We start from the raw sequence: 57,671 nt of genomic DNA, 5'->3' as shown, positions 1-57,671 counted from the left end.
CAAAAGCGAAGTACCCCAAACCTATTGGCGCCAGAATCCCGAACGCGATCCACTGAATCCCGTAGGACAGAAACGGCCCGTTGTCACGGCGCGGCAGCGCGATCACACCGAGGCCGCCGGGCTGGTCGTCCACCAGCTGCAGATAGGACCCGGCCAGCGGCACCCCGGTGACCTGCGCGACCTGGTCGGTGCTGATCGAATAGACCTGCCGAAAACCGTTCTCGGTGAACGGGTTCTTGCCCGCAATGGCCGGCTGGGAGTCGCGCAGGCGTGCGGTGATGGTCACCTCGGAGTTCGGCGGCGGGGGAATCTCCGGCAGCCGCGAGCCGCCGTCGTCGGTGCGCACGTACCCGCGATTCACCAGCACCGTCGGCCCGCCTTTGACCGCGAACGGCGTCAGTACCTCGACGGCCGGAACTCCGTCAATCACCCGAAGCCGGACCAGCACCTGCGCCTCGGCCACGTAGTGCCCGGTGGCGGTCACGGGCCGCCACTGGTCGTCCGGAGCCGACGAATCCTGATGTGGCAGCAGTGTCGTCACCGGTACCGGCTCGGCGGTCAGCGCATGTTCGAGCTGGCTGTTGGCCCGCGACGTGGTGGTGTTCTTGCCCAGTTGCCACGGCGCCAGCACGGTGAAGCACAGGTAGGCGAAGCCCAGCACCACCGCCGCCAGAGCCAGCCAGTTCGGGCGCAGCAGGAAGGCCAGGCGTCGCATCAGCCGGTCTCGCCCGCCGCCAGCTGCCCGTCGACCCAGTCGTGCAGGCCCGGCAGGGCGGCCGCTATGACGGTGAACGCCCGCACGAAGTCGTCGTGGTCGCCGTAGTAGGGATCGTCGACGTCGGGAACGGCCGCACCCGAGCGCGGATCGAAGGACCGCAGCATCCGGATCCGCTCGGCGGGAATGCCCAGACCCTGCAGCAGCCCGACGTGATTGCGTCCCAGCGCTATCACCAGATCGGCCGCCTCATGGTCGGGGCCGACCTGGGCGGCGCAGTGTTCCACCGGGTAGCCGTTGTCGGCCAGCACCCGGTTGGTGCGTTCGTCTGCGCCCTTGCCGACGTGCCAGCCGGCGGTGCCGGCGCTGGTCACCCGTACGGCCTCGCCCAGCCCGCGTTGCGCGAGCTGGTGGGCGAACATCTTCTCGGCCATCGGTGAGCGGCAGATATTGCCGGTGCAGACGAACGTGACATGCAGCGCGGGCTCAGACACCGAGCACCTCCCGGAGTTCGGCAATGGTCTGTACCCGGGCGAGGGGACCGCCGGGGGCGTCAGCACCGGCGTCGGTGGCGTCGTCATAGTCGGCCTGGCCGTAGCCCCAACCGACCAGCACGGTGTCGATGCCGTGGGCGGCGGCACCGTCCACGTCGTGACGGCGATCGCCCACCATGAGCACCCGTGCCGGCAGCGGTGCCAGCTGCCCCAGTGCGTGAGCGACCACGTCGGACTTGGCGGATCGAACGCCGTCGACACTGGCCCCGGCGACCACCTCGAAGAATCCGTCGAGCCCGAAGTGCGCGAGGATCTTGCGCGCCGTCGGCTCGACTTTGGAGGTGGCCACGGCCAGCCGAACTCCGGCGGCGTGCAGGTCGCTCAGTAGTGCGGCGACGCCGTCGAACGGCGTGTTCATCTGCCACCCGCGGCTGGTGTAGTCGGCTCGGTAGGCGGCCACCGCGGCATCGGTCTGCTCGCCGAGGCCCATCGCTGCCAGCGTGTGATGCATCGGCGGTCCGACGAGCTGTGCAGCCAGATCACCCTCGGGAATCGGCGCACCGATGTGATCCAGCGCGTGCCGGAAGCTGGCGACAATCCCGTCCGCGGAATCGGTCAGGGTGCCGTCCAGGTCGAAGATCACCAATTCGGCGGCGGCGGTGTTCGTACGCGTCACGCTTCTATTGTGGCTGATCGGGTTTTGGCGTTTGAATCGCTGCCTGACGGCCGGGCCACGGGATCTGGACCATGCGGTGAAATGCCCGCCTCTGCGCGACAACGCACCCTAAGCCACGACGTCGCTTGGCTCGGCGTTGGCTTTTATGGTGCGCAGGATGGCGACGATGCCGTCCACGTGGGCTTCGTCGAAGACGGCTTCCGGCCCGGTGGGGGCGCGGTCGGTGAACGGAGACTCGTAGAGGCGCGCCGGGTCCATCAGCCCGTTATGGGTGAGCTCATCAACGATCAGGGTGACGAAACGGACCTGGTCGACGGTGAACGCCGTGCCGTCGAGATACTCTCCGAAGGCTTCGACCGCTGCAGTTCGGTCCAGGCCCACCAGCGAGCGGATGAACAGCCCGAGACCGTGCGCATGCTCCCTGGCCAGGGCGATGTCTGCGGGGTCTCCGGCGCCGCTGTCGATCAGCATCTGTTCCAACGCCTGTAGATCGCCGGTGGTGAGCGGCTTGTTGCGGCGCAGTCGCTGTAGGGCCACGTGGTCTTGGTGCGCCCGCAGGTAGGCAGCGGCCTTGGCCTTGAATCGCTCCGGGTTGGTGCCCGGCGTGATATTGGGCAGATCGATCAGGGTGGCTTCGCCGAGTTCGTCTTCGAAGTCGGTGTAGACGGTGTTCTGCACGGTCTTGTCGAGGAAAGTGATCAGGCTGCGGAGTCGGCGTCGGGCGTGTTCGAGCATCGGCAGGGTGACGTCGATCCACCACGAGTCGCCGGCCACGTCGTCGAGCAACTCTTGCTGGACGGCCACCGCTGGGATGGTGGTCTTGGCGAGCAGTCCGGCGGCGATGGTTTGAATCTGCTCGCGTAGACGCTCGGCGCCAACAGCGTCGGCCTCCAGTTGAGCGAGCTGGCGGCGCAATACCAGCAGGTCGAAACGTTTGGCGGCCTCGTCGTCGTCTTTGATGGTCGAGGGCAGCCCTGCGAGGTGTTCGGCGATATCTCCGGCGGCCTGGGTGTTCAACTCGGCCCACGCCGGCCACTGCCCATACTGCTCCACCCATCTGCGGTGCGGCCGGACCAGGAAGTTCTCCAGATTCATACCGACCACGACGCGATGGAGCAGCCACGCGGTGTCGACCCGCAGGCCGCGTTCGGTCTGATCGCCGGCTCCTTCGGCAGGCTCGGGCTCGCCAGCCGGACTGACGGCATCGAGTGCGGTGATCAGACCCAGTCGAGTCTCAAAAAGACTTTGCTGCAAAGACTTCTGGGCTGAACCTTCCGAACCGGGCAGATCCTGGTTGAAGAATTCGAGGTTGCCGCAGAAGTCGAAGACGTAGAAGTTGTCCTTGTGCCGGTCCGGCCCGTAGAGGTCTTTGCGCAGCCGGGTGCCACGGCCGATCATCTGCCAGAACTTGCTCTTGGAACGGACCCGCTTGAAGAACACCAGGTTCACAACCTCGGGCACATCGATGCCGGTGTCGAGCATGTCCACCGAGATCGCGATGTGTGGTGCCTTCTCGGCGACCGAGAAGTCATCGATCAGGCTCTGGGCGTAGGTCGTCGAATGAGTGATCACGCGCGCAAAATGTCCGGCGTGTTCTGGGTATTGATCATCAAAGCGACGCGCAATGAACTCGGCGTGTTTCTGACTCTTGGCGAAGATGATGGTCTTGCCCAGCCTGTCGCCGCCGGCGACCTTGTGGCCCTTGTCCATCAGGGTGGCCAGCACCTTGTCGACGGTGTCCTCGTTGAACAGGAACCGGTTAAGCTCCTCTGCGGAAACCCCGTCGGGTGGGTCTTCGTCCTCGCCCCAGTCCAGGGCATCCCACTCGTCGCGTTCGGCCTCGCTGAGCTCGTCGTAGCGGATGCCCCGCTCCAGGAACTTGGTGCCGACAGACACCCCGACCGGTGGAACGAGAAAGCCTTCGGCGACAGCCTCATCGAGGCTGTAGGCATCGGTTGGCACGCCGTCTTCGAGGTGGAAGAGCCGGTAGGTGTTGTGGTCGACCTCATCTTTCGGGGTAGCGGTGAGGCCTACAAGCAGTGAGTCGAACCAGTCGAAGATCGCCCGGTACTTCTGGTACACCGAGCGGTGCGCCTCGTCGATGACGACAAGGTCGAAGTATCCCGGACCGAAGGTCCTCAACCCCGAATCGGTGTCGTTGATCAGGTTCATCATCGTCGGATACGTCGAGGCGTAGACCCGGCCGTCGGCGATCTTCTCAGTAACCAGATTGACGGTGGTGACCGTCGGCAGGTGGGTCTTGAAGGCATTGACGGCTTGATTAACCAGCGCGGTTCGATCCGCCAGGAACAGCACCCGTTTGACCCAGCCGGCTTTCATCAATTGATCGACCAGCGCGATCACGGTTCGCGTCTTGCCGGAGCCGGTCGCCATCACCAGCAAGGCTTCGCGCTGTTTGGTGGTGAACGCGTCATCGATGGCCCGAATGGCGCGATGCTGGTAATGCCGCTCGACGATCGCGCTGTTGATCGGAGCCTCGTGTAGGGGTTTCCGCGTGTGACGGCGGTGTACCAACAGTTCCAACTCATCGCGCGTGAAGAAGCCCTGGACTTCACGGGGCGGGTAGCCGCCGGCGTCGTCCCACAACCAATGCTCGTATCCGTTGGTGTAGAAGATGACCGGCCGGCGACCGGTCATCTGTTCCAGGCAGTCGGCGTACAGCTTGGCCTGCTGCCGGCCGATCTCCGGGCTTGTGGTGGTGCGCTTGGCTTCGACTACCGCCAGTGGCAGCCCGTCGGCGCCCCACAAGACGTAGTCGATGTAGCCGATGCCATCGTTATTCGGCATGCCGGTGACCGGGTATTCGCGGTCGCGCGCTTCGGCCAGCGGCCACCCGGCCTCGGCCAGCAGCACGTCGATGAACCGGTCGCGGGTTTGCGCTTCGGAGTAATCGCGGTCATCGACTTGCTGCTTGGCGGCCTGGACTTCCCTGAGTTCCTGACGCAGCCGGGCAAGTTCGGCGTCCTTGGCGGCGGCGAGCTCGTCCTTCTCTTGCAGGGCTCTGGCGTGCGCCTCGTCTTGGGCTCGGAACCGCTCGGCGAGCTTGGCGACTTCCGCGCGGCTCAGCGGTGCGGCCTTGGCGGCACGTGCCGGATCGAACGCGATCTTGAGCGGGGCCGCCTGCGGGTGCGTCGAATAGTGGAAGACCGCCCAGACCATCACATGATGCAGTTCGCGCAGCGCATCCAACGCCGCCCGTGGGGGGATGGGGCGCGGTTCGTGGACTGCGGTATTGCCCAGTTTGCGAATCAGGTTGAGTTTCTGGGCGATACCCATGCCCGCCTTGGCGCGAAAGGCAGCGTCATTGATGCGTGCCGATAGGTCGTCTCGGTAGGGGATCGGCAGTCCCAGCACGTCATAGAGGTGATTGACCAGTTGCTCCACGGCGCGGCGGCTGTAGAAGCAGGCCGAGCGGGGGTCGGTGGTGGCGTAGCTTTCGGCGCGGGCGCAGTCGGCGTGCAATTCCGTCCAGCCGACAGCCTGTATGAAGGCGAAGTTACTCAACGGGTGCCCCTCTGGTGTTGGCCCTTGATTGATGCGTACGCCTCTACAGCGCGGCGGGTGCTTCGCCAAACTCCGTCAGATCCCTGTGCAGCGTCGAGTCGCCCGCGCACGGCGGCCTGTCGCAGCGCGGCGACGCTGAATTGTTCATCGGCCAGCGACGCCAGCGGTACCAGTCGAGCGGGGCCGGCCAGGCTGGGCACGATGAAGCGATTGAGGTTGTCGTACATCGCTCGGGCCAGTATCTCGCCCAACGGTCCGTGGTCACCCTCATCGCCTTTCTGCATGGCGGCAAGGTAATTGGAGCGTTGTGTCTTGAGGACGATGACCGGCGGGTAGCCGAGTCGAACCAGGATCAAGTTGAGGGCGAGGCGACCTGTACGGCCATTACCGTCGATGAAGGGGTGGATGCATTCGAACTCGTTGTGGATCTCGGCCAAGAGCTCAGGAACAGGAACGGCCGCCGAACTGGTCCGGCCGAGGTCGTCTCTGCGTGATGCGACGAGGTCGATCCAGTCGCGGAGCCGCGCGGGTACCAGCGGCCAAGACGGCGGCTTCATGCCGCCGGCGAATGCGGCGATCTCGTGTTCACGGAACATGCCCGGAGCTTCACGCTCAGTGGCGTCGGGATGCGGTGCGATGTCCCATACCGGTGTCATCGCCAGGCGGTGGATCTCGCTGACCTCGCTGATGGAGATGAGGGTGCCGTCATGACGTTCGTCTGCGCTTAGGGCACGTGAATAGACCCATCGGGCGGCCACCCCGTAGCCCTGAACTTCCATGTACTCCTTGAGAGGTTTGGAGCCCACCGCGCGGCCCCGCTCCAACAGTGCCTCGACTTCCCGCAGGGCCAACGTGTTGCCTTCGAGAGCAGTGGAGTGGTGGGCTTCCAGGTGCCAGATGTCGGACCAGACGAACTCGGATTCCTTCGGAGAGGGCAGTCCACCGAGGCGCTCTTCGAGTTCTTGGATGGCTGCGTCGAGTCGTGCGTAGACCGTTGCACGTGTCGGGCGGCCCCGTGCCATGCCGCCTCCTAGTTGATCACTCAATCAGAGATCGAATTGAACTTATCAACTTTTCGTACCGCCCGCCTGTCGTTCGGCGATCGGGAGTTGATCGCCGACCGGGTCACGCCTGAGTGCGGTTACCTGCGTCGTTGAAGTCAGCGGTTCACCGACCGCAGATAGTCGTCATACATCCGTTCAAATGCCACCTCACTGACCACAGGAATGCCGTACTGGCGGGCCTGGACCGCCTTGCGGCTGAGCGAGTCGGCGTCGGCAGCCACCACCAACCGGGTCGACTTGGTGACTCCGCCGGTGGTGAGGCCCGCAGCGACGATGGTGACGATCCACTGCTCGCGACTGCGTGCCATGTCCCCGGTGAACACCACGCGATCACCGGGATGCAGGGTGAACGCATTCGACTGCCGTAGTTCGCTGGCCTGGGCTGCGACCCACTGCAGAGCGTGGTCGACGTCCTTTGACTCGAAGCCCAGGGCGGCGGCCACCAGCTCCAGGTCGCGATGTTCGGCTTCGGTGACGACGCCGTCGTGCAGGGCTTCGATGGCTACCGAGCGCAGGTACTGCTGGTGCAGGCGGTCCACCGTCTCGGAGCGCAGTCCAGCGGTTTTCGCGGCGTCGAGCAACTGCCGGCCTTCGCTGCGCGAGATCGATCGGTCCAGCAGCGCGTTCTCGAGCACCAGCAGGTAGCCGGCTTCGCCCTCCGGATTCCCGGGAATCCATGTCGCTTGGAGAACTGCGCGCAGCCATTCGTGGGGGTCAGAGGTGGCCTGGCCACGCAGTGCCGGTGCGACCTGCGACACCGGTCGCAGCGCCGTAGGCCACCCATATGTGGCGCACCGTTGTAGGTCTTCGAACCATTCAGAGGTATTGCCGCACATGGTCATCAGGTGCGGCATCAACTGTGCGGTGGCACGTGCGTCACACAGTGCAGCGTGCGCGTCGGCGAGCGGGATGTCGAACGCTTCACAACAGTGCGCGAGCTTGGCGGTGCCGATGGCGCGACCCGCCCACTTCATAGAGCACAGTGCGGCCGGGCGATCGGGAATGGCGTAGTCGGCGCGCAGCAGTTCGGCGTGCAGGAAACGCATGTCGAAACTGGCGTTGTGCGCGACCACGGTTCGACCGCGCAGCAGGTCCAGGATGTGGCCGCTGATGTCAGCGAACTCTGGGGCATCCAGCAGATCACACGCGTTGATCCCGTGAATGTGTACCGGGCCGAGATCGCGGCGCGGGTTGACCAGCGTGGTCCACTCATCTTCGATCCGCCAGGCATCGTCGGCCAGCACGATGCCCACCTCGACGACGCGGTCGGTGCGCTCAGGTACCAAGCCGGTGGTCTCGAAATCGATGACGGCGAAGGGCATTTACAGCTCCCCGCGGAAGGCACGGGATTGCAGGGAGGCGAAGAGGGTGTCAGCTAGCCTTTCGCCCTTGTTCGCGGTCTGAAGATTGGCGCTAGCAATCGCCGACCGCCGGGCGAACTCTTCTTGTATTTCTAGGGGAGGCAGCGGGACAGGAAGCTGACGTAGACGGCCGAGGGTGATCTCGCGGAACGTGACGCCCTTGACCTGCGATTGAATCCAACGTTGTGCCAAATCTGAACGAAGAAAGTTGAGTAGGTACGGCCCAGTTGCGATATCGCTCGGACTGAGTCTGGCTGTGCCTTGCGTGAGGTTGGCTCCTTCTAATGAAGTCGAGACCAAGGCAGTCGTCCCGACGGTGGCGCGAATACTCATTACGATGTCGCCCGCGGACAATTTTGAACGCTCGAATCGTGCTGCGATATCCGGATCTGTATGGCGCAGTTTGGCAATCTGGATCTCGCCATCATCAATATCTCCGGTGCGAATGTAAGGAATTCCTCCCTCGTATTCGGGCCCCGCCTGAACGATGCCATACGTAACTATTGTCCCAGGCTGAACTACTTCGGAGAGTGGTGCCGTGGGGAATCGGTCGCGGCCGAACATATCGCGAAAGATTGACTGGGTCAGGTCCTTGAGGTGCCTGATCGCTTGGCGGCGCTTGGCGCGCAGCGCATCGGCGTGGTCGAGGATCGCGGCGATGCGACGTTGCTCGGCGAGGGGTGGTAGGGGAATTGCAGAGTCTTTGACGACCCGGTCGGAGACAGCTGGATAACTTGCTCCGGTAGCTTTACGTACCATATCTGAGACGAACCGTTGGGTCTGTACCCAGTTAAAGAGGTAGCGAGAATCCAGCTGGGCGGACGGCCTTAACACGGTGAATCCTGTCGATGCCGTAGCTCCGTTGAAGCAGTCGGTAACTGCGGCCACGGCGTTCAGATTCGGGCGAACCGTCGAAACAAGAACGTCGCCTGCTGTCACAAGTTGACGGGCACGACTCGGTGCATTCTGGGCGACTAGGGCGGTCGCGCCCGTGATGCACTTGGCGGTGTTATCGACTGCGCTTAAGTCGATGTATCTGAATTCGGAGTCGGCGTCGCGTGCGGGGTTCCAAGTGCCGACAGGTGTGGTCACCTCGCCCAACGGCACCATCTTCACGACAGCATTGCCTTCAACTCGGCCAGCCCCTTGGCGATCTCGCCCTCCAGTACCTCGATCTCGGCGATGATCTCCAGCGGCGGCCGGTGCTCGACTTCGTCGTGCACGATCTCCTTGTAGCGGTTCAGTGACAGGTCATAGCCTTGGGCGACGATGTCGGCCACCGGAACACAGAATGACTGCTCGGTGCGGGGCCGCTCAAGCTCGGAGCCGTCGCGCAAAGCCCACCGCTCCAACACATCCGGCAGGTCGTTGGCTTCCACCGGATTACGCTTGTCGTCCAGCGAGAATCCATCGGCTTGTACGTCGTAGAACCACACGTGGTCGGTGCCGCCGGAATTGGTCTTGGTGAACAGCAGGATCGCCGTCGACACTCCGGCATAGGGCTTGAAGACTCCCGAGGGCAGCTTCACCACACCGTCGAGTTTCTGATCTTCGACCAGCACCCGACGTAACTCCTTGTGTGCCTTGGATGAGCCGAACAGCACTCCGTCGGGAACGATCACCGCGGCCCGCCCGCCGGGCTTGAGCAGTTTCAGAAATAGTGCCAGGAAGAGTAGTTCGGTCTTCTTGGTCTTCACCGTCCGCTGCAAATCTTTGGAGGTGGACTCATAGTCCAGCGACCCGGCGAACGGCGGGTTAGCCAGGATCAGCGTGTATTCCTCGGTGTCTTCGCTGGCACCTTCGGATAATGAGTCTCGGTAGCGAATGTCGGGGGATTCGATGCCGTGCAGCAGCATGTTCATCGAGCCGATGCGCAGCATGGTGGCGTCGAAGTCGTAGCCGTGGAACATGCTGGCGTGAAAGTGCCGGCGTTGCTCGGCGTTGGTCAACACACTCGGGTGCTGTTCGCGGATGTATTCCGATGCTGCCACCAGAAAGCCCGCGGTGCCACATGCCGGGTCGCAGATCTCGTCGGCGGGGCCTGGCGCCATCATGGCCACCATCAAGTCGATGATGTGCCGCGGCGTACGGAATTGGCCGTTGACGCCGGCGCTGGCGATCTTGGACAGCAGGTACTCGTACAGGTCACCGTTGGTGTCGCGATCGGCCATCGGGATGTCGTCGAGTAGATCCACCACCCGCGACAGCAGAGCCGGCGTGGGAATGGTGTAACGCGCGTCGCGCATGTGCGCCGAATACGTCGAGCCGTCGCCGCCCAGGGTGCGCAGAAATGGGAACACCGCCTCAGCGACGGTTTGATGCATGACCTCCGGCGCGGTGTCCTTGAGGCTCGACCAGCGCAGCTGCTGCTGGTCGGGGCCGAAGATGATGCCCTCGGCGCTGCCGCCGCGGCGAGCCCTGTTCTCGGCCAGCGTGTTGAGGTCATCAAGTCGGCGGATGAACAGCAGGTAGGTGATCTGTTCGATCACCTCCAGCGGGTTGGAGATCCCGCCGGACCAGAACGCGTCCCAGACGCGGTCGATCTTGCTCTTCAATTCACCGGTTATCACACGCGCACCTAACTGATCGCTCCTGAAGCTGAACGGAACTGTATATACGTCGCCCCCGACAGCGCGGGAGGTCGCAGGGATTGGGCGGTGGCACCCGCCCCTCATTGACTCTGCACCTATGGCGGAGAAGTTCGAGAAGAGTGCGCCATGAGCGCAGAGTCACTGTGGGTACTGTTGCACGCGTGACCGCCCGGCTTGCTGACGTCATCGACGTACTGGATGCGGCCTACCCACCCGGGCTGGCCCACTCCTGGGATTCGGTCGGACTGGTCTGCGGTGATCCGACCGAGGTGATCAGCTCGGTGACCGTCGCGGTCGACGCCACCGCGGCGGTGGTCGACGAGGTTCCCGGCGGCGGATTGCTGCTGGCCCACCATCCGCTATTGCTGCGCGGGGTGGACACCGTGGCGGCCAGCACCCCCAAGGGCTCGCTGATACATCGACTGGTCCGGACCGGGCGCGCCCTGTTCACCGCGCACACCAATGCCGACTCCGCCGCGCCGGGAGTCTCCGATGCGCTGGCGGCTGCCGTGGGGTTGACCGTGGATTCGGTATTGGAGCCGGCCGCCCGCGCCGCGGACACCGACAAGTGGGTGATCTATACCCCGGCCGAGTACGCCGAGGCGGTGCGCGCCGCCGTTTTCGCGGCCGGCGCGGGCCACATCGGTGACTACACCCAGTGCAGCTGGAGCGTCGGAGGGATCGGCCAGTTCCTGCCGGGCGACGGTGCGACGCCGGCTATCGGGCAGTCGGGTGCGGTCGAGCATGTTGCCGAAGATCGCGTCGAAGTGGTGGCTCCGGCCCGGGCACGCGGAGCCGTGCACGCGGCGCTGCTGGCCGCCCACCCCTACGAGGAGCCGGCATTCGACATCGTCGCGATGCAGCCGCTGCCGGCCGGAGTGGGGATCGGACGAGTAGGGACTTTGGCAGCCCCTGAGCCGTTGAGTGCGTTCGTCGCCCGCGTCGCCGCGGGGTTGCCGGCCACCTCGTGGGGGGTGCGGGCCAGCGGTGATCCCGACCTGGAGGTCTCGCGGGTGGCGGTCTGTGGTGGCGCCGGAGACTCGCTGCTGGACGCTGCTGCCGCCAGCGGGGCGCAGGTCTACCTCACCGCCGACTTGCGTCACCATCCCGCCGACGAGCATTCCCGGCGTTCCGCGATGGCGCTGGTCGACGTGGCCCACTGGGCCAGTGAACACCCCTGGTGCGCCCAAGCCGCCGACATACTCACCTCGCACTTCGGTGCGACTCTGCCGGTGCGCGTCAGCACCCTGTGCACCGATCCCTGGAATCTCGCGCTCGAAGGAGGCCGCTGATGAAGGCTGCTGAAGCCCAACAACGTTCGCTGCTGGAGCTGTCGGAACTCGACGCCGAACTGGCCCGGATGGCGCACCGCGTCGGGCATCTGCCCGAGCAGCAGGAGCGCGAGCGGATCCAGGCCGAGCACACCGCCGCCGCAGACCGGTTGGCCGCGCTGGAGCTGGCCCTGGAGGACTTGGACGCGCAAGCCGGGCGCTTGGAGTCGGAGATCGACGCCGTGCGCCAGCGTGAGGACCGCGACCGAGCGTTGCTGGATTCCGGCCAGGTCAATTCCAAGCAGGTGACCGATCTGCAGCACGAGGTGGAGACCCTGCAGAAGCGCCAGGCGAGTCTGGAGGATTCACTGCTGGAGCTGTTGGAGCAGCGTGAGCAACTGCAGACCCAGGCCAGCGCCGAAGCCAATGTGCTGCAGGGCCTGGCTGCCGACCTCGCCCGAGTGCAGGAAACGATCGACACCGCATTGGAGGAGATCGAGACCACCCGCGGCCAGCGTTCGGGCAGCCGTGAACGACTGGCCGCAGAGATCGACGCCGAGCTATTGGCGCTCTATGAGCGGCAGCGCGCCTCGGCGGGAGTCGGCGCGGGGCTGTTGCGCGGGGGCCAGTGCGGCGCCTGCCGGATCGAGATCGACCGCGGCCAGCTGGCGAAGATCTCGGCAGCGGAGCCCGAAGAGGTACTGCGGTGCCCGGAATGCAACACGATCCTGCTGCGGGTCAAGAACTTCGGATGAAGGTCGTAGTCGAAGCCGACGGCGGCTCGCGGGGAAACCCCGGCCCAGCCGGCTACGGGGCGGTGGTGTGGTCTGCCGACCGAACCTCCTTGCTGGGCGAAGCGAACGAGGCGATCGGAATCGCCACCAACAATGTCGCCGAATACCGCGGCCTGATCGCGGGGTTGACCGAGGCGGTGCGCTTGGGCGCTGCCGAGGTCAGTGTCTTCATGGATTCCAAACTGGTGGTCGAACAGATGGCGGGCCGGTGGAAGGTCAAGCATCCCGACCTGATTCCCCTGCACCGCCAGGCCCGTGAGCTGGCGTCGCAGTTCGACCACGTGCACTACACCTGGATCCCGCGGGAGAAGAACTCCCACGCAGACCGGTTGGCCAACCAGGCGATGGACGCCGCCGCCGGCATCGACGAGCCTGCGCCGACGCGGGTGGAGAAGGCCTCGGCTCCCTCGGCTCCCGGATGGACCGGCGCGACCGGATCAGCGACTCGGATGCTGCTGCTGCGGCACGGCCAGACCGAGCTGGCGGTGGACCGGCGCTATTCCGGGCGCGGCAACCCGCCGCTGACCGAGACCGGCCGTCGCCAGGCCGATGCTGCGGCGCGCTACCTGGCCCAGCACGGCGGTATCTCGGCGGTCATCAGTTCGCCACTGCAGCGTTGCCGCGACACCGCCCAGGCCGCGGCCACCTTGCTGGGCTTGGACGTGGCCGTCGATGAGGATCTGACCGAAACCGATTTCGGCGCCTGGGAGGGCCTGACTTTCACCGAAGCGGCGCAGCGTGATCCTGACCTGCACCGGCGCTGGCTGAAAGACACATCGATCCAGCCGCCGGACGGGGAGAGCTTCGATGCCGTGCAGCAGCGGGTGTGCCGCGCACGCGACCGAATCGTCGCCGACCACAGCGGCAGCACGGTGCTGGTGGTCTCGCACGTGACGCCGATCAAGACCATGCTGCGGCTGGCACTGGACGCCGGCCCGACCATCTTGTACCGGTTGCACCTGGACCTGGCGTCGTTGAGCATCGCTGAGTTCTACGGTGACGGTCCGGCGGCGGTGCGCTTGGTGAACCAGACGGCATACCTGTAGCCGCGCGCCCACGGGTCAGCCGTGCAGGTGCACGCGTTCACCCTGGGCGCCGAAGATCATGATCGCCTCAACCGGACCGTCCAGGGCGCCGAACCAGTGCGGGGTCCAGGTGGAGAACTCGACGGCCTCACCGGGTTCGATCACGAAATCGTCCTCGCCCAGTGCCAATTGGAGTCGGCCGGACAACACATACATCCACTCGTGGCCTTCATGGACCGGTAGCTCGGCGGGGCGGCGACGGCGCATGCCGACCCGGATCTTGAAGGCGTGTAGGCCCCCGGCCGGTCCATTGCGGGTCAGCGGCCAGAAGGTGATGCCGTTGTGGCTGTGTGAGGCGCCCCGTACCCGGGGATCCTGATGCTGCGGGGCGCGCAGCAGCTCGTCGGTGCTGACCGACAATGCCTCGGCCAGCCGAGGCAGGTGATCCAGCGCCAGGCGGCGTTTTCCCGACTCCAACCTGCTCAATGTCGACACGTCGATGCGGGCGCGGGTCGCCACATCCTCCAACGTCAGCCCCTGCTGGGTGCGCAGTTCACGTAGGCGGCGCCGCACCCGCAGATCCACGCCGCCCTCGTCAGAGTTTGCCTGCATGGCAAACAAGCTTGCCAGCTCTCTAGGCGGACGGGCAACCGCGCGCGAGTACTTTGACCGACGGTGATTTGAACTCTGTCGTCGGTATCCGCCGATGTCATACCGTTGCGCCGAACCAGTCGACGAGAGGCCGCGGATGAAATTGGGCGTGGACGGATGGGCGAACCTCGTGGTCGGAGTGCTGCTCGCGCTGGCCTTGGCCGATGTGCTCCCGAAGATCCCGTGGTGATGATGTGACCACGACACAGTCCGATTCCGACCACGCCGAGACCGAGGCGGTCTTCACCAGCCGACGGCCGCTGGACTATCTGCCCGGCATCTCCTTGCTGCTTGCCGTGGGACTGCTGGGCAAGTACGCGCAGCGGTGGTGGCTGGCACTGGGTCACCATCTGCACGCGACGTTCCCCGACATCGAATATGTGCTGTGGGCCATCATCATCGGGCTCGTCATCAGAAACACCGTGGGACTGCATCGGGTATTTCTTCCCGGTGTGCTGACCTACGAGTTCTGGCTCAAGGTCGGCATCGTCGCGCTCGGATCGCGATTCGTCCTCGGCGACATCGCCAAACTGGGCGGTATCAGCCTGATTCAGATTCTTCTCGACATGACGATTGCCGGGGCGATCATTCTTGGTGCCGCACATCTTTTCGGGTTGTCGGGAAAGCTCGGGTCCCTCTTGGCCATCGGCACCTCGATCTGCGGCGTGTCGGCGATCATCGCCTCCAAGGGTGCGATCCGGGCAAAGAATTCTGATGTCAGCTATGCGATCGCCGCCATCCTGGCTCTGGGGGCGGTGGGCCTGTTCGTGTTGCCGCCACTGGGGCATCTGATCGGGTTGAGTGACCACGAATTCGGATTGTGGGCGGGGCTGTCGGTGGACAACACAGCGGAGACGACCGCCACCGGGTACTTGTTCTCTGATGAGGCCGGCAAGATCGCGGTGCTGGTGAAATCCGTCCGCAACGCCCTGATCGGTTTCGTGGTGTTGGGTTTCGCGCTCTACTGGTCGGCACGCGGACAGGCAGACCAGGTGGCGGAAGGCTACCGGGCTAAGGCGGCATTCATCTGGCGCCAGTTCCCGAAATTCGTGCTGGGGTTCTTGGCGGTCTCTACGGTGGCGACGCTGGGATGGCTGGACAAGGGGCAGTTGACCAGCCTGGGGAACGTGTCGAGATGGGCATTCCTCTTGACGTTCGCCGGTGTCGGCCTGTCCACCGACTTTCGGCAGATCGCCCGAGCGGGTTGGCGGCCGCTGCTGGTGGCTGTCATAGGTCTCGTGGTGGTGGCCACGGTGTCGTTGGGGCTGGTACTGGTGACCTCCCGGGGGCTGGGCTGGGGTGTGGCCAGCGCCTGAGCGCGGGCGAGCGACCCACCGGGCATTTGCCTTTTTGGCAAACGTTCGTGCCATTTTTCCTCCCGGGCGTCAAGCTCGATGCATGAGTGAAATCTGGGACTGCATCGTGGTGGGCGGCGGCGCCGCCGGGCTCAGCGCCGGCCTGGTCCTGGGCCGGGCGCGCCGCAGGACGTTGCTGATCGACGCGGCGCAACAAAGCAATCTCAGCGCGCACGGCATCGGCGGGCTACTGGGCCACGACGGTCGCCCACCTGCCGAGCTGTACGCCCTGGGCCGGGAGGAACTGGCGTCCTACGGGGTGCAGATCCAGACCGGTGAGGTCTCCGACATCGCTGCCGCGGAGGGAGCTTTCCTGGTCCGGCTGGCCGATGGTGATGAAGTGGGAACTCGCCGTGTGCTTCTGGCCACCGGGATGACCTACCTGCCCCCGGAGCTTCCCGGTCTGGCCGAATTGTGGGGCCGCTCGGTGTTCCACTGCCCGTTCTGCCACGGCTGGGAGGTGCGGGATCTGCCCTTGGCGGTGCTGGCCGATGGCGACCGGGCCGTGCACCTGGCGCTGCTGCTGCGGTGTTGGAGTGAGGACATCGTGGTGCTCACCGGAGGCCCGGCCGATCTTGACGCGGAAGATCGCACCCGACTGAGCAGTGCCGGCGTCCGGGTGGACGAGCGGCCGGTGACCGCCCTGGAGGCACACGAGGGCGAGTTGTCGGCGGTCGTCTTCGCCGACGGGCGGCGGTTGCCGCGGCGCGGGCTTCTGGTGGCGACGGCCTTGCGGCAACGCGATCGCCTGGCCGAGCGGCTGGGCGTGGGGATCGCGCCCCCCGGACCCGTGGCCCAAGACCCTGTCGGGGTCGATCAGATGTGCCGCACCTTCATCCCCGGGGTATTTGCCGCGGGGGATCTGACCGGAGAGATGCCGCAGGTGGCCGGCGCAATCGCGGCGGGATCCCGCGCCGCGGCGGCGGTGGTGCAGAGCCTGGCCGCCGACGACTACGGATTGGCGATGCCACCCGGTGTCGCGACGACCGAAAGGAAGGCCGATCGATGACGGACGCCCTGCGCGACGCGCACGAATTCTGGGACGAGTTCTACGGCGGTGACCACTCGGTGTGGAGTGGGCGCGTGAACACGCACCTGGCCGAGATCACCGCCGACCTGGCTCCGGGCCGGGCGCTCGATCTGGGCTGCGGTGAAGGCGCCGACGCCATCTGGCTGGCTCAGGACGGCTGGCAGGTGGTGGCGGTTGATATTTCGGGTAACGCGCTGGCGCGGGCGGCTGCCGCAGCGCAGCAGGCAGGGGTTGCCCCGCGCATTCGCTTCGAGCGCCACGACCTGTCCACCAGCTTCCCCGCCGGACACTTCGACCTGGTCTCGGCGCAGTTCCTGCACTCACCGGTGCCGTTGGATCGCGAGGCGCTGCTGCGCCGGGCCGCGCAGGCGGTGGCCGTGCATGGCCGACTGCTGATCGTGGACCACGGTGCCGCGCCGCCGTGGGCCGGCGAACACGCACACGATCACCACTTCGCCACGGCCCAGGAGGTTCTGGACGGGCTGGGCATCGACGACGCCCAATGGGATCTGCTGCGCATCGACGCTGCCGAACGCGCTGCCACCGGACCCGAGGGGCAACCGGGCGTTTTGATCGACAACATTATTCTGCTGCGCCGCAGAGCCATCAGCCCTCACGCGGCGTCGTGAAAGATCAAGCCCAGCGTGTAACGCTCCCCGGAGCGGATCGGCGAGACCCCATGGCGCACCGGCGCCGTCGACCAGCCCCGCGTGGACCGGATCGGCCGGTCTCGGGTGGTGAACACATAGCCGTGGCCTTGGGGCAACTGCACTGCGGTGCCGCGTGACTGGGCCCGCGGGCGCTGCTCGACGAGCAGAAATTCACCCCCGGTGTAGTCGGTGGCCGGGTCGCTGAGATTGATCACCACCTGCAGCGGAAACACCAACTCGCCGTACAGGTCCCGATGCAAGGCATTCCAGTCGCCGGGGCCGTAACGCAGCATCAGCGCGGTCGGCTTGCACTGACCGGCCCGGTGGCAGCGGTCCAACCATTCCTCGAAGTCGTCCGGCCACGGCGATTCCCGGCCGAGCCGCTGTGCCCAGTCCCGGGCTATCGGCAATAGGCGCGGATACAGCGCCTGCTTGAGGTCATCGACGGGATCGGGTGCAGGCGCCGCGAAGTAGCGGTATTGGCCGGAGCCGTAGCGGTGCCGCTGCATATCGACGGTGGCGCGGAAGCGGGCGTCGTCGGCGTAGCAGCGGCGCAGACGCGTGGCCTCGGTGTCGGTCAGAAGTCGGGGCAGCAGCGCGCCGCCATATTCGTCGAGGTCGGTGGCGACGGCTTTCCAATCGCCGGCGTCCACCCGCCGTTGCCAGCGCGTCACCGTCGTCGCCATACCGGGTTCCCTTCCGATCGGGTCTCATCGAGTGTGCGCTACCGGGCGCTGACACGGGTGAAGCGCACCGTCGGGGCCGCGTGTTGCGGTCAGTTCGATTAAATCGCCGTGCGCCAAAACGCCGGCGCCTGGCAACCAGCGTCTTCTGTGAACAGCGCGGTAGTAGGCCTTTTGGGCGCGTTGACAGCTAATTCGCGCACTCCTACTGTTCGGCCAATCGACGCGGAGGGGAGCGAGAGTGCACGGGAGATCAGTACGAACATGCGTACCGGGTGGCGAAGTGGCGGAATCGTCCTCGGCGGCACGGCTCGTACGTGCACGAACAGGCTGAGGCGTTGGCGCACGTCCTAGGCAGGCAGTGATGAGCGCGCCCTCCTGGTCCAAGCCTGCCGTCGCGGTCGGTGACTTCGTGGTGCTTGCCGGTGAGACCTTCGCGGCGATGGCGCGACCCCCATGGGCCTGGCGTGAGCTGATCGACCAGATCTGGTTCGTGGCAAGGGTATCGATAGTCCCGACGATCATGCTGTCGATTCCCTACACCGTGCTGATCGTCTTCACGCTCAACATCGTGCTGTTGGAGATCGGCGCCGCCGACTTATCCGGTGCCGGCGCCGCATTGGCCGCTGTCACCCAGGTGGGGCCGGTGGTCACCGCCATCGTGGTGTCGGGGGCGGGCGCCACCGCGATGTGCGCCGATCTGGGCGCCCGCACCATTCGAGAAGAGATCGATGCCATGAAGGTGATCGGGGTCAACCCGATTCGAGCACTGGTGGTTCCGCGCGTGATCGCGGCGACTTTCGTCGCGGTGATGCTGTACTCCGTGGTCGCGGTCGTGGGGCTGACCGGAAGCTACGCGTTCGTGGTGTTCGTGCAGCACGTGACGCCGGGAGCCTTCATCTCCGGGATGACGTTGTTGACCGGGCTGCCCCAGGTGGTGGTCTCGCTGATCAAGGCGCTGTTGTTCGGGCTGTCAGCCGGGCTGATCGCCTGCTACAAAGGCCTGTCGGTGGGTGGCGGCCCGACCGCGGTGGGCAACGCGGTCAACGAGACCGTCGTGTTCGCCTTCATGGCGCTGTTTCTGATCAACATCCTGGCCACCGCCTTCGGCGTGAAGGTGGCACCGTGACCGCCGCGGAGACCGCGCGGCGGTTCGGTGAACAGACCGCCTTCTACGGCAACGCGCTGATCGCCGTCGGCGACGCGATCCGGCGTTACCCCGGTGAGGTTCTGCGCCTGATCGCGGTCATGGGCATGGGAGCCGGCGCCTTGGCCGTCATCGGCGGCACCGTGGTGATCGTCGGATTCCTCACTCTGTCCACCGGCGCCCTGATTGCCGTGCAGGGCTACAACACCTTGTCCAACGTCGGGATCGAAGCACTGACCGGCTTTCTCGGGGCGTTTCTGAACGTCCGGTTCATCGCCCCGGCCACCGCCGGGGTGGCATTGGCCGGGACTATTGGCGCCGGCGCGACCGCGCAGATCGGCTCAATGCGGATCAGCGAGGAGATCGACGCGCTAGAGGTTATGGGCATCCGGTCCATCACCTATCTGGCCGCCACCCGGATCGTCGCCGGAGTCTTGGTGGTGATCCCGCTGTACACCGTCGCCGTGCTGATGGCCTTCTTGGCAACCCGGTTCGGCACCACCGTGATCTACGGGCAGTCGCGCGGCGTTTACGACCACTACTTCTCCACGTTCTTAGAGCCCACCGACCTGTTGTGGTCGTTTCTGTCCGCGTTGGCGATGGCCACCGCGGTGATGGTGGTGCACACCTATTACGGGTACACCGCCACCGGTGGCCCCGCCGGAGTGGGCGAGGCGGTGGGCCGTGCGGTGCGCACGTCGGTCACCGCGACGGTGTTTGTGTTGTTGACCATCACACTGTCGGTGTACGGACAGTCCGGCAACTTCCACCTGTCCGGGTGATGGCAGTGAACAGCTCCCGCCGCGACACATCCCGTCGCACCGCGATCGATCCGATCTGGTGGTCACCGGTCCTGGTAGTCGTGATTGCCGCACTCTCGGCGATGACGGCCCTGCTTTTCTCCGGAGCGTTCCGGGGCTACGTCCCGCTCACAGTGGTCTCTGATCGGGCCGGACTGGTGATGGAGAACGGGGCCAAGGTCAAGCTGCGCGGAATCCAGGTCGGCGAGGTCAGATCCATCGGCACCCAGCAGGGCGCCGACAAAACTCGACTGGCCACCCTGAGCCTGACCATGTATCCCCGGCCCTTCCAGTACCTCCCGAGCAACGTCGAGGCCGAGATCAAGTCCACGACGGCCTTCGGTTCCAAGTACGTCGATCTCGTCATTCCCCAGAACGGACCCAGTGAGCAGCGGCTCAAGGCGGGCGCGGTACTGCACTCTCGCAACGTGACGGTGGAAGTCAACACTGTCTTCGAGAACCTGCAGGCGGTGGTGCACGCCATCGACCCGGCCAAACTCAACGCCGTGCTGTCGGCGGTAGCCGAATCGGTACGGGGCAGGGGAGACGTCCTGGGCCGGGCGATCACCGGCGCCGACACCGTGCTGTCGGCGGTGAACCCACGCATGCCGACCGTGCAGCGCGACTGGCAGCTGTTCGGGCAGACCACGGCTGTGTATTCGGCAGCAGCGCAGAACATTCTGAACGTGCTCGACGCAACGAGCACCACCAGCACGACGGTGACGACCCAGGCCGGTGAACTCAACGCGTTGCTGCTGGCCGCCGTGGGGTTCTCCGCGACCGGGGTGGACACCGTCGGTGGAAACCAGCCCGCGCTGGTTCAGGCGCTCAACCTGATGGCCCCGACCACCGATCTGCTCCAGGAGTATTCGCCCACCTACACCTGCCTGTTCCAGGGTGCGCAATGGTTCCTGGAGAACGGTGGTCGAGATGCCATGGGAGGCAACGGTAGATCAGTCATCATGGATGCCGCGATGCTCGCCGGTGACGACCCGTACCGGTACCCGGACAACCTGCCTTTGGTCAACGCCCGAGGCGGTCCGGGCGGGCACCCCAGTTGTGGCTCACTACCCGACGTGAGCAAGAACTTCCCGGTGAAGTACCTGGTCACCGACACCGGATTCGGCACCGGCCTGGACGTTCGGCCCAACCCCGGCATCGGCTTCCCCGGCTTCGCCAACTACTTCCCGGTGACCAAGCCCGAACCAGAGCCACCCCGAATCCGCTATCCCGGTCCACCCGCGCCAGGACCGGCACCATGACGGGCAACATCGGCAAGACCCTGACCTGGGTCGTCCTGTTCACGGTCACGTGCTTGGTGTTCATCTTCGTCCTGGTGACCGTCTTCGGCCAGTTCCGGTTCGACTCCCGGGTCGGCTACCGCGCCGAATTCACCAACGTGTCAGGCCTCAAGGGCGGCAACTTCGTTCGGATCGCCGGTGTCGAGATCGGCAAGGTCACCAACATGTCCCTGCGCCCCGACGGGACGGTCACGGTCGACTTCTCCATCGACCGCGGCCTTACGCTCACCGAGGGAACCCGCGCAGCGGTGCGCTACGAGAACCTCATCGGCGATCGCTACCTGTCGTTGGAGCAGGGCCCCGGATCGGTACGCACACTGCAGGCCGGTCAGACCATTCCGCTGACCCGAACCGAACCCGCCCTCGACGTCGACGCCCTGATCGGCGGCTTTCGTCCTCTGTTCCGCGCCCTGGATCCCGACCAGGTCAACGCGCTGAGCGGGGAACTGCTCCGGGTGTTCCAGGGGCAGGGCGGCACCATCGCCTCGGTGCTGTCGCAGACCTCGGCATTGACCACCACGCTGGCCGGGCGTGATGAACTGATCGGTCAGGTGATCACCAATCTCACCACGGTGCTGGGCACGTTCAGCTCACGCGATCACGAATTCGGCCGGGGGCTGGATTCGCTGGCCCACCTGGTTCAGGGGCTGGCAGATCGCCGAACCGACCTCACCACCGGAGTGGCCTACATCAATGCCGCGGCCGGTTCGGTCGCCGACTTGTTGACCGTCGCCCGCGAACCCGTCCGCGAGGCCGTGCTGCAGACGGATCGGTTCTCCGGTCAGGTGCTGGCAGACCGTGACTATGTCGACGACCTGGTCAAGACCCTGCCCGACGCCTACCAGGTGCTGGCCCGCAACGGACTCTATGGCGACTACTTCGGCTTCTACATGTGTGACCTGGTGATCAAGGTGAACGGCAAAGGCGGTCAACCGCTCTACTCCAAGATCATGAACCAGACGACCGGACGGTGCGCCCCCAAATGACGAGACCGAAACTACCGCGGATCACCGTCAAACCCCTGGCCGAGCGCAGCCGGCCCGCGGTCGGCCTGACCGGAATTCTCGTGCTGATTGCCTTGGTGGTGGCGGTGTTCAGCTACGACAAGCTGCCGTTTATCAAGGGCACCTCCGACTACGCCGCCTACTTCACCGAGGCCGGTGGCATCAAACCCCATGCCGACGTGCGGGTCTCGGGACTCGATGTCGGCCGGGTGGCGGGCCTTGCCCTGGAGGGCAATCGAGTACTGGTCAGGTTCACCGTCCGCAGGGGAGTCGCCCTGGGGGACAGGACCGAAGCGGCCATCAAAACCGAAACCGTTCTGGGCAACAAATTCCTGGAGCTCACGCCGCGCGGCGATGGCCACCTCACCGGCCCGATACCGGCTGAACGGACGACCTCGCCCTACGATCTGCCCGACGCCCTGGGCGACCTGACCGCCGTCGTCAGCGGCCTGGACACCACCCAACTGTCTGCTGCCCTGACCACTTTGGCGGAGACGTTCAAAGACACCCCGCCGGACCTCAAGGCCGCGCTGCAGGGCGTGGCCCGATTCTCGGACACCCTCGACAAGCGAGACGCCTCGCTGCGGCAGCTGCTGTCCAACGCCAACAACGTGACCGGGGTGCTGGCCCAGCGCAGCGAGCAGATCGCCGGACTGGTGGCCAACAGCAACGCTTTGCTCAGTGAGCTTTTGTCGCAACGCAACTCCGTCGACGCGCTGATGACCAATCTGACCTCGGTATCGCGACAGATCTCGGCGTTGGTCGAGGAGAATCACCGGCAACTCAAGCCCGCGGTGGACAAGCTCAACGGGGTGCTGGAGATCCTGGACAACCGCCGCGCCGAGCTGCAACGCACCCTGTACCTGTTTCGCCGCTACGCCATGTCTTTCGGTGAGGTGCTGGGTTCTGGGCCGTTCTTCAAGGCCTCAGTGGTGAACCTGATTCCGGGCCAGCTGGCTCAACCGGCCATCGAGGCGGCGTTCTCCGATCTGGGCCTGGACCCCAACGTGCTGTTGCCGTCGGAGCTGAACGACCCCGCGGTCGGCCAGCCGGGCACCCCGGCCCTGCCGATGCCCTTTCCCCGCACCGGTCAGGGCGGCGAGCCGAACCTGACCTTGCCCGACGCCATCACCGGGAAGCCCGGAGACCCTCGCTATCCCTACCGGGAGCCGCTGCCGGCGCCGCCTCCGGGCGGGCCGCCCCCGGGGCCACCCGCGCTGGGCCCGGCAGCGGACGGGGGGAACTGACATGGGCGTCCACTCTGTCGCGGGCTGGAACCTGTCCGCCGACCGGTTGCGGCAGCTGCGCCTGGCCACCGCAGCGGTGCTGGTGTCGACCCTCGCCGCCGCACTGTTCCTGGTCGCCGGCCCGCCCTGGGCGCAGCTGCACAAGCACGTCTACACGGCCTACTTCACCAACACCAACGGCCTCTACACCGGCGACGAGATCCGGATCCTGGGGGTCGCCGTGGGAACCGTCGACCGCATCGAACCGCTGCCCGACGCCGCCAGGGTCACCTTCTCCGTCGGCGCCGAGTACCGGATTCCCGCCGATGCCCGCGCGGCGATCCTGTCGCCCTCACTGGTCAGTGCGCGGGCAATCCAGCTGGTCCCGGCCTACTCCGGCGGCCCCGAACTGGCCAACGGTGCCAGCATCGGACTGGAGCGCACCGCGGTTCCGGTCGAATGGGACGACTTCCGGGAGCAGTTGGAGAAACTCACCGACTCGCTGCAGCCGGCCGACACCACCGGCCGCAGCGCGGTCGGCGAATTCGTCACCACCGCGGCGGCCAACCTGCGGGGGCAAGGTGACACGGCACGCGAGACGGTGATCAAACTGTCCCAGGCCATGTCGGCGCTCGGTGACCACAGCACCGACATCTTCAGCACGGTCCGCAACATGCAACTGCTGGTGTCGGCGTTGACCTCCAGCAGCGATCTGCTGGCGGCGTTCAACGTCAACCTCGCCGACATCACCACGGTGCTGAGCAATTCGCCCCGGGAGTTCGCCGACGCGATGACCAGTCTCGACAGTGCGGTCACGGACCTGCGCGGCTTCATCGGCGAGAACCGCGAGGGCTTCGGTGTCACCGTCGATCACCTGGCCGCGATCACCACCGCACTCAACGAGAGCCGCGGTGACCTCAAGCAGGTGCTGCACATCGCCCCGTCGGTGTTCCAGAACTTCGTGAACATCTACCAGCCGGCCCAGAGCGCGATCACCGGCGTGATGGCCCTCGGGAACTTCGCCAACACCGTCCAATTCATCTGCGGCGGAATCGAGGCATTGGCGCGGGCGAATTCGCTTCAGGCATCGAAGCTGTGCGTGCAGTACCTGGCGCCGATCATCAAGAACCGCCAGTACAACTTCCTGCCGATCGGCGGCAATCCGTTCGTCGGCACCGCAGCCCGGCCCAACGAGATCACCTACAGCGAAGATCGGCTCAGGCCGGCCGCGGCGCAACAACCGCCCGAGCCCGCTCCACAGCCCATCGACCCCGAGCTTGGTCTGCCCGGTCTGCTGTTGCCCGCGCCGCCCCCCGAGGACAACCCGTGAAGCGCGCGATCGGTGTCGCGGTGAGCATCGCGGTGGTCTGCGGGGCCACCGGATGTCAGTGGCGCGGCCTGAACTCACTGAGCCTGCCCGGTACCGCAAGCGCCAGCGGCACTTACACGATCTCCGCCGAGTTGCCCGATGTCGTCGTCATTGCGCAGAACTCGCGGGTTCGGGTCGCCGACGTCACCGTGGGCAACGTGACCAAGATCGAAGTCCAGGACTGGCACGCCCTGGTCACCATGCGCATCGACAACGGCGTGCACCTGCCGGCAAACAGCACCGCCACAGTCGGTCAGACCAGCCTGCTCGGCTCGATGCACATCGAACTGGCGCCACCGACCGACGAGCCGCCACGCGGCGAACTCGAAGACGGCGCGGTCATCCCGCTGTCGAGGGCCGCCACCTATCCAAGCACCGAGCAGACCCTGGCCTCGGTGTCGCTGCTGCTCAACGGCGGCGGTCTGGCGCAACTGCAGGAGATCAACCAGAGCTTCGCCCGAGCGCTGGCGGGGCGCGAGAACGACATGCGCAGCCTGCTCACACAATTGGACACGTTCATTGCTGGGCTCAACGATCAGACCGATGACATCATCTCGGCCACCGAGAAGTTGAACGGCCTCGTCGGCCAGTTCGCCCAGCAGAACCGGACCGTCGATCGGGCACTGACCACGATTCCGCAGGCACTGGCGGTGCTGGCCGAGCAGCGCGCTCAGATCGCCGACGCCGCCGACGCACTCGGCAAGTTCAGTGCCATCGCGGTCTCCACCGTCGAGCAGAGCAGGGAGGCGCTGGTGGCCAACCTGCGCAACATCGCCCCGGTGTTGCGTTCGTTGGCCGACGCCGGCCCGGCGCTGACGCAAGGCCTCGACTTCCTGTCGACCTATCCCTGGGTCAAGAGCAACATCCCCAATTGGTTCCGCGGCGACTTCGCCAACATCAGCCTGGTCGTCGACCTGACGTTGAGCCGGATCGACAGCGGCCTGTTCACCGGAACACGCTGGGAAGGCGACCTGACCGAGCTGGAACTCCAGTGGGGCAGAACCGTCGGACAGATGCCCAGCCCCTACACCGCGGGCAATCCGCTGGTGGCCCCCTACCACTTCGGGGGGTACTGACGTGTTTCGGCTGTCGCGCACCGTCTGGAACCAGCTGGCGATCCTGGCCACCGTCACCCTGGTGGCCGGTGGGGTCATGGCGTTCGGATTCGTCAAGGTGCCAGCGCTGTTCGGCATCGGCCGCTACACGGTGATCGTCGAGCTGCCGGCCTCCGGAGGTCTGTACCCGACATCGGTGGTGACCTACCGCGGCACCGAGATCGGCCGGGTCAGGTCCATCGACGTCGATGCCGACGGGGTGCGTGCGGTGCTCAAGCTGAACTCGGCTATCAAGGTGCCCGCACCGGTGACAGCGGCGGTGCACAGCCGCTCGGCGATCGGCGAACAGTTCCTCGAACTGACCCCGGCCCCCGGGACCGACGACCACCGCACGCTGCGCGCCGGCGATGTGATCGGGGTGGATCAGGTGCGGATTCCCGCCGATATCGCCCACCTGCTGGACGCCACCAACCTTGCGCTGCGGTCGATTCCGAACGACGACCTGCGTACCGTGATCGACGAGGCGAACAAGGCGGTAGGCGGTCTGGGGGCAGAACTGTCGCGGATCGTCGCCGGCTCCACATCGCTGGCCATCGAGGGCGGGCAGGCCGCGCAACCGCTGGCACAGTTGATCGACGAAACCCCGCCCGTACTGAATTCGCAAGTCCAAACCGCGGATTCGGTGCTGATCTGGGCGCAGCGACTGGCGTCGATCACCGGCCAGCTGGCCGCCGAGGACCGTGCATTCGCCGGGCTGCTCAGTGCGGGAGCCCCGGCACTGAATGAGGCCGACGCGCTGCTGGGCCGGGTGGCCCCGGCCCTGCCGGTGTTGCTGGCGAACATGGTCAGTCTGGGGCAGATCGCCGTGACATTCCGGCAGGGAATCGAGCAACTGCTGGTGCTCTTTCCGCAGGGCACCGCGGTGATGTCGGCGATCACGCTGGCCGATTCGGGGCTGAACACCCCCTATCGCGGCATCTACCTGGACTTCAACCTCAACATGAACTACCCGCCGCCCTGCAACACCGGATTTCTTCCGGCCCGCCAGCAGCGTGTCCCGGCCGCCGTCGACTACCCCGACCGGCCCGCCGGCGAGCTGTACTGCCGGGTCCCGCAGGATTCTGACCTCAATGTGCGTGGCGCCCGCAACATTCCGTGTGAGAACAATCCCGCCAAACGCGCTCCCACGGTCGAGATGTGTGAGAGCGACCAGTGGTATGTGCCGCTCAACGACGGCTACAACTGGAAGGGCGACCCCAACGCCACGGCGTCGGGTCAGGCCGTGCCGCAGGATCCGCCGGTCGCGTTCGTCCCCTATGACCCGGCCACCGGCAGCTACCTCGGACCGGATGGACAACGGCACATCCAGGCCGATCTCGTCCCGCAGCAGAAGGAGCAGACATGGCAGACGATGTTGATACCGCCGAGCCCGTAGCGCCGTCCGGTGCACCGGCCCGGCGCGCCGGGGCGACGCGCCGGGTGATCGCCGTCGTCGTCGTGGGCCTGGCGGTGGTGGTGCTCACCGGTGCCCTGGGCTGGTTGGGGTACCGGATCCAGGCGAACCAGCAGGCCCAGGAGCAACGCGAACAGTTCGTCCAGGTGGCGCGCCAAGCCGCGGTCAACCTGACCACGATCAGCTACGCCCAGGCCGGTGCCGACGTGCAGCGCATCATCGACACGACAACGGGGGAGTTCCGCGACGACTTCACCCAGCGGTCTCGGCCGTTCGTCGACGTTGTCCAGCAAGCGCATTCGGAGTCTGAGGGCACCGTGACCGAGGCCGGGCTCGAATCGGTGGACGGCGACCGGGCCGACGTGTTGCTGGCGGTCGCGGTGCGCACCACGATGGCCGGAAACGTCGTGCCGGAGCCGCGCCGCTGGCGCATGCGGATCAGCCTGCAACGCACCGACGACGGTCCCAAAGTGTCCAACATCGTCTTCATCCCGTGAACGGAGGTGGCCATGTCTACAGCTCCCACCCTTGATGCTCCCGACGTCGCAGACGCCGTCGCCGATGACACCGAAGACACGGCGGCGGCTCTGCCGAACCCGCCTTCGGCGTTGCGGCGCGTGCTGGTAGTCGGCCTGCTGTCGGCGCTGGCGTCAGCCCTGGCGGTGGCGGCCGGTTACCTGCGCTGGCAGGACGTCTCGGCGCAGGTGAGCCAGCAGGCGGCCGCCGAGTCCGTGCAGGCCGCCACCGACGCCGCTATCGCGATGCTGACCTACCGCCCCGACAACGTCGACACCGCGTTGGCGGCGGCCGCCGACGCCATGACGGGCTCCTTTCGCGACGAGTACACCCACCTGGTCGCCGATGTCGTTGCCCCCGGCGCCAAACAGCAACAGATCTCGACGGTCGTCAGGGTGCCGGCGGCGGCATCGGTGAGCGCGAACAGCCGCCACGCCGTGGTGCTGCTGTTCGTCGACCAGGCGACCACATCGGGGAAAGGGCCGGCCACCGATACCGCCTCGAGTGTTCGGGTGAGCCTGGACAAGGTCGGTGGCCGGTGGCTGGTCTCGCAATTCGACCCGGTGTAGCGCAGATGAGATTCGGTGTGCACCACGCGGCGGTGCTGCTGATCGCGATGGTCGGTGCTGCGACGGTTCCGGTGGCCGGCGCCGACAACTCGCGCCTCAACGACAGCGTGGTGACCAACGTCTACACCATTCATCATCAGGCCGGTTGCGCAGAAAAGGTGATGGCAGACCCGCGGCTGGTGCTCGCCGCGGAGTGGCACGCCAAAGATGTTCTCGCGAATCGAGATCTGGACGGCGATCTGGGCTCGGACGGCTCCACTCCGCAGACCCGGGCGCAGGCCGCCGGGTTCCCGGGGCCCGTCGCCCAAACCGTCGCGATCAACCCGGCGGTGGCTATCAGCGGCATCGAGATCCTTAACCGCTGGTACTACAACCCGCGGGATCTGGCGGTGATGTCGGACTGCGCCAACACCGCGATCGGGGTGTGGTCGGAGAACAGCCTGGACCGTTCGGTGGTGGTCGCCGTTTACGGTGCGGCTTCTCGGGGTTAGGCGTAGTACGGTGATCAGCGCGGACGAGTTGGCCGGGCGGCCGCGGCTCGCTGTCAAGCGGGTCGAGGAAAGTCCGGACTTCACAGAGCAGGGTGATTGCTAACAGCAATCCGAGGTGACTCGCGGGACAGTGCCACAGAAAACAGACCGCCACCGCAAGGTGGTAAGGGTGAAACGGTGCGGTAAGAGCGCACCAGCGTTCCGGGTGACCGGGACGGCTTGGTAAACCCCACCCGAAGCAAGGCCAAGAAGGCCGCATTCCGGTGCGGCTGCGCAGGTGTTTGAGGGCTGCTCGCCCGAATCTGCGGGTAGGCCGCTTGAGGTACCCGGCAACGGTGTGCCCAGATGGATGGTCGCCGCCGCACCGCGTCAGTGGTGCGGGACAGAATCCGGCTTACAGGCCAACTCGTCCGCCCCACAATGGTGAGCTGCACGTTCAGCGGGTCGGGTTCACTACCGTCCGCAGTAGGTGATGCGAGCACCGAGTCGATCGCGTCTCGCGTCCGGTCGTCGGAGTCGGGCCACAGGTGGCTGTAGGCTTAGCGCCACTTGGCGGGTCGCCTCCACTGCTTGCCTGTGGCCGCATCGACCACAGTCGCAGGAAGCTGGCTGCTACGGATCTTCCTCATGCCGATATGGAATGACGCAGGCATCAACGTCATGAGTTCGTTCGAGACGCGCCGTGGTGGAAATGCAGCGGCGACGAAGAGGGCGGGATTCAGCTGCCGCGCGAGCCGGACACCGGGGGCAAGGTCGCTGTCGGCTGAGATGATCAACGCCGCGTTAGTCAGCTTGTTGGCAGCGTCGGCGACGAGATTGACAGCGATGTTGACGTCAGTCTCTTTCTCCTCGTAAGCGGTCCACGAGTTGCCGCACCGCCCGCAGTTCTTGGTCTTCGACTGGTAGCGCCCCTGAACTACTTCGATCAAGCCAGGGTTCTGCGCCACCAACGCGGCGAGGTAGTCCTGCTGGTTCGACAGCCCGGCAGTATCGTTGAGGACCGGCGCGGTGAAGTACATGACCTTGGTCAGTACGCTCTGCGGCCGGAGGCTTTGCGCGAGGGCGCCCAGGTCCAGCCAAAGATGCTTCCGAGCAGTCGCCTGGTGCAGACCGTGATACAGATTGAAGCCGTCGACGTAGACGGCCAGCGTCTCAGCCACGGCAGCCACCGCCCACACGCCAGAGCGCCATATGGGGAATGACTTCACCCTGTAGATCAGTTATAGTATTCACGTAACCCCGCCGCCGTCTTCGGACGGTTGGCCCGACGGCCCTTCTTCGGAAGGGCCGTTTTTGTCGGTGTCGCCATCCGTCTGGTTGATCTGGTGCCTCTCCGCATAATCGGCGAGCATGTCGACGACCTCGTAGAAGAACTTGCGATCCTCACCGCGCAGGTTGAGCGGGTTGACGTTGACCGTCAACGACATGGTGCCGCCCGTTTGCAGCTGGACGCTGGTTTCGTACTCAGACTTCGGGGGCAGCGTCGTCTCGCCGCGCTCGGCAGCGTTACCACTGCTGCTGCCGCTGTTGCCGCCGTTGCTTGCCCGTTTCTTCGGGCTCTTGCGCCTCTGACCTGGCGACCCGGACCCCGGTCGGGTGCTCGGAAAGTGAGGGCTCAGCGGAATGTCGGCACGCCGTGCGGCATGTAGAAAGAACGTCACTGCTTTGCGGCGCGTGTCGGCGCCGTCGATCCCGTATGTGTCACGGAAGCATTCATGGAGCTGCTGCTCTGTGCCGTTCTGCGAGGACACTGCGAGCGCATCGGCGTAGTACTTCTCGACCAGCACGCGAAGGTATTTCTTGCGGGCGGTTTCGTCAGCCACAGCGAAATCGACAAATGCGGGCTGGACCTTGCGGTCGTCGTCGATCATGCCGAAGGTGCGCAGCGTGGCCATGATGTTGACCTGATCAGAGCCCGATTTCGTGCCCATAAGCGACCGATCGATCGCCGGCGGTAGGGGATGAGCCGCCAGCTCACCGACGAAGTTCCACAGCGTGGCGAACGGCAGGTACGGCGGTTTGAAGTCCCCGCGATCGTCATCAGCCATGTCGCTCTCCCTCTCCTTCATTCGCTCTGGCAGGCACTCACTTTACATGCCACAAGTGCATGCCACAAGCCAAGACGCGGTAGATACTTCTTTACCGACGAAGTGGCATGCGCCAAGATCATCGATATGGGCATTCACGCAGGTATGAGGGTGCAGGTCACAACCGCAAGCGGTGAGCAGGTGCCGATGATTTCGGTGAGCGACGAAGTGCCCGGCAGAGATATGCCGGTGGTGTGGGTGTCGTCGATCGACGAGTACCGGGTATCTCAGGAAGCCGCATATCGAACGCCGTGGCCTTCGCAGTATGTGAGGCCCGATGAGATAGGCGCCTGAGCTATTCGGTAAGCGCCGACATCACCACGGCGCGTATATCAGCGTCGTCGACCTCGGTGTACCGCTCCGTTGTCGCGACCGACGAAGTGCCCGACAAGCATTTGCACCGTGCGGTTCCGCGATCCGAGCATGAAGACCAGATGCCCTCGACGGGTTGCGAGGGTCGATGGCGACCGGCCTCCGCGGCCTCGGCTGCAAGGTACGACGCGATCGGGCTGGCCGCGCTGGCGGCAGCGGTAGGGGGCGCGGGCCGTTCACGCCACGTCGAGCCACGGCACCGCCGCGATGTCGAGCGCCTGGGCGACGTCTTCGCAGTGCCGGCGCGGCGGGCGTGCGGCGTACCGGCAGTCCGTCCGCAGTAGGTCCAGCATTCGCCATCGACGACCAATGGAGCCAACGCTCTGAGCTGCCTTTTCCGGATTAACCAACACAGCTCGCGAACGCAAACGCGCAGGGGTCATACTCCGGCTTACAGGCCAACTCGTCCGCCCCGCAACGCTAACCAGCGCGTGCCCCTTCGGAGCTGTCTCGACGGCATCGGAGTTCCCAGGCCGTTACCAAGTCCTCACACTGCCACCCAGGACTGCGCGAGGTGGTGATTACGGGTTAACTTGTCGTCCATGACGAGCGAAGAACAGCTCCGGCAGATCGCCCGGGACGTATTCCCGGATTGGTCGCGTCCGCCGAGGATCGTGGTCGAGCAGATCGGCGAGCTGGTGAGGCGCTGGCCGGTTGAAGGTTTCGCTCGCGAGTTGCTACCCGATCGGCAGTGCCGTCTTGTTTGGATCGACAGACACGTGATCGGACAGCTGGATTACCTTGCGGACGCTGCGGAGGAGCAGAGTCTCGATTGCCTGATCCGGCCGCTGAATCAGGTCACTGGGGTCGATGTCAGTGTCTGCGGATCGATGGACGCTTTCGGAGAGCGAACGTACCGGCGCGCCGCCCGGGTGCGCTTCGCATCGGGGAATGCGATTGTGGTCGACACGACCCAACACACGAACGACAGCCTTCGCGGCAATGCCGACCGGTTCATCGATCGGGTACTGGACGCACTGGCGGGCACATCCGCAGGGGACAAGGCGCCTTCTCTGGCTAACGGCAGCACGCCGCCCAGCGCCCGCGGTACGGCGCCGTCATCGAGCCTTAGTGAACAGCCCCGGCCCATGGGGCGGTTCTGAGTCTCGGCTCTCCTGCGTCGAGCCTCGCTAAACCGCCCGGACCATGGGGCGGTTCCAGCTTCGGCTCTCCTGCGTCGAGCCTCGCTAAACCGCCCGGTCGAGTTTGCGTAGCGCGGGCCGCAACTTGGCACGACACTGCGCGGCAAGGTCGGCCTCGCGCGCATACAGCAGCCCGTAGGTGAAGGTGTCCTCCCCGGCGGCAGTCGCGGCATCGGCCTGCCGCAGCAGATGCGCCCGGCTGACCACGCTGTCCTGGTGATCGCCCAGCAGGGTCTGAATCGCCTTCGCCCGCTTGGCGATCTTCGTCTTATTCGCCGCCGACGCCGCGTAGCGCAGCCGCTTGGCTGCCTTGCGGATCCGATGCAGCGCGGCGTCGCGGTCGGCGGCCTTTTTGGCGGCCTTCACCGCCTTGCGCAGCCGCCGATAGGCACTGCCCACGGGCGCCGACCGCTCGGCATCCGGCGCGCTGATCAGCTCATCGAGGCCGTCGAGCAGGCGGAAGTATCGCGGGGAGTGCATCGCGGCCAGGCTGCGCCGTCGTCCGGTGTCATAGCGGCGCAGCGAACCTTCGACAAGCCGCTCGCGGACCGGGCCGCGGACCAGCTCGGGCGCCAGCTCATCGAGCGCCTGCTGATAACGCTGGGCCAGGACCTCGGCGTCGCGCGCCACACCCAGCACCGCACCTAATTCCTTCAGCTCACCCAGCAGGGGGGCGTGTGCGGCTTCTTCGCCGTGCAGCAGGCTGCGGATCCGCCGGATGGTGACCCGCATCTGATGCACCGCGTCGTCGGCATCGGCGCGCATCGCCCGATCCCACACCAGCAGCTGCTCGATCTGGTCGGCCAGCGCACGGTGCAGGCGATCGGTGGGGTGCGCGGTCACAGGCGCAGTGCCGAGCACCTTGGCCAGTTTGGAGCCGTGGCCGGCCGGCTTGGCGCCGGTGTCCACCAGCCGGTTGCCCAGCCGGTCCAGCAGCTTGTGGTCCCCGCAGCCCAGCTCCAATTCCCATTCCCGCCAGCGCTGTTCGGCGGGCGCGGGGTCGGGGCCCTCGGCCGACGCGGTGACCTGATCGTCGCAGAATTCGGCCAACACCTCGCCGTGATCGTCGCGCAGCACCACCAACTCGCGGGCGGTGCGGATCTGTGCGACGGGCGCCAGGGGCCTATCACGCACGATAGCCATGACCACGTCGAGCAGTTCGCCGGGAATATCGGGGCCCAGGGGAGCGCGTACCTCGGTGCGGGTGTCCGGCCCGGCCGGCAGCTTAAGGTGCCAGCCGGCATCGGGACCGCCCGTGCGCCGGCGCAGCGTGACCTTGCGGGCCGCCAGGTCGTGGCCGGCAGTGTCGAAGTAGACCGCCGCCAGATCCTGCGCGGGCAACCGTTCGACTCGGGCAACCCCGGCGATGCCGTCGAAGGACGGCGACATGGCGGAGGCGTCAACGTCGAACTTGCGCTCCACCTCGCGATACCGCGAGGCTTTCGGGTCGGCTGCGGACACGCTCTCCAGCCTGTCACACCCTGATCGCCCGGACAGGGCTTTCTAGAAGCAGTGCTCCTCGGCCGGGAAGGTGCCTGCCGCCACCTCGTCGGCGTACTGTGTTGCCGCGCGGCGCAATTCAGCACCCACTTCACCGAAGCGCTTGACGAACCGGGCGGTCTTGCCGGTGGTCATCCCGGCCATGTCCTGCCACACCAGAACTTGAGCGTCGCAGTTGGGCCCGGCGCCGATCCCGACGGTGGGGATGGTCAGCTTGCCGGTGATCTGGGTCGCCAGCTCCGCGGGCACCATCTCCATCACCACCGCGAACGCACCGGCCTCGGCCACCGCGATCGCATCGTGAACGGTCTGCTCGGCGGCATCCCCACGTCCCTGCACCCGGAAGCCGCCCAGGGTGTTCACGCTCTGCGGGGTGAACCCGATGTGCGCCATCACCGGGATGCCGGCCGCCGAGAGTGTGGCGATCTGGTCGGCCACCCGCTCGCCGCCCTCCAACTTGACCGCGTGCGCGCCGCCCTCCTTCATGAAGCGGGTCGCCGTCGCCAGTGCCGCGGCCGGCCCTCCCTCGTAGGAGCCGAACGGCAGGTCGGCCACCACCAGCGCATGCGGGGCACCGCGTACCACCGCCCGCACCAGCGGGATCAACTCGTCGATAGTGATCGGAACGGTGCTGTCATAGCCGTAGACCACATTGGCCGCCGAGTCCCCGACCAACAGCACCGGGATGCCAGCGTCGTCGAAGACGCGTGCGGAGGAGTAGTCGTAGGCCGTCAACATGCCCCACTTACGGCCCTCGTTCTTCATCTGCTGCAGATGATGGACGCGGGTCTGCGGTGCAATGCGGACAGGCTCAGGAGAAGCGCCATAAACGTGCTCAGACATCGTTATCCCTCGATGTGGTCGGGTCGATCCTCGAAGCCCTTAACCGGGTCCCCGGGTCGTCTGACTGAACCAGTCTGCCACTTGCCGCGGCGCAGCTGAACCAGCTAGTGGAGTGGATTTCCTCACACCGCCAACGCGCTGAGCGCACCGGGTGCCCGGGCTTGCTCCGGCGTGCATGGCAGCATGTGGTGTCATGAGTTCGCCGACCCGCCGCGACCGGACCGCGCGCACCGCCCTGACCTGCCTCGCGATCGCCATGGTGGCGCTCTTTGTCGGCAGCTGCACCCGAATGACCCCTGGTCAGGCGATCATGGCCGTGCCGCAGCTCGGTCAGCCGGTCCAATGGGACAAGTGCCGCTTCACCGCCGACACCAACATCAAGGTGCCCGCCGACGCGCAGTGCGGCTTCATCGGCGTACCGGTCGACTACGCCAAACCTCAGGGCGCCGTCGCCCGGCTGGCCATGATCCGTTTCCCGGCCACCAAGACCAAGATCGGCTCGCTCGTGATCAACCCCGGCGGCCCCGGCGAGTCCGGGATCGAAACCGCGGTGGGTCTGGTCAGCTCGCTGCCGCGACAGGTGCGCGAGCAGTTCGACCTGGTGGGATTCGACCCGCGCGGAGTGGCCTCGTCACGGCCCGCGGTGTGGTGCAACTCCGACGAGGAGAACGACCGGCTGCGGGCCCTGGACCAGGTCGACTACAGCCCCGCCGGCGTGGAACGCATCGAGAACGAGACCAAGGAATACGTCGAACGCTGCCTGGACAAGACCGGCAAGGAATTTCTGGCCAACGTCGGCACCGTCAACGTGGCCCGCGACCTCGACGCGATCCGCGAAGGCCTCGGCGACGACAAGCTGACCTACCTCGGCTACTCCTACGGCACCCGGATCGGCTCGGCCTACGCCGAGGCCTACCCGCAGAACGTGCGCGCGATGATCCTCGACGGGGCCGTGGACCCCGATGCCGACCCCATCGAGGAGGACCTGCGGCAGGCGGAGGCCTTCCAGGGCGCCTTCGACGACTTCGCGGCGGACTGCGCCAAAGACGCCGACTGCCCGCTGGGCACCGATCCGGCCAAGGCCGTCGACACCTACCACAGCCTGGTCGACCCGCTGGTGGGCAAGCCCGCCAAGACCAAGGATCCGCGGGGCCTGAGCTACAGCGATGCGATCGTCGGCACCATCATGGCGCTGTACTCGCCGACGTTCTGGACGCACCTCAACGACGGGCTGTCCGATCTGGCCGCCGGCCGGGGCGACATCATGCTGAGCCTGGCCGACCTCTACATGCGCCGTGACTCCAGCGGCCACTACACCAACGCCACCGACGCTCGGGTGGCCGTCAACTGCGTCGATCAGCCGCCGATCACCGACCGCGCCAAGGTGATCGAGGAAGACAAGCGATCACGCGAGGTGGCGCCATTCATGAGCTACGGCAAGTTCACCGGCGACGCCCCGCTGGGCACCTGCGCCTTCTGGCCGGTACCGCCGACCAGTGAACCCCACGCCATCTCGGTGCCGGATCTGCCGCCGACGCTGGTGGTCTCCACCACCCGCGACCCGGCCACCCCGTATCAGGCCGGCGTGGACCTGGCCAAGCAGCTCGGCGGCGGGTTGCTGACCTTCAACGGAACCCAGCACACAGTGGTATTCCAGGGCAACGAATGCGTGGATCGTTACGCGACGCGGTACCTGGTCGACGGCACGCTGCCGCCAACCGCTGCGAAGTGCTGAGCGCTGATACGCTTCGCGGTATGGACCGTCAGAAGGAGTTTGTGCTCCGCACGCTGGAGGAACGCGACATCCGTTTCGTCCGGCTCTGGTTCACCGACGTACTCGGTTATCTGAAGTCGGTGGCGATCGCCCCGGCCGAACTCGAGGGCGCCTTCGATGAAGGCGTCGGCTTCGACGGTTCGGCCATTGAGGGCTTTGCCCGGGTCTTCGAATCCGACATGGTCGCCCATCCCGATCCCTCCACCTTCCAGCTGCTGCCGTGGACCTCGGACTCGGGTCGGCAGTACTCCGCGCGGATGTTCTGCGACATCACCATGCCGGACGGATCACCGGCATGGGCGTCCTCGCGCCACGTGTTGCGCCGGCAGCTGGGCAAGGCCGCGGAGATGGGTTTCGCCTGCTACGTGCACCCCGAGATCGAGTTCTTCCTGCTCGAACCCGGTCCCTACGACGGCAGCACCCCGGTTCCCGCCGACGACGCGGGCTACTTCGACCAGTCGATCCACGGCTCGGCCGCCAACTTCCGCCGGCACGCGATCGACGCGCTGGAGTCCATGGGCATCTCGGTGGAATACAGCCACCACGAGAACGCCCCGGGCCAGCAGGAGATCGACCTGCGCTACGCCGACGCGCTGTCGATGGCCGACAACGTGATGACGTTCCGCTACCTGATCAAAGAGATCGCCCTCAAAGAAGGCGTCCGGGCGTCGTTCATGCCCAAGCCGTTCCGTGAGCACGCCGGCTCTGCCATGCACACCCACCTGAGCCTGTTCGAGGGCGAGGTCAACGCCTTCCACAGCCCGGATGACCCGCTGCAGCTGTCGGACACCGCCAAGTCGTTCATCGCCGGAATTCTCGAGCACGCCAACGAGATCAGCGCCGTCACCAACCAGTGGGTGAACTCCTACAAGCGTCTGATCCACGGTGGGGAAGCCCCCACCGCTGCCTCGTGGGGTGCCTCCAACCGCTCCGCACTGGTGCGGGTGCCGATGTACAGCCCCCACAAGACCTCGTCGCGGCGCATCGAGGTGCGCAGCCCGGACTCGGCGTGCAATCCCTACCTGGCCTTCGCGGTGCTGTTGGCGGCCGGGCTGCGCGGGATCGAGCAGGGCTACGAACTGGGCCCGGAGGCCGAGGACAACGTCTGGGCGCTGACTCCCGAGGAGCGCAGGGCGATGGGCTACAAGGAACTGCCCGGCACCCTGGAGCGCGCGCTGAGCGAGATGGAGAACTCCGAACTGGTGGCGGAAGCGTTGGGGGAGGAGGTCTTCGACTTCTTCCTGCGCAACAAGCGCCAGGAGTGGGCGAACTACCGCAGCCACGTGACCCCTTACGAACTGCAGAACTACTTGGCGCTGTAAGCCCTATTCGTGTCGTATCCCGGATCTCAGCGCCGAAAGCTGCCCAGCGTAGGGCGCCTCGGTCTGGTCGACCGGTACGCCGAAGCGGATTTGACCGCGCTGGGCTGGTACAGCGCCTACACCCAAGCGCACGTCGATGTGCTCTGGGCACTGTCGCGGGCACCCGACGCCGACGCGGCATTGCGCACGCTGGTCCGGCTTTCCGAGACCCCGGGCATCGATTGGCCTGAGCTGAGCGCGGCGCTCATGGCCGACAAAGGCCTGCGGGGGCGCCTGTTCGGGGTACTGGGAGCGTCTCTGGCCCTGGGCGATCACCTGATCGCCCACCCGGAATCCTGGAAGCTGCTGGCCAGTCCGGAGGATTCCGGTAACCACACGATCGCGCTGCCGTCAGCGGCCGAACTGCGTGCGATGCTCGCCGACGGCGTCGCCGCCGTCACCGACGGCGCCTACGTGGAGCGGTTGCGGTCGCTGTACCGCGATCGGCTACTGGTGTTGGCGTCGATCGACCTGGCGCCGACCGTCGAGAATCTGCCGGTGCTGCCTTTCGTGGCGGTCGGGGAGCACCTGGCAGACCTTGCGGACGCCGCGCTTGCGGCCGCCCTGCGGGTGGCCGAGATCCGGGTGTGTGGCAGCGATGTCACCCCGCCGCGGATCGCCGTGATCGCCATGGGCAAATGCGGTGCGCGGGAACTCAACTACGTCAGCGACGTCGATGTGATCTTCGTGGCCGAAGAGGCCGACGCGGTGAGCACCCGGGTCGCCGGCGAGCTGATGCGGGTGGCCGGCGAGGCGTTCTTCGAAGTCGATGCCGGGTTGCGGCCCGAGGGCCGCCACGGCGCGCTGGTGCGGTCCTTGGAATCACACATCGCCTACTACCACCGGTGGGCCAAGACCTGGGAATTCCAGGCCCTGCTCAAGGCGCGCGCCGCAGTCGGTGACGCCGAGCTGGGCCGGGCCTACATCGACGCCATGCTGCCGATGGTCTGGACCGCTTGCGAGCGTGAGGATTTCGTCGTCGACGTGCAGGCGATGCGGCGACGAGTGGCGCAACTGGTGCCGGCCGACATCCGCTCGCGCGAGCTCAAGCTCGGATCGGGCGGCTTGCGCGATGTGGAGTTCGCCGTGCAGCTGCTTCAGCTGGTGCACGGCCGCGGTGACGAGACCTTGCACGTGGCGTCCACGGTCGATGCGCTGGCGGCCTTGGGTGCCGGCGGCTACGTGGGCCGCGACGATGCGGCCAACCTGACCGCCTCCTACGAGTTCCTGCGCCTGTTGGAACACCGGCTGCAGCTGCAGCGGCTCAAGCGCACCCACATGCTGCCGCCCCCCTACGACGACGAGGCGCTGCGTTGGCTGGCCCGGGCCGCGCACGTGCGGCCCGACGGCCGCCACGACGCCTTGGGCGTACTTCGTGAAGAGCTCAAGGCGCAGAACAGGCGGGTGTCGCGCCTGCACGCCAAGCTCTTCTATCAGCCGCTGCTCGAAGCTGTCGGTCCGGCGGGGCTGGAGATGGCCGGCGGGCTCACCCCGGGCGCCGCGGAGCGGCAGCTGGCGGCCCTGGGTTATGAGGCGCCGCACAACGCCCTGACGCATCTGGGCGCGTTGACCAACCAAAGTGGCCGCCGGGGTCGGGTGCAGGCGGTACTGCTGCCCAAGCTGCTGTACTGGCTGTCAAGCACGCCCAACCCCGATGCGGGCCTGCTGGCCTACCGGCGGCTGAGCGAGGCGATGGCCCAGAACCGCTGGTACCTGAGCACTCTGCGTGACAGCAGCGCGGTGGCCAAGCGCCTGATGCGGGTGCTGGGGACCTCCGCCTACATCCCGGAACTGCTGATGCGCTCGCCCGATGTGATCCAGGCCTACGGCGACGGCCCCTCCGGGCCCAAGTTGCTCGACACCGGGCCGGAGGCGGTGTCGCGGGCGCTGATCGCCTCGGCGGGCCGTCATCCCGACCCCGTGCGTGCGATCGCATCCGCCCGCAGCCTGCGTCGCCACGAACTGGCCCGCATCGCCTCGGCCGACCTGCTGGGCATGCTTGGAGTGACCGATGTCTGCCGCGCGCTGACCGCGGTATGGGTGGCGGTGCTGCAGGCTGCGCTGGAGGCGATCATTCGCGTCAACATGGCCGGCGACGAGGTGAAGGAACCCCCGGCGCGGATCGCGGTGATCGGTATGGGCCGGCTCGGCGGACGGGAACTGGGCTACGGCTCGGACGCCGACGTCATGTTCGTGTGCGAGGTCAACGAGAAGGCGGCCGGGGCGACCGAATCCGACGCGGTGCGCTGGGCCACCTCGATCGCCGAGCAGGTCCGCGCGCTGCTGGGAACCGCCAGCAACGATCCGCCCTTGCAGGTCGACATCAACCTGCGCCCCGAGGGCCGCAACGGCCCGCCGGTGCGCACCCTGGCGTCGTACGAGGCCTACTACGCCCAGTGGGCGCAGCCCTGGGAGATTCAGGCATTGCTGCGGGCGCACAGCGTGGCCGGCGACCCCGATTTGGGCCAACGGTTCCTGCGGATGGTCGACGCCACCCGGTATCCACCCGGCGGGGTGTCCGCTGAGGCGGTGCGCGAGATCCGCCGCATCAAGGCACGCGTCGATGCCGAGCGGTTGCCCCGCGGCGCCGATCCCAATACGCACACCAAGCTGGGACGCGGCGGGCTGGCCGACGTCGAATGGACCGTGCAGCTGCTGCAGCTGCGCCACGCCCACCATGTTCCCGAGCTGCACAACACCTCAACGCTGGAAACCCTGGACGCCATCGCCGCCGCCGGACTTCTCGCGCACGATGACGTGGACCGGCTCAGGCAGGCGTGGCTACTGGCAACCCGCGCCCGCAACGCACTGGTCCTGGTGCGGGGCAAACCCACCGACCAGCTGCCCGGGCCGGGCCGCGCGCTCAACGCGGTGGCGGTGGCGGCCGGCTGGCCCGGCGGGGACGGCGGGGAGTTCCTGGACAACTATTTGCGTGTGACACGACGCGCGAAGATCGTGACACGCAAGGTATTCGGAGACTGAAGGAGAACGCGTTGGTGGATTTCAGGGACCGCTCGGACGTGCCGACGATCAGCGTCGACGAGAGCGGGCGGCTGGTGCAGCGTTACGGGCCGCTGGCCCAGGCGGTACGCGACCTGATCGATGCCACCATCCGCACCCAGGCCGACGACGACACGGCCCGGGAGGTCACCGAACAGGTACAGGCGTTGACCGCCCGGCTCAGCGCCGGCAATCTCAGTGACTCGCCCGGCCTGCGTTACGTTGTCGACGGTAGGCCGCTGGCGTGGGGAAATGCCGTTGTGGGGCTGCGCAATCCGGTCGCCCCGCCGCTGGTGATCCAGCACGGGGAGAACGGGCATTGCTGGAGCGATTTTCACCTGGGCGCAGCGTATGAGGGCCCACCGTCGCTGGTACACGGTGGCGTCAGCGCGCTGGTCCTGGACCATGTGCTCGGTGAGGCGGCCAGCGACGGCCTGACCAAGCCGCTCTACACCGGCACGATCACGGTGAAATATCTGCGCGGCACGCCCTTGGGGCCGTTGCGTGCCGAGGCCACGATCTACCGCAAGGAAGGTGTCAAAACGTATGTCCGCGGTCATATCTCAGACGCCTCGGGAGTCACCGTAGAGGCCGACGGGGTGTTCATCACTCCGTCGTGGGCGCGCGACGCGGTGGAGTGACCACCAGCGACCGCGGCGTTACAGCGACATCAGGGCTGACAGCACGCTCAGCGCGCCGATGCCGATCCCGGCGGTGACGAGCCCCGTATCGGCGGCCAGCGGCATCAGGAGCGCGTCGAGCGGGTCGCCGGCGGCCAGTTCCTGCGCGAACAGGCTGATGTTGTACGCCGGCAAAGTGGTGAGCATGGCGTTGACCAGGTCAGTGATCGGCAGCAGAGTCGAGTAGAGGGTGGACAGGTCCGCGGAGAAGGCGTTCACGCCGCCGGCGAAGGTGTCCAGCACCGACGCGCTGTTCGCCAGGGCCTCGGGCAGGCTGGGCAGCGAGCCCAGATCGTGGATGAAGTCGTTCCAGCCCTGCTCGACACCGTTGCCCAGCGCCGTGAGGACATCGCCCAGATCGATGTTCGTCGGGAACAACCCGAACGGCGTGGACAGGTCGGCCGGTCCTGGATCCCAACCGTTCTCGATGCTGCCGTAGCCCAGGTTGATCAGCACGCGCAAGGCCGGCTGCATCAGGTCTGCCAGTGGATCGCCGAGGAAGGGAACGGCCCGCAGCAACTCCAGCAGTGGCAGGTTCTCGGTGGGAATCATGAAGTAGTCGGTGTTTCCGGCGTAGCCGTCTGAGACCGGCAGCAGAACGGACTGGGCGATCTGTTCGTCGGTGAGGTAGGGGATGGTGCCGTGCACAAAGGCGATACCCAAGACCGCGTTGAGGTCGGCCAGGAAGTTGAGCGGGTAGCGGGGGAAGTCCGAGAATCCGTCGTACTCCATGTTGTAGATGGCGGTGTCCCACGGAGTGTCCGACGGGGTGGCGCCGCTGAAGGTGACCCCGATGCTCGGAATGCTCAGTTCCGGCAGGCTTGGGTCGCCGAAGCGCGAGAGCAGACCGCCGTTGGGGTTGCTCGGGTCGACCAGCAGCACGAACGACAGCTGATCGGATGTGGGGATCTGGTCGGGCGGGAGTGCCAGCAGGTTCCGCATTTCCAGGGATGCGATCGTGGAGCTCTGGGAGCCGCCCACCACCACCAGGTCATGCCCGAGCGCGAGCCGCTCCTTGATGGTGTGGTCCAGGATCTGGACGCCCTGGGCCAGGGACTGGTCCAAGACCAGCGACTTGACGCCGGTCAGCGGGTAGAGGCCCTCCGGGGTGAACAGGGGATGCACCGAGTCGACCGGGAAGATCGGCTGGCCGGGAAACAGAGGTGAGGCCGGCATGAGGTACCGCTCGCTGATGGCGTCGATGAGCGCCTGTGAGGGGATCGGGGTGCCGCTGCCGCCCATGCCCCAGCCCTCGGTGTCGAGCAGGACCACCTGTGCCGACACCGACTGAGGCGCCTGCGCCGCGACGGTTGCGGGGAGTCCGGTACCGGCGATCAGCAAGGGCGCACAAGCTAGGGGGAGCAACCTGCGGTCAGTCATGGCCGGTCCTTTTCTCACGCGACCCCAGCGCCGCATTGGCTGGGATTTCACTGATCTGGCGATAAAATACATCGACTGTTTTTTCAGGTCAATAACATGTTTTGTGCCTTGGTAACCGCCATTACCGTCGAGCGGCGTCGGGGCCTATCCGGAATCCGGCCGCCAACATCGAACTGAACCGTGCACCGTCATCTCGGCTTGCTGACCAGGCCACTTTGCGTTCCCGCCTGGTCATCAAAAGTGATGTCGCAGATGTGTTTTCAGTCGACTTTCCGAAATTCCGGAGCCCTCGCGCGTGCCGAGAATTCCTCCTTGGGTACGCAACCGGAATTGTTAGCCGTCTGCGGCAAATTCATAGGAAACGCGCAGATTCTGGCTGGCAATTGGGGGCATCAGGCGCCTGCTCAGGGTGGATCGGTGTCGCCGCGCAGGAGTTCTTCGGGGGCAGGGACCGTCGGCTTGGGCCGGGCGGTCAGACGCCAGCGGCGGGTGATCTCGCGCGGGGTGATCCGCAACAGCTTCCACACCGCAGCCCGGACCGCGGCGATCGAACCAGAACCGTCCGGCGGGTCAGCCAGCTCGCCGAAAATCCGGTACATCAGGACACGATTGATGCGCTCCTGCGCTTCCAGCGTGGATCAACCCGCAACGGGGGATAGCCAGGCCCGGAGTCCCGGGCGTCCAGACCTCAGCAGTCGTAGTAGAGGGCGAACTCGTAGGGGTGCGGGCGCAGGTTGATCGGGGCGATTTCGTTGTCGCGCTTGAAACGGATCCAATTCTCGATCACGTCGGGAGTGAACACGCCGCCTTCGGTGAGGTACTCGTGGTCGGCTTCGAGGTTGTCGATCACCTGGGCCAGTGAGGTGGGTGCCTGGGCGATCTGGGCGGCCTCGTCGGGCGGCAGTTCGTAGAGGTCCTTGTCGACCGGGGCGGCGGGTTCGATCTTGTTCTTGATGCCGTCCACACACGCCATCAACAAGGCCGCGAAGGCCAGATACGGGTTGCCGGAGGAGTCGGGGCAGCGGAATTCCAGGCGCTTGGCCTTGGGGTTGGTGCCGGTGATGGGGATGCGCACGCAGGCGGAGCGGTTGCGCTGGCTGTAGACCAGGTTGATGGGGGCTTCGTAGCCGGGCACCAGGCGTTTGTAGGAGTTGATGGTGGGGTTGGTGAAGGCCAGTAGTGAGGGGGCGTGGTGCAAGATGCCACCGATGCAGTACCGCGCAATGTCGGACAGTCCGGCGTAGCCGGCCTCGTCGTAGAACAGCGGCGCGCCCTCCTTCCACAAGGACAAATGCACATGCATGCCCGAGCCGTTGTCGCCGAACAGTGGCTTGGGCATGAAGGTGACGGTTTTGCCGTGCGCCCAAGCGGTGTTCTTGATGAGGTACTTGAACAACATCACGTCGTCGGCGGCGTGCAGCAGCGTGTTGAATTTGTAGTTGATCTCGGTTTGGCCGCCGGTGCCGACCTCGTGGTGACCGCGTTCGACGGTGAAGCCCGCGTTGGTCAGGTTGGTGGACATGACGTCACGCAGGTCGACGTATTGGTCGTTGGGCGCAACAGGGAAGTAGCCGCCTTTCGGGCGGACCTTGTAGCCGAGGTTGGGGCTGCCGTCGGGCTCGGTGCTGCGGCCGGTGTTCCACCAGCCCGACGCCGCATCAATCTTGTGGAAGGCACCGTTGACCTGGGAGTCGAAGCTGACGGAGTCGAAGATGTAGAACTCGGCTTCGGCGCCGAAGTAGGCGGTGTCGGCGATCCCGGTGCTGGCGAGGTAGTTCTCGGCCTTGCGGGCGATGTTGCGCGGATCGCGGGAGTAGGGCTCACGGGTGAAGGGGTCGTGGACGAAGAAGTTCAGGTTCAGCGTCTTGGCCGCCCGGAACGGATCGATCTGCGCCGTGGCGAAGTCGGGGAGCAGCATCATGTCCGATTCGTGGATCGACTGGAATCCGCGGATCGACGAGCCATCGAATGCCAGCCCATCCTCGAACACACTCGCGTCCAGCGCCGCCGCCGGAATCGACAGGTGCTGCATCTGACCTGGCAAGTCACAGAAGCGGATGTCGACGTACTCCACATTCTCATCCGCGACGAGCTTGAGAATGTCGTCAGCAGTCTTGTCGGTCACAGAAATTCGCTCCTCAGTCGGTGGCCCCGGTGGGCCCTGGGGTGGCCGACGCTGACGTTACGCAACGGCGCCCGGACCGGTTGACGCCGGGTCGAATTGGCCGCCCGCCTATCGTAGGGGCCATGAGCCGCACGTTCTCCTCGTGGCTGTCCGGGCCGGAATCGGCCGGGCCACGCCCCTCCGACAGCGCACCAGGGCAGCGACTCGGCCTGCCGGAAAGCGGCCCCGGTTCCCTGGCCCCGATGGGTCGTCGCATGGTGGCCCTGGCCCTGGACTGGATGGTGGGCTACGGGCTGGCCGGTCTGGGCGTGGCCGCGGGTCTGGTGACCCCGGAATACCTGGCAACCGTGGTGCTGGGCGTCTGGCTGGTGCTCGGCGTCGCCGCCGTGCGACTGTTCGGCTTCACGCCGGGCCAATACGCCTGCGGGCTACGCGTGGTCCCGGTCGACGGTCCGGGCTTGGGAGTCGGGTTGGGCCGCGCCACGGTGCGCGGGCTGATGATCGCCCTGGTGGTACCGGCATTGTTCGCCGACGCCGACGGCCGCGGCCTGCAGGATCGGGCTACCGCCACCGCTGTGGTGCGCAGCCGCTGAATCTACGGGCGGCGGGCCACCGCTGCGCCCGCTGTCGACTCGGACTACCGGCGACGCACCGCGCGCTGGACGCCGCGCACCTTCGCGCCGCCGGGCAACGGCCCCTTGGGCATGGCCGCGGTCCCGGTCCGCGAGGTCAACGCAGCCAGCTTCGACTCCAGCGAGTCCATCTGCTTGGTGGTGATATTGGCCGGCAGCTTGGTCAAGTAGCGCTCCAGCTTGCTCAGCGGCACTTCGCCCTCACCGGTGCCCACCACGATGTCGTAGATCGGCACGTCACCGACCAGCCGGGCGGTGCGCTTCTTCTCCTGGGCCAGCAAGGGCTTGAGCCGGCTGGCTGAACCTTCGGCCACGAAGATGATGCCCGGGCGGCCGATCACCCGGTGAACGGCGTCGAGCTGACCGGTGGCCGACACCCCCGGAGTCACCCGCCACTTGCCGCGCAGGTTGTCCAGAGCCCAGGCCGCGGCCCCGGCCTGCCCCTCCGCCTTGCGGTACACGGAACGCTGCGCCCGGCGTCCGAAGATCACAAACGCCACCAGTGCGCCCAGCACCAGGCCCAGCGGGATCATCGTGACCTTGGCGAACGTGCCGCCGTTGAGTGCCAGCGCCGTCGTCAGCCCGGCGACCAGCACGAATGCGCCGGCCATGTACGGCACCAGCCGCGTGTCCTCTTTGCGCTGCAGTTGAAAGGCCTGCCACAGCTGGGCACGGCGTTGCCTGCTGGCGGTCTTGCGGGCGGCCTTCGCTTCGGCCCGGGCAGCCTTGTTCTCGGCGGTATTGCGCGGTCTGGGCATAGCTACCAAGGATACGCAGCCGGACTCACCGGCAGCCGGGGCGTCAGCTGTGGGCTGAGGCGGGAGCCTGTTCGCGACGTGCCCGGTTCTCCAGAGCCTGTTGGTAGAGCCGCCCTGCCCGATACGACGAACGCACCAGCGGCCCGGACATCACCCCGGCAAAGCCCAACTCCTCGGCGTAGCGGGCGTGCTCGACGAACTCCTCGGGCTTGACCCAGCGGTCGATCGGGTGATGCCGCTCGGTGGGGCGCAGGTACTGGGTGATGGTGACCAGCTCGGCTCCCGCGTTGTACAGGTCCGCCAGCGCCGCCCGGATCTCCTCGGGGGTCTCGCCCATGCCGAGGATGAGGTTGCTCTTGGCCACCAGCCCGGCATCGCGGGCCTGGGTCAACACGTCGAGGCTGCGCTCGTAGGTGAACCCCGGCCGGATCAGCCTGAAGATGCGCGGCACGGTTTCGACGTTGTGGGCCAGCACTTCCGGGCGCGAGTCGAATACCTCGCCCAGCAGGTCGGGGCGTCCACCGAAGTCGGGGATCAACAGCTCGACGCCCGTCGAGGGGTTGAGGGCTTTGATGGCACGCACGGTCTCGGCATAGAGCCACGCGCCCTGGTCGGGCAGGTCGTCGCGGGCCACACCGGTCACGGTCGAATACCGCAGTCCCATCGTCTGCACGCTCTCGGCGACCCGGCGCGGCTCGTCGCGATCCAACTCAGGCGGCTTGCCCGACTTGATCAGGCAGAACGAGCAATTGCGGGTACAGACCTCGCCGCCGATCAGGAAGGTGGCTTCCCGGTCCTCCCAACACTCGTAGATGTTGGGGCACCCCGCTTCTTCGCAGACCGTATGCAGCTTCTCGCTCTTCACCAAGACCTTGAGCTCGGTGTAGCTCGGTCCCATGCGGGCGCGGGTCTTGATCCACGGCGGCTTGCGTTCGATCGGCGTCTCGGCGTTGCGTGCCTCGGCACGTCGCAATCTACGGCCTTCTCCGACGGCGCTCACGGGGTCGATGGTACGCGCGGCTCGGAGTGCTCGCGCACCGGTAGCACGCCGTCGAGCGCGTCAACGACGGCTCGGGCCACCGCCTCCCGCACGTCGTCGACGCCGGTCGCAAAGCCCAACTCCGCGGACAGCGACGTCACACCGGCGTCGGTGATCCCGCACGGGACAATCGAGCCGTACGCACTGAGATCGCAATCACAATTCAGTGCGAATCCGTGCAGCGTGGTCGCGCGGGCCACCCGCACACCGATCGCGGCGATCTTGCGGGCCGGGCGGCCCGCGCCCGGCGGCAGCCAAACGCCCGACCTGCCGTCGATCCGAACAGTGTTGAGGCCCAGCGTGTTACACACCTCAATCAGTGATTCTTCAAGGCGTCGAACGTAATTCACTACATCCAGAGGCTCGGCGAGTCCGATCACCGGATAACCCACGAGCTGACCCGGGCCGTGCCAGGTGATCTTTCCGCCCCGGTCGGTGTCGACCACCGGGGTACCGTCCATAGGACGCTCGTGCGGTTCGGTGCGGCGCCCGGCGGTGTAGACCGCGGGATGTTCCAGCAGCAACAGCGTGTCGGGTCCACCAGCCGATCTGGCCTCGGCCAGCTCACGCTGGAGCTGCCAGGCGGCCTCATAGTCGACGGTGCCCAGTTGGCGTACATCGATCGGCGCACTGCTGGATCGGATAGACACCATGCTCGCAGGTTACTCGGTGTGCCGGCCCTAGACCGGGGTCGGACGCGCGGTCGCGTAGGCGAGCGCCTCTCCGATGGTGTTGTGCCGAAACTGGAAGCCGGCCCGCTCCAAGGCGTCGGGGATCGCGCGCTGCCCGCCCAGGAGGCTGTCGGCGAACTCGCCAAGCCCGGCACGCACCGCGAAACCCGGCAGCAGCAACGGGGTGGGGCGGTTGAGGGTGCGACCCAGCGCAGTGGTGAACTCCGCATTGGTCACCGGCGCCGGCCCGGTCAGGTTCACCGGTCCGGACAACGTGTCCTGCGTGATGGCGAACACAAGTGCGCGGACCTCGTCCTCCATGCTGATCCACGACATGTACTGCCGACCATTGCCGATCCGTGCTCCCAGACCCAACCAGAACAGTGGCCGCAGCCGGCCCAAGACGCCGCCGGAGGCCGACAGCACAAGGCCGGTGCGGGCCAGAACGACACGGGTGCCGGCGTCCTGGGCGGACGCGGTGGCGCCTTCCCAGTCCCGGGCGAGCTGCGCCAGGAAATCTGTTCCCACGGAGGCGGACTCGTCGACGATGCGATCGCGGGTATCGCCGTAATAGCCCACACCGCTGGCATTGATCAGCACCGGCACGCCGGCGTCGGCCACGGCAGCGGACAGCACCTCGGTCGGGGTGATCCGGCTGTCGCGCAGGCTCTGCTTGAACGCCCCCGACCAGCGCCGGTCGCCGATCCCGACGCCACACAGGTTGACCACCGCGTCGACGCCGGCCAGTGCCGCGACGTCGATGTCACCGGCCTCGGGGTCCCATTGCAGCTCGCCGGCGCTCGCCGGTGCCCGCCGCACGATCCGCAACACCTGATAGCCCGCAGCGCGCAGCGCCGAGACCAGCGCCGTGCCGATCAGCCCGGACGAACCGGCGATCGCTACGATCGGCTGGCTCACCGCTGAATCCTCCTGTAGCTCATCGCAAGCCCCCCGGGCCGTCAGAGACCCAGGTCTGCCTCGAACGCACCTTCTTCGAGCCGGTTCTTGATCGTGGTCACGAAACGTCCGGCGTCGGCGCCGTCGATCAGACGGTGGTCGTAGGTCAGCGGCAGGTAGCTGACCGAGCGCACGCCGATCGACTCATTGCCGGCCTCGTCGACGATCACCCGCGGGCGCTTCACGATCGCGCCGGTGCCCAGCATGGCGGCCTGCGGCGGAACCAGAATCGGCGTGTCGAACAGCGCGCCCTGACTGCCGATGTTGGTGATCGTGAAGGTGCCCCCGGACAGTTCGTCCGGCTTGAGGTTGCCCGAACGTGCCCGCGCCGCGATGTCGGCGATGGCCCGGGCCAGTCCGCCCAGGGACAGATCCCCGGCATTGTGGATCACCGGCGACAGCAGACCCTGCTCGGTGTCTACTGCGAAACCGAGGTGCTCGGCGTCGTAGTAGGTGATCTCCCCGGCGTCCTCGTTGTAGCTGGCATTGACGTTGGGGTGTGCCTTCAGCGCGTCGATCACCGCGCGGGCGATGAACGGCAGATAGGTCAGGTTGACGCCTTCGCGCTCGGCGAACGCAGCCTTCGCCCTGGCCCGCAACGCCACGATCTTGGTCATGTCGACCTCGTGGGTCTGGGTGAGCTGCGCCGTGGCCTGCAGGGATTCGCGGGTCTTCTTGGCGGTGATCTGACGGATCCGATTGGCCTTGGCGGTGGTGCCGCGCAGGTGGGCCAGCGCGGGGCTGGGGGCCGCGGCCGCGGGACGCTGAGCCGGCGCCGGGGCCGCCGGCGCCTTCTGCTGCTCGGCCTGTTGCGCGGCGAAGGCCAGGACGTCCTGCTTGCGGATCCGCCCGCCGACGCCGGTGCCGGTCACCCGGGCCAGATCGACGTTGTTGTCGGCGGCGAGCTTGCGCACCAGGGGGGTCACATAGCGTGCGCCGTCGCCGTCGCCGTCGGCTGCCTCGGTTGCGGCGGGCTGGGCCGGTGCCGGCGCCGGTGCCGGTGCCGGGGGAGCGGCAGGTGCCGGCGCGGGCTTGGACTCGGGCTCGGGCTGCGGAGCTGGAGCCGCGGGCTCAGGGGCCGGCTCGGCGGCGGGCGCCGCAGCAGCCGGTGCAGGCGCGGGCGCCGACTCGGTGGCCGCGGCGGGGGAGCCCGTTCCGATCCGGGCCAGTTCGCCCCCGACCTCGACGGTGGCGTCCTCACCGGCGGTGATCGAGAGCAGGGTGCCGGCCACCGGCGAGGGGATCTCGGTGTCGACCTTGTCGGTGGAGACTTCCACCAGCGGCTCGTCGACTTCGACGCTGTCACCGATCTGCTTGAGCCAGCGCGTCACGGTGCCTTCGGTGACCGACTCGCCCAACTCGGGCATCAGCACCGGTGTGCCGTCTCCGGCGGAGGAGTCCGCGGCAGCCGGCGCCTCAGCAGCCGGCGCCTGCGCTGCGGGAGCCGGTTCGGCGGGCGCGGGTTCGGGTTCGGGCTCGGGTTCGGCCGCCGGCGGGGCGGAGGACTCGGCCTTCTCGCCCGCCTCACCGATCAAGGCCAGCTCGCCGCCGACCTCGACGGTGGTGTCCTCCTCGGCGATGATCTTGGTCAGCACGCCGGCCACCGGCGAGGGGATCTCGGTGTCGACCTTGTCGGTGGACACCTCCAAGAGCGGCTCGTCGACCTCGACGGTGTCGCCTTCCTGCTTGAGCCAGCGGGTGACCGTTCCTTCGGTGACACTCTCACCGAGGGCGGGCATCTGGACTGAGAAGGCCATCGTTGTTGACTCCTCGCTCGATCGGTCGCTGCACGTCTTCCCCTGGATACCACGTCAGTGGCGGGGCGAGGGCGGCGCCCAGGTGGACTGCCGAAAACCATCCTGTCATTGCTGCGTTATCGACACACATCGAGGTGGCCCTCGGGCCTTCACCGAGGTGGTGGGGTAAAGGGTGCAGGCTCGTCGGCAAAAGCGCCGTTGCCGCATGCGCGGCCTCACTAATATCTCGCGGATGCCCGCTGAGTTGATCGCCGGAGCCTGTGAGATGTGGACCGGCTTCGACATATCCATCGTCGCCCGCAACTATGCCCAACTGGCTGGTCTGCTGGCTGGTTTCGCTTTCGTGGTCATCAATCTGGTGCTCGATCGTGCCTACCGCCGCCGCAGTGACGGTCCACCGGACCGCCGTGAGGTGGCGCACGAGACCCTCACCGGCATCGCGCTGATGAACGCATTCCTGGGGTTGTTCCTCACGGCGGTGCAATACAGCCTGTTGGCCGGGGAACAGGGCTGCGCGGTGACCGGCGGCCGGGCCACCTCGGCAGAACTGTTGGGCGGCATATCGTTTGTGGCCTCGCTCTACGTCTTGCTGTACGCCATCGTGCAGTTCGTCTCCGGAGGCGACGGCGCGCTCATTCGGCACTGCGTGTTCATCGTGGCCGTGTTGGTCCCGCCGATCGCCGTGTTCTTCGTCGAAGCGACGCTGACCGACCTCGCCCTGGCGCTCGGTGACCCGCAGAGCCGCCGGCCACTGCAGCCGCTGTGGGACGACGCCAACCGATTGTCGCTGCCCATTACCGGAGCCATCGCGGTGATCTGTGCCCTCGCGTGGTTGCGCGGCCGCCGCCGCCGGCGCAGCGACATCTCGATCGGCCCCGTGGCGGCGCGCATCAGAACGGTGTTCCCGTACCTGAGCACCGTCGTCATCATCGCCGCGATCATGCGCTCCATGTCCGCGCTGCCGAAAACCGATGTGGCCTCACACCTCAGCTCGGCCGAAGCCTGGCTGTGGGTGGCCGTCTTCGCGGCGTTGATGCTGGTTCAAAGCATGGCGCTGTCGTTTCAGCGGGGCGTGGAGAGCCCGTGTCGGCCCGCGCCGAAGGTCGCGGCCACCGAGAACGCCTGACCCGTGGGCCGGCCCTAGCCGTTCGCGGCGATATCCTCCAGAACCGCGAACATGGTGCGGGTCGGCACCCCGGTCCCGCCCTTGCCGGTGTAGCCCCAGGGCCCGCCGGAGTTGTACGCCGGACCCGCCACGTCGATGTGCACCCAGTCCACTCCGTCGGCCACGAACTCGCGCAGGTACACGCCGGCCACCAGCATGCCGGCGAAACGCTGACCGCTGACATTGGCCAGGTCGGCGACCGTCGACTTCAGGTCTTCCTTGAGTTCGTCGGGCAACGGCATCGGCCAGCCGTTCTCACCGACGGCCTGCGACAGGGATGCCACCCGGTCGCGGAATTCGTCGGAACCCATCACCCCCGGGATGCGGGCACCCAGGGCCACCGTCTGCGCGCCGGTCAGCGTCGAGGTCTCGATGAGGTAGTCCGGATCGTCCTCGCAGGCGCGAACAATGGCGTCGGCCAGGATCAGCCGCCCCTCGGCGTCGGTGTTGAGCACCTCGACCGTGATGCCGCCGTACTGGGTCAGGACATCGCCGGGGCGCTGCGCCGTCGACGACGGCATGTTCTCGGCCATCGGTACCGTGGCCGTGACGTCGATCGGCAGACCGCGGCGGGCAGCCAGCACGACAGTGGCGATCACCGCGGCCGCCCCGCCCATGTCGGAAGTCATGTGGTGCATCGAGGCGGCCGGCTTGATCGAGATGCCACCGGTGTCGAAGGTGATGCCCTTGCCCACCAGCGCCACCTTCTTTGCGCCGCTCGGGTCGTCGCTCAGGCGCGAGCCACGGTGGATCAACCGCACCAGACGCGGCGGGCGCGCCGAGCCCTGGCCCACCCCGATCACCCCGCCGTAGCCGGCCTCGGCGAGCGCCTGCTCGTCAAGCACCTCGACTTCCAGGCCGGCGGCTTCGCCCAGCGCCTTGGCGCGATCGGCGAACTCGGCCGGATACAGGTGACTGGGCGGGGTGTTGACGAAGTCGCGGGCAGTGGCCACCGCGGCGGCGATGTCGGCACCGCGGGCGGCCTGTGCCTGGGCATCGTCCGCGGTGGACAGCACGGTCACCGATTGCAGGCCCGGTTCCTTCGGGGCGGTCTTGCTGCTGCGGAATGCGGTGAATCGATAGCCGCCCAACAGCAGTCCTTCGACGCCGGCGGCGAGCACCCCCTCACCGGGCAGCCCGCTCAACGTGCTGATCGCCGCGGCGGTGCCGTTGAGTGAACGCGCCGCGTTCCCGGCGGCCCGGCGCACCGTGTCGGCAGGCCAGGACTCGCGTGGCTTGCCCAACCCCACGGTGATCACGCTGGCCACCGGCAGCGAGGCCACCACCAGCCGGTTGACCTGCTCGCTGCCGCCCTTGGCGCCCAGTGCGCGCAGCCCGGCCTCGATCTCAGCGACCGCGTCGGCAGGCAGCGCCGGCTCGGTCGCGGCGACCGCCGGACCTTCGGCCTCGGAGTCGTCGTCGGCGGCGACGATACCCACGATCAGGACGGCCGCGTCGGCATCGCTGGGCAGCGCTTCGGCGACGGTGACGGAGGGGACAGGGTATCCGGGATCGGTGCTCACGGCACCCACCCTAACGATCGGCGGCCGAATGTAGCTCGTATGCCGGGACCGGCTCGTCGAAGCCTTTGAGCGTCAACGGTTCCTGAAGAGTGGCCGGCCAGCCGGGGAGCTGATCGCGGACGCAGGTCGAGGCCAACACCTGATTGGGCGCGGCCGCGTCCACCAGCCGCGCCGCCAGGTTGACCGGATTGCCGAAGTAGTCGCCGTTGATGGCGATCATCTCGCCGTAGGCCACGCCGGCGCGCACCCGCAGCCCGGCTGCACGGGCCTTGGGGTGGTTGACCAGATCCACCGCCGCCTTGGCCAGCAGCTCGCCGGTCGCGCTCACCCACATCACCGCATCACCGATGAACTTGACCACCCTGCCGCCATCGCAGTGCACGACGTCAGCGACGGTGCCGGCGAAGTCGGTCAACAGCGTGGCCAGCTCCGCCGACGTCAGGACCTGGGTCAGCGCGGTGAAACCGGTCAGGTCGGCGAATCCCACGCCGCACACGATGCTCGCCGACGGCCCCCCGGCCAGTCCTTCCAGGAACGTCCGATGGCTGACCTGGTGTTGGCGGTGGACGGCGTCGATCATGGCGCCGATACGCGGGATGTAGGCCGCGACCGAGCGCCAGGCCCGGGCGGTGGTGAGCTCGTCGCCGGTGTGCCCCAACCACATGTCGGGCTGGGTGAGCCGGATCATCGACGACTCGGCTTCGGCCAGCCGTGCCATGGTGGCGCCGAGAACCCGCAGGAATCCGTCGACCGGTTCCCCCAGTACGGAGCGCATCTGCAGCCAGGTGGCCAGCCCGTCCACGTCGGCCTGGCTCAGCGCGGGAGCGTCGGGGCTGGGAACGCTGAGCCCGAGCATCCGCCACGCCTGGGCGACATCGCCCACCGACACGCCCAACGCGTCGGCGGCGCTGCGCAACGTGTAGTCCGGCGGTCCGGATTGGCCCACCGTGTCGCCGGCCAGGCCGAACAGCCGACCTCGGCGCTCGGCGTCGATCATCTGCTCGGTGGTGAAACCGAGGTGGTCGAGGTATTGGACCAGGCCCGCACGGTCCCTCGCGTCAGCGATACCGCCGGCTTCGAGCGCATCCCAGTCCACCATTTAGACAAGTGTGCCGATTAGGGTGGCTCGACGTGAGCGAACTGCAACACGGACCCCTGGAAGACCGTCACCGCGCCTTGGGCGCCAGCTTCGCCGAGTTCGGCGGCTGGCTCATGCCGGTGTCCTATGCCGGCACCATCGCCGAGCACACCGCCACCCGCGACGCCGTGGGGCTGTTCGATGTCAGCCACCTGGGCAAGGCGACCGTTCGCGGACCGGGAGCGGCGGCCTTCGTCAACGCGACGCTCACCAACGACCTGACCAGGATCGCTCCCGGCCAGGCGCAGTACACCCTGTGCTGCAACGAGCGTGGTGGCGTCATCGATGACCTGATCGCCTACTACGTCGCCGACGACGAGATCTTTCTGGTGCCCAACGCCGCCAACACCGCCGCCGTGGTGACCGCCCTGCGCGACGTGGCGCCCGCCGGCGTGACGATCACCGACGAGCACCGGTCACGCGCGGTGCTGGCCGTGCAGGGACCCCGCTCCACGGAGGTGCTGGCCGGTCTCGGGCTGCCCACCGAGATGGACTACATGGCGTTCGCCGACGCCGACTACGCCGGGGTGCCGGTCCGGGTCTGCCGCTCCGGCTACACCGGCGAGCACGGCTACGAGTTGCTGCCCGCCTGGGATGTGGCGCCGGTGGTGTTCGACGCACTGGTGGCGGCGGTCGAGCAGCTGGGGGGCGAGTTGGCGGGCCTGGGCGCCCGCGACACCCTGCGGACCGAGATGGGCTACGCGTTGCACGGGCACGAACTGTCACCGGAGATCTCGCCGCTGCAGGCCCGGTGTGGCTGGGCGATCGGCTGGACGAAGGACTCGTTCTTCGGCCGCGACGCGCTGCTGGCAGAGAAGGCCGCAGGTCCGGCCCGTCTGCTGCGCGGGCTGCGGGCCACCGGCAGGGGAGTGCTACGCGCCGATCTGGCCGTGCTCGACGGCGACCGCCGCGTCGGGGTCACCACGTCGGGGACATTCTCACCGACCCTCAAGGCCGGTATTGCGCTGGCGCTGATCGACACCGATGCCGGGATCGAAGACGGCGCGCGACTGGCCGTCGACGTGCGAGGCCGCGCCGTCGAATGCGAAGTGGTGACGCCCCCGTTCGTGACGGCAAAAACCCGCTAGCGCACCGGCTATACAATCGCTGCATGACAAGCAGCGTCCTCGAGTTTCACGTGTCGGTCACCGCGAACCCGACGCCCGACGAGGTACGCGAATCCATTTTGGCGGAACCGGGTTTCGGTAAATACCACACCGACCACATGGTGTCGATCGACTACACCGTGGACGCGGGCTGGCACAACGCGCGGGTCATTCCCTACGGGCCCATCGAACTGGACCCCTCGGCCATCGTCTTGCACTACGCGCAAGAGGTGTTCGAAGGCCTCAAGGCCTACCGCTGGACCGACGGATCGATCGTCTCGTTCCGGCCGGAGGCCAATGCCGCGCGGATGCGCGCCTCGTCGCGGCGGCTGGCCATCCCGGAGCTGCCCGACGATCTGTTCATCGAATCGCTGCGGCAGCTGATCGCGGTGGACGCGTCATGGGTTCCCGCGCCGGGCGGCGAGGAGTCGCTGTACCTGCGTCCGTTCGTCTTCGCGACCGAGCCGGGGCTGGGGGTGCGCCCGGCCAACGAGTACCGCTGCCTGGTGATGGGCTCGCCGGCCGGGGCGTACTTCAAGGGCGGTATCAAGCCGGTCAGCGTGTGGCTGTCCACCGAGTATGTCCGCGCGTGCCCCGGTGGCACCGGCGCCGCGAAGTTCGGTGGCAATTACGCCGCATCGCTGGTCGCCCAGGCGCAGGCCGCCGACAACGGCTGTGACCAAGTGGTGTGGCTCGATGCCGCCGAACGGCGCTACGTCGAAGAGATGGGCGGCATGAACCTGTTCTTCGTGTTCGGCACCGGGGGATCGGCACGACTGGTCACCCCAGAGCTGTCCGGCTCACTGCTTCCCGGCATCACCCGGGATTCGTTGCTGCAGTTGGCCACCGATGCCGGTTTCGCCGTCGAAGAGCGCAAGCTCGACGTCAGCGAATGGCAGAAGAAGGCCGCCTCCGGTGAGATCACGGAAGTCTTCGCCTGCGGTACCGCCGCCGTCATCACCCCGGTGTCGGTGGTCAAGTCCGCCGAAGGCGAGTTCACCATCGCCGACGGTCAGCCCGGCGAGGTCACCATGGCACTGCGCGACACCCTGACCGGAATCCAGCGCGGCACCTTCGCCGACACCCACGGCTGGATGGCCCGACTGGACTGAGCGGGGGTTTCCCCTCCGCGCGCTCAGCCGGGCGTGCCCGGGGTGCCCGGCGTGCCGTCCGCGCCACCCGGGCCGCCGGGACCGCCAGCGGCGCCGGCGCCGTCGACGGTATCGGCCCCAGCGCCGCCCACCCCGCCGACCCCACTGGCGCCGGGGTGTGCCACGCCGCCGGCTCCGCCGGTCCCGCCCCAGCCGCCGATGGCTGTGCCCTGGGTGGAAGTGGTCGCATCGCCGCCGGCCCCGCCCACACCACCGGCACCACCGGTGACGTCGTTGTAGCCGTCGGCGCCTTCGTCGACGGCACCGTCGGCGGTGCCACCGACGCCACCGGTGCCGCCGCCACCGCCGAGTGCCCCCTGTCCGAGGATGACGGAGCTGCCTCCGGTTCCGTCACCGCCTCTACCGCCGGCGCCGCCATCGCCGCCGGTGCCCCCGGCGAAGGCCATGCCGCCCGCCCCGCCGTCTCCGCCGCGGCCGCCGCCGCCGATGCCACCGACTCCGGTACCGGTGCCGCCGGTACCTCCTTGTCCGCCGGCCCCGCCGGTACTGCCCGCGCCGACGCCGCGCCCGCCTTCGCCGCCGGCCCCACCGGTACCGCCCGTGCCAGTGACCAGTCCGGCGATGTCGAGGCCACCTCCTTGTCCGCCAACCCCGCCGGAGCCGCCCGCGCCGCCGGTGCCGCCCGCGCTACCGACGCCGCCGCCTCCGCCGCCACCCCCACCGGAGGTGAGGC

At 66.9% G+C, this 57,671-nt stretch carries 50 protein-coding genes, 1 other RNA gene and 1 pseudogene (1 of these 52 running past the window's edge); 27 read left to right on the top strand and 25 right to left on the bottom strand.

What is annotated here, in order from left to right; translation table 11 throughout:
* From BST15_RS12415 to BST15_RS12380, 8 genes are all read right to left on the bottom strand, one after another.
* Positions 1-715: the 5' portion of an SURF1 family cytochrome oxidase biogenesis protein gene (locus BST15_RS12415; RefSeq protein WP_046188304.1), read on the bottom strand. Its footprint begins 131 nt before the window's first position; only the first 715 of its 846 coding nucleotides appear in the window; the start codon lies at positions 713-715; its stop codon lies off the left edge, out of view.
* Entirely contained in the window at positions 715-1,209 is a 495-nt protein-coding gene (locus BST15_RS12410; protein WP_046188303.1) for a low molecular weight protein-tyrosine-phosphatase, read from the bottom strand. The genes BST15_RS12415 and BST15_RS12410 overlap by 1 nt, the downstream gene beginning before the upstream one ends.
* The gene (locus BST15_RS12405; RefSeq protein WP_109370686.1) at positions 1,202-1,885 is read right to left on the bottom strand and encodes an HAD hydrolase-like protein; all 684 of its coding nucleotides are present in this window, start codon (positions 1,883-1,885) and stop codon (positions 1,202-1,204) included. The genes BST15_RS12410 and BST15_RS12405 overlap by 8 nt, the downstream gene beginning before the upstream one ends.
* Positions 1,886-1,993: 108 nt before the next feature.
* Complete coding sequence (locus BST15_RS12400; protein WP_046188302.1) at positions 1,994-5,410, bottom strand: DEAD/DEAH box helicase family protein; 3,417 nt, start codon at positions 5,408-5,410, stop codon at positions 1,994-1,996.
* Positions 5,407-6,432: a Fic family protein gene (locus BST15_RS12395; protein ID WP_046188301.1), complete on the bottom strand. Its 1,026-nt coding sequence runs from the start codon at positions 6,430-6,432 to the stop codon at positions 5,407-5,409. Before BST15_RS12395 ends, BST15_RS12400 begins: the two co-directional genes overlap by 4 nt.
* 137 nt (positions 6,433-6,569) lie before the next feature.
* The gene (locus tag BST15_RS12390) at positions 6,570-7,796 is read right to left on the bottom strand and encodes an exonuclease domain-containing protein (protein ID WP_046188300.1); all 1,227 of its coding nucleotides are present in this window, start codon (positions 7,794-7,796) and stop codon (positions 6,570-6,572) included.
* Complete coding sequence (locus BST15_RS12385) at positions 7,797-8,945, bottom strand: restriction endonuclease subunit S (RefSeq protein WP_046188335.1); 1,149 nt, start codon at positions 8,943-8,945, stop codon at positions 7,797-7,799. It lies immediately after the preceding gene.
* Positions 8,946-8,947: 2 nt separating this feature from the next.
* A complete protein-coding gene (locus tag BST15_RS12380; RefSeq protein WP_046188299.1) occupies positions 8,948-10,405 on the bottom strand; it encodes a type I restriction-modification system subunit M in 1,458 nt (485 codons plus the stop codon).
* Between the two features lie 182 nt (positions 10,406-10,587).
* Between BST15_RS12380 and BST15_RS12375 the strand changes: the two genes are divergently transcribed.
* The 3 genes from BST15_RS12375 to BST15_RS12365 are packed head-to-tail and all read left to right on the top strand — an operon-like array spanning position 10,588 to position 13,537.
* Complete coding sequence (locus tag BST15_RS12375) at positions 10,588-11,718, top strand: Nif3-like dinuclear metal center hexameric protein (RefSeq protein ID WP_046188298.1); 1,131 nt, start codon at positions 10,588-10,590, stop codon at positions 11,716-11,718.
* Positions 11,718-12,452 carry a zinc ribbon domain-containing protein gene (locus BST15_RS12370; RefSeq protein ID WP_046188297.1) on the top strand — a complete coding sequence of 245 codons (735 nt, stop codon included), beginning with the start codon at positions 11,718-11,720 and terminating at the stop codon, positions 12,450-12,452. Before BST15_RS12375 ends, BST15_RS12370 begins: the two co-directional genes overlap by 1 nt.
* A complete protein-coding gene (locus BST15_RS12365) occupies positions 12,449-13,537 on the top strand; it encodes a bifunctional RNase H/acid phosphatase (RefSeq protein ID WP_046188296.1) in 1,089 nt (362 codons plus the stop codon). Before BST15_RS12370 ends, BST15_RS12365 begins: the two co-directional genes overlap by 4 nt.
* Before the next feature lie 15 nt (positions 13,538-13,552).
* Here the strand turns inward: BST15_RS12365 and BST15_RS12360 are convergent, their stop codons facing one another.
* On the bottom strand, positions 13,553-14,128 hold the full coding sequence (locus tag BST15_RS12360) for a helix-turn-helix domain-containing protein (protein ID WP_046188295.1): 576 nt from the start codon (positions 14,126-14,128) through the stop codon (positions 13,553-13,555).
* A gap of 203 nt (positions 14,129-14,331) precedes the next feature.
* Here BST15_RS12360 and BST15_RS12355 point away from each other — a divergent pair, with 203 nt between their 5' ends.
* The 3 genes from BST15_RS12355 to BST15_RS12345 all read left to right on the top strand — a co-directional run bounded on the left by BST15_RS12355 (position 14,332) and on the right by BST15_RS12345 (position 17,181).
* The gene (locus tag BST15_RS12355) at positions 14,332-15,483 is read left to right on the top strand and encodes a YeiH family protein (RefSeq protein ID WP_046188294.1); all 1,152 of its coding nucleotides are present in this window, start codon (positions 14,332-14,334) and stop codon (positions 15,481-15,483) included.
* A gap of 82 nt (positions 15,484-15,565) precedes the next feature.
* A complete protein-coding gene (locus BST15_RS12350) occupies positions 15,566-16,531 on the top strand; it encodes an NAD(P)/FAD-dependent oxidoreductase (RefSeq protein WP_046188293.1) in 966 nt (321 codons plus the stop codon).
* Complete coding sequence (locus tag BST15_RS12345) at positions 16,528-17,181, top strand: class I SAM-dependent methyltransferase (RefSeq protein WP_046188292.1); 654 nt, start codon at positions 16,528-16,530, stop codon at positions 17,179-17,181. The genes BST15_RS12350 and BST15_RS12345 overlap by 4 nt, the downstream gene beginning before the upstream one ends.
* Here the strand turns inward: BST15_RS12345 and BST15_RS12340 are convergent.
* On the bottom strand, positions 17,166-17,888 hold the full coding sequence (locus BST15_RS12340; protein WP_198528277.1) for a 2OG-Fe(II) oxygenase: 723 nt from the start codon (positions 17,886-17,888) through the stop codon (positions 17,166-17,168). The two genes, BST15_RS12345 and BST15_RS12340, sit on opposite strands and share 16 nt — an antisense overlap.
* 361 nt (positions 17,889-18,249) lie before the next feature.
* On the opposite strand from BST15_RS12340, the gene BST15_RS12335 reads away from it, so the two are divergent.
* The 12 genes from BST15_RS12335 to rnpB all read left to right on the top strand — a co-directional run bounded on the left by BST15_RS12335 (position 18,250) and on the right by rnpB (position 29,229).
* Positions 18,250-19,014, top strand: a complete 765-nt coding sequence (locus BST15_RS12335) for an MlaE family ABC transporter permease (RefSeq protein WP_046188291.1) — start codon at positions 18,250-18,252, stop codon at positions 19,012-19,014.
* Positions 19,011-19,814: an ABC transporter permease gene (locus BST15_RS12330; protein WP_046188290.1), complete on the top strand. Its 804-nt coding sequence runs from the start codon at positions 19,011-19,013 to the stop codon at positions 19,812-19,814. Before BST15_RS12335 ends, BST15_RS12330 begins: the two co-directional genes overlap by 4 nt.
* A 5-nt stretch (positions 19,815-19,819) precedes the next feature.
* On the top strand, positions 19,820-21,094 hold the full coding sequence (locus BST15_RS12325; protein WP_442928566.1) for an MCE family protein: 1,275 nt from the start codon (positions 19,820-19,822) through the stop codon (positions 21,092-21,094).
* The gene (locus BST15_RS12320; RefSeq protein WP_046188289.1) at positions 21,091-22,119 is read left to right on the top strand and encodes an MCE family protein; all 1,029 of its coding nucleotides are present in this window, start codon (positions 21,091-21,093) and stop codon (positions 22,117-22,119) included. The genes BST15_RS12325 and BST15_RS12320 overlap by 4 nt, the downstream gene beginning before the upstream one ends.
* Entirely contained in the window at positions 22,116-23,384 is a 1,269-nt protein-coding gene (locus BST15_RS12315; RefSeq protein ID WP_046686353.1) for an MCE family protein, read from the top strand. The genes BST15_RS12320 and BST15_RS12315 overlap by 4 nt, the downstream gene beginning before the upstream one ends.
* A gap of 1 nt (position 23,385) precedes the next feature.
* Entirely contained in the window at positions 23,386-24,693 is a 1,308-nt protein-coding gene (locus tag BST15_RS12310) for an MCE family protein (protein ID WP_046189871.1), read from the top strand.
* Complete coding sequence (locus BST15_RS12305; protein WP_046189872.1) at positions 24,690-25,808, top strand: virulence factor Mce family protein; 1,119 nt, start codon at positions 24,690-24,692, stop codon at positions 25,806-25,808. Before BST15_RS12310 ends, BST15_RS12305 begins: the two co-directional genes overlap by 4 nt.
* Position 25,809: 1 nt before the next feature.
* Positions 25,810-27,222: an MCE family protein gene (locus tag BST15_RS12300; RefSeq protein ID WP_046189873.1), complete on the top strand. Its 1,413-nt coding sequence runs from the start codon at positions 25,810-25,812 to the stop codon at positions 27,220-27,222.
* Positions 27,189-27,737: a hypothetical protein gene (locus BST15_RS12295; protein ID WP_046189891.1), complete on the top strand. Its 549-nt coding sequence runs from the start codon at positions 27,189-27,191 to the stop codon at positions 27,735-27,737. The genes BST15_RS12300 and BST15_RS12295 overlap by 34 nt, the downstream gene beginning before the upstream one ends.
* Before the next feature lie 12 nt (positions 27,738-27,749).
* Positions 27,750-28,325 (top strand): hypothetical protein, encoded by a 576-nt coding sequence (locus BST15_RS12290; protein ID WP_052751358.1) that lies wholly within the window; start codon positions 27,750-27,752, stop codon positions 28,323-28,325.
* A 5-nt stretch (positions 28,326-28,330) separates the two neighbouring features.
* The gene (locus BST15_RS12285; protein WP_046189874.1) at positions 28,331-28,816 is read left to right on the top strand and encodes a CAP domain-containing protein; all 486 of its coding nucleotides are present in this window, start codon (positions 28,331-28,333) and stop codon (positions 28,814-28,816) included.
* Between the two features lie 24 nt (positions 28,817-28,840).
* Positions 28,841-29,229, top strand: an RNA gene (rnpB, locus tag BST15_RS12280) — RNase P RNA component class A.
* 126 nt (positions 29,230-29,355) lie between these two features.
* Here the strand turns inward: rnpB and BST15_RS12275 are convergent.
* Together BST15_RS12275 and BST15_RS12270 are read right to left on the bottom strand one after the other, a co-directional pair.
* Positions 29,356-29,976, bottom strand: coding sequence for an NYN domain-containing protein (locus tag BST15_RS12275; RefSeq protein ID WP_234708191.1), 621 nt, complete (start codon positions 29,974-29,976; stop codon positions 29,356-29,358).
* 69 nt (positions 29,977-30,045) lie between these two features.
* A complete protein-coding gene (locus tag BST15_RS12270; protein ID WP_046189875.1) occupies positions 30,046-30,864 on the bottom strand; it encodes a hypothetical protein in 819 nt (272 codons plus the stop codon).
* A gap of 953 nt (positions 30,865-31,817) precedes the next feature.
* On the opposite strand from BST15_RS12270, the gene BST15_RS12260 reads away from it, so the two are divergent.
* Positions 31,818-32,378 carry a hypothetical protein gene (locus BST15_RS12260; RefSeq protein WP_046189876.1) on the top strand — a complete coding sequence of 187 codons (561 nt, stop codon included), beginning with the start codon at positions 31,818-31,820 and terminating at the stop codon, positions 32,376-32,378.
* An 84-nt stretch (positions 32,379-32,462) separates the two neighbouring features.
* On the opposite strand, the gene BST15_RS12255 is transcribed toward BST15_RS12260, so the two are convergent.
* Positions 32,463-33,878 (bottom strand): CYTH and CHAD domain-containing protein, encoded by a 1,416-nt coding sequence (locus BST15_RS12255; RefSeq protein WP_046189877.1) that lies wholly within the window; start codon positions 33,876-33,878, stop codon positions 32,463-32,465.
* Positions 33,879-33,920: 42 nt separating this feature from the next.
* Positions 33,921-34,760 (bottom strand): 3-methyl-2-oxobutanoate hydroxymethyltransferase, encoded by an 840-nt coding sequence (panB, locus tag BST15_RS12250; RefSeq protein ID WP_046189878.1) that lies wholly within the window; start codon positions 34,758-34,760, stop codon positions 33,921-33,923.
* Between the two features lie 193 nt (positions 34,761-34,953).
* Between panB and BST15_RS12245 the strand changes: the two genes are divergently transcribed.
* The 4 genes from BST15_RS12245 to BST15_RS12230 are packed head-to-tail and all read left to right on the top strand — an operon-like array spanning position 34,954 to position 41,536.
* Positions 34,954-36,495 (top strand): alpha/beta hydrolase, encoded by a 1,542-nt coding sequence (locus BST15_RS12245; RefSeq protein ID WP_046189879.1) that lies wholly within the window; start codon positions 34,954-34,956, stop codon positions 36,493-36,495.
* Positions 36,496-36,515: 20 nt separating this feature from the next.
* Complete coding sequence (gene glnA / locus BST15_RS12240) at positions 36,516-37,856, top strand: type I glutamate--ammonia ligase (RefSeq protein ID WP_046189880.1); 1,341 nt, start codon at positions 36,516-36,518, stop codon at positions 37,854-37,856.
* A gap of 9 nt (positions 37,857-37,865) precedes the next feature.
* Positions 37,866-40,877 carry a bifunctional [glutamine synthetase] adenylyltransferase/[glutamine synthetase]-adenylyl-L-tyrosine phosphorylase gene (locus tag BST15_RS12235; RefSeq protein WP_046189881.1) on the top strand — a complete coding sequence of 1,004 codons (3,012 nt, stop codon included), beginning with the start codon at positions 37,866-37,868 and terminating at the stop codon, positions 40,875-40,877.
* 11 nt (positions 40,878-40,888) lie between these two features.
* Entirely contained in the window at positions 40,889-41,536 is a 648-nt protein-coding gene (locus BST15_RS12230; RefSeq protein ID WP_052751355.1) for a PaaI family thioesterase, read from the top strand.
* An 18-nt stretch (positions 41,537-41,554) separates the two neighbouring features.
* On the opposite strand, the gene BST15_RS12225 is transcribed toward BST15_RS12230, so the two are convergent.
* The 3 genes from BST15_RS12225 to glnA (BST15_RS12215) form a co-directional block, all read right to left on the bottom strand.
* On the bottom strand, positions 41,555-42,955 hold the full coding sequence (locus BST15_RS12225) for a PE-PPE domain-containing protein (protein WP_046189882.1): 1,401 nt from the start codon (positions 42,953-42,955) through the stop codon (positions 41,555-41,557).
* A 404-nt stretch (positions 42,956-43,359) separates the two neighbouring features.
* Positions 43,360-43,554 carry a hypothetical protein gene (locus tag BST15_RS12220; protein WP_046189883.1) on the bottom strand — a complete coding sequence of 65 codons (195 nt, stop codon included), beginning with the start codon at positions 43,552-43,554 and terminating at the stop codon, positions 43,360-43,362.
* 89 nt (positions 43,555-43,643) lie between these two features.
* A complete protein-coding gene (gene glnA / locus BST15_RS12215) occupies positions 43,644-45,080 on the bottom strand; it encodes a type I glutamate--ammonia ligase (RefSeq protein WP_046189884.1) in 1,437 nt (478 codons plus the stop codon).
* Positions 45,081-45,202: 122 nt separating this feature from the next.
* Here glnA (BST15_RS12215) and BST15_RS12210 point away from each other — a divergent pair, with 122 nt between their 5' ends.
* Entirely contained in the window at positions 45,203-45,673 is a 471-nt protein-coding gene (locus BST15_RS12210; RefSeq protein ID WP_046189885.1) for an RDD family protein, read from the top strand.
* Between the two features lie 44 nt (positions 45,674-45,717).
* Here BST15_RS12210 and BST15_RS12205 read toward each other — a convergent pair whose 3' ends face one another.
* Genes BST15_RS12205 through sucB form a run of 5 tightly spaced genes read right to left on the bottom strand, consistent with a single transcriptional unit; the run spans position 45,718 to position 50,894 of the window.
* A complete protein-coding gene (locus BST15_RS12205) occupies positions 45,718-46,470 on the bottom strand; it encodes a DUF4191 domain-containing protein (protein ID WP_046189886.1) in 753 nt (250 codons plus the stop codon).
* 43 nt (positions 46,471-46,513) lie between these two features.
* A complete protein-coding gene (locus BST15_RS12200) occupies positions 46,514-47,470 on the bottom strand; it encodes a lipoyl synthase (protein ID WP_046189887.1) in 957 nt (318 codons plus the stop codon).
* Positions 47,467-48,162, bottom strand: coding sequence for a lipoyl(octanoyl) transferase LipB (lipB, locus tag BST15_RS12195; protein WP_046189888.1), 696 nt, complete (start codon positions 48,160-48,162; stop codon positions 47,467-47,469). Before lipB ends, BST15_RS12200 begins: the two co-directional genes overlap by 4 nt.
* Positions 48,163-48,189: 27 nt before the next feature.
* Positions 48,190-49,098: a TIGR01777 family oxidoreductase gene (locus tag BST15_RS12190; RefSeq protein ID WP_046189889.1), complete on the bottom strand. Its 909-nt coding sequence runs from the start codon at positions 49,096-49,098 to the stop codon at positions 48,190-48,192.
* Between the two features lie 41 nt (positions 49,099-49,139).
* Positions 49,140-50,894 (bottom strand): 2-oxoglutarate dehydrogenase, E2 component, dihydrolipoamide succinyltransferase, encoded by a 1,755-nt coding sequence (gene sucB / locus BST15_RS12185; protein ID WP_083070973.1) that lies wholly within the window; start codon positions 50,892-50,894, stop codon positions 49,140-49,142.
* A gap of 232 nt (positions 50,895-51,126) precedes the next feature.
* Between sucB and BST15_RS12180 the strand changes: the two genes are divergently transcribed.
* Positions 51,127-52,020 (top strand): hypothetical protein, encoded by an 894-nt coding sequence (locus BST15_RS12180; protein ID WP_052751536.1) that lies wholly within the window; start codon positions 51,127-51,129, stop codon positions 52,018-52,020.
* A gap of 14 nt (positions 52,021-52,034) precedes the next feature.
* Here the strand turns inward: BST15_RS12180 and BST15_RS12175 are convergent, their stop codons facing one another.
* Both BST15_RS12175 and BST15_RS12170 read right to left on the bottom strand, forming a co-directional pair.
* Entirely contained in the window at positions 52,035-53,582 is a 1,548-nt protein-coding gene (locus BST15_RS12175) for a leucyl aminopeptidase (RefSeq protein WP_046191295.1), read from the bottom strand.
* Positions 53,583-53,592: 10 nt separating this feature from the next.
* On the bottom strand, positions 53,593-54,681 hold the full coding sequence (locus BST15_RS12170; protein ID WP_046191290.1) for an adenylate/guanylate cyclase domain-containing protein: 1,089 nt from the start codon (positions 54,679-54,681) through the stop codon (positions 53,593-53,595).
* A gap of 32 nt (positions 54,682-54,713) precedes the next feature.
* On the opposite strand from BST15_RS12170, the gene gcvT reads away from it, so the two are divergent.
* Positions 54,714-55,808 carry a glycine cleavage system aminomethyltransferase GcvT gene (gcvT, locus tag BST15_RS12165; RefSeq protein ID WP_046191291.1) on the top strand — a complete coding sequence of 365 codons (1,095 nt, stop codon included), beginning with the start codon at positions 54,714-54,716 and terminating at the stop codon, positions 55,806-55,808.
* Positions 55,809-55,831: 23 nt separating this feature from the next.
* Positions 55,832-56,938, top strand: a complete 1,107-nt coding sequence (locus BST15_RS12160; protein ID WP_046191292.1) for a branched-chain amino acid aminotransferase — start codon at positions 55,832-55,834, stop codon at positions 56,936-56,938.
* 23 nt (positions 56,939-56,961) lie between these two features.
* Here BST15_RS12160 and BST15_RS23070 read toward each other — a convergent pair.
* Positions 56,962-57,671, bottom strand: a pseudogene (locus BST15_RS23070) (hypothetical protein); the annotation flags it as partial.

It is taken from the genome of Mycolicibacter arupensis, from assembly GCF_002086515.1.
Lineage (GTDB): Bacteria > Actinomycetota > Actinomycetes > Mycobacteriales > Mycobacteriaceae > Mycobacterium > Mycobacterium arupense.
Note: the sequence above shows the minus strand (reverse complement) of the source record. Positions and strands in the feature narration are given on the sequence as shown.

What these genes read in the sequence shown, in the direction of transcription:
- BST15_RS12350 (WP_046188293.1), top strand. Translation starts at nt 15,566, where the DNA reads ATGAGTGAAATCTGGGACTGCATCGTGGTGGGCGGCGGCGCCGCCGGG.
- BST15_RS12290 (WP_052751358.1), top strand. Translation starts at nt 27,750, where the DNA reads ATGTCTACAGCTCCCACCCTTGATGCTCCCGACGTCGCAGACGCCGTC.
- BST15_RS12355 (WP_046188294.1), top strand. Translation starts at nt 14,332, where the DNA reads ATGTGCTCCCGAAGATCCCGTGGTGATGATGTGACCACGACACAGTCC.
- BST15_RS12365 (WP_046188296.1), top strand. Translation starts at nt 12,449, where the DNA reads ATGAAGGTCGTAGTCGAAGCCGACGGCGGCTCGCGGGGAAACCCCGGC.
- BST15_RS12390 (WP_046188300.1), bottom strand. Translation starts at nt 7,796, where the DNA reads ATGCCCTTCGCCGTCATCGATTTCGAGACCACCGGCTTGGTACCTGAG.
- BST15_RS12335 (WP_046188291.1), top strand. Translation starts at nt 18,250, where the DNA reads ATGAGCGCGCCCTCCTGGTCCAAGCCTGCCGTCGCGGTCGGTGACTTC.
- BST15_RS12395 (WP_046188301.1), bottom strand. Translation starts at nt 6,432, where the DNA reads ATGGCACGGGGCCGCCCGACACGTGCAACGGTCTACGCACGACTCGAC.
- glnA (WP_046189880.1), top strand. Translation starts at nt 36,516, where the DNA reads ATGGACCGTCAGAAGGAGTTTGTGCTCCGCACGCTGGAGGAACGCGAC.
- BST15_RS12385 (WP_046188335.1), bottom strand. Translation starts at nt 8,945, where the DNA reads ATGGTGCCGTTGGGCGAGGTGACCACACCTGTCGGCACTTGGAACCCC.
- BST15_RS12285 (WP_046189874.1), top strand. Translation starts at nt 28,331, where the DNA reads ATGAGATTCGGTGTGCACCACGCGGCGGTGCTGCTGATCGCGATGGTC.
- BST15_RS12260 (WP_046189876.1), top strand. Translation starts at nt 31,818, where the DNA reads ATGACGAGCGAAGAACAGCTCCGGCAGATCGCCCGGGACGTATTCCCG.
- BST15_RS12345 (WP_046188292.1), top strand. Translation starts at nt 16,528, where the DNA reads ATGACGGACGCCCTGCGCGACGCGCACGAATTCTGGGACGAGTTCTAC.
- BST15_RS12310 (WP_046189871.1), top strand. Translation starts at nt 23,386, where the DNA reads ATGGGCGTCCACTCTGTCGCGGGCTGGAACCTGTCCGCCGACCGGTTG.
- panB (WP_046189878.1), bottom strand. Translation starts at nt 34,760, where the DNA reads ATGTCTGAGCACGTTTATGGCGCTTCTCCTGAGCCTGTCCGCATTGCA.
- sucB (WP_083070973.1), bottom strand. Translation starts at nt 50,894, where the DNA reads ATGGCCTTCTCAGTCCAGATGCCCGCCCTCGGTGAGAGTGTCACCGAA.
- BST15_RS12180 (WP_052751536.1), top strand. Translation starts at nt 51,127, where the DNA reads ATGCCCGCTGAGTTGATCGCCGGAGCCTGTGAGATGTGGACCGGCTTC.
- BST15_RS12220 (WP_046189883.1), bottom strand. Translation starts at nt 43,554, where the DNA reads ATGTACCGGATTTTCGGCGAGCTGGCTGACCCGCCGGACGGTTCTGGT.
- BST15_RS12370 (WP_046188297.1), top strand. Translation starts at nt 11,718, where the DNA reads ATGAAGGCTGCTGAAGCCCAACAACGTTCGCTGCTGGAGCTGTCGGAA.
- BST15_RS12315 (WP_046686353.1), top strand. Translation starts at nt 22,116, where the DNA reads ATGACGAGACCGAAACTACCGCGGATCACCGTCAAACCCCTGGCCGAG.
- BST15_RS12295 (WP_046189891.1), top strand. Translation starts at nt 27,189, where the DNA reads ATGGCAGACGATGTTGATACCGCCGAGCCCGTAGCGCCGTCCGGTGCA.
- lipB (WP_046189888.1), bottom strand. Translation starts at nt 48,162, where the DNA reads ATGGTGTCTATCCGATCCAGCAGTGCGCCGATCGATGTACGCCAACTG.
- BST15_RS12270 (WP_046189875.1), bottom strand. Translation starts at nt 30,864, where the DNA reads ATGGCTGATGACGATCGCGGGGACTTCAAACCGCCGTACCTGCCGTTC.
- BST15_RS12245 (WP_046189879.1), top strand. Translation starts at nt 34,954, where the DNA reads ATGAGTTCGCCGACCCGCCGCGACCGGACCGCGCGCACCGCCCTGACC.
- BST15_RS12360 (WP_046188295.1), bottom strand. Translation starts at nt 14,128, where the DNA reads ATGCAGGCAAACTCTGACGAGGGCGGCGTGGATCTGCGGGTGCGGCGC.
- BST15_RS12225 (WP_046189882.1), bottom strand. Translation starts at nt 42,955, where the DNA reads ATGACTGACCGCAGGTTGCTCCCCCTAGCTTGTGCGCCCTTGCTGATC.
- BST15_RS12210 (WP_046189885.1), top strand. Translation starts at nt 45,203, where the DNA reads ATGAGCCGCACGTTCTCCTCGTGGCTGTCCGGGCCGGAATCGGCCGGG.
- BST15_RS12320 (WP_046188289.1), top strand. Translation starts at nt 21,091, where the DNA reads ATGACGGGCAACATCGGCAAGACCCTGACCTGGGTCGTCCTGTTCACG.
- BST15_RS12340 (WP_198528277.1), bottom strand. Translation starts at nt 17,888, where the DNA reads ATGGCGACGACGGTGACGCGCTGGCAACGGCGGGTGGACGCCGGCGAT.
- BST15_RS12160 (WP_046191292.1), top strand. Translation starts at nt 55,832, where the DNA reads ATGACAAGCAGCGTCCTCGAGTTTCACGTGTCGGTCACCGCGAACCCG.
- BST15_RS12205 (WP_046189886.1), bottom strand. Translation starts at nt 46,470, where the DNA reads ATGCCCAGACCGCGCAATACCGCCGAGAACAAGGCTGCCCGGGCCGAA.
- BST15_RS12170 (WP_046191290.1), bottom strand. Translation starts at nt 54,681, where the DNA reads ATGGTGGACTGGGATGCGCTCGAAGCCGGCGGTATCGCTGACGCGAGG.